This is a genomic window from Aeromonas sp. 602396 (assembly GCF_049173735.1).
GTDB classification, from domain to species: Bacteria; Pseudomonadota; Gammaproteobacteria; order Enterobacterales; family Aeromonadaceae; genus Aeromonas; species Aeromonas veronii_A.
On the sequence record NZ_JAAKSD010000001.1, the window covers coordinates 115344 to 173014 of the forward strand.

Annotated in this window: 47 protein-coding genes (2 of these 47 cut by a window edge); 33 read left to right on the forward strand and 14 right to left on the reverse strand. The window is 56.9% G+C overall.

The window, feature by feature from the left end:
* From G5229_RS00535 to G5229_RS00600, 14 genes are all read left to right on the forward strand, one after another.
* On the forward strand, window positions 1-468 hold the end of the coding sequence (locus tag G5229_RS00535; RefSeq protein ID WP_421208010.1) for a glycosyltransferase. It extends 1173 nt beyond the left edge of the window; only the last 468 of its 1641 coding nucleotides appear in the window; its start codon lies off the left edge, out of view; it ends in the stop codon at window positions 466-468.
* Window positions 440-1090, forward strand: a complete 651-nt coding sequence (locus G5229_RS00540; RefSeq protein WP_421208011.1) for an acetyltransferase — start codon at window positions 440-442, stop codon at window positions 1088-1090. The genes G5229_RS00535 and G5229_RS00540 overlap by 29 nt, the downstream gene beginning before the upstream one ends.
* Window positions 1091-1106: 16 nt before the next feature.
* Window positions 1107-1595: a GDP-mannose mannosyl hydrolase gene (locus tag G5229_RS00545; RefSeq protein WP_421208012.1), complete on the forward strand. Its 489-nt coding sequence runs from the start codon at window positions 1107-1109 to the stop codon at window positions 1593-1595.
* Window positions 1573-2697: a glycosyltransferase family 4 protein gene (locus G5229_RS00550; protein WP_421208013.1), complete on the forward strand. Its 1125-nt coding sequence runs from the start codon at window positions 1573-1575 to the stop codon at window positions 2695-2697. The genes G5229_RS00545 and G5229_RS00550 overlap by 23 nt, the downstream gene beginning before the upstream one ends.
* A gap of 19 nt (window positions 2698-2716) precedes the next feature.
* Window positions 2717-3667 carry a UDP-glucose 4-epimerase family protein gene (locus G5229_RS00555; protein ID WP_216954413.1) on the forward strand — a complete coding sequence of 317 codons (951 nt, stop codon included), beginning with the start codon at window positions 2717-2719 and terminating at the stop codon, window positions 3665-3667.
* On the forward strand, window positions 3667-4692 hold the full coding sequence (locus G5229_RS00560; RefSeq protein ID WP_216954282.1) for an MraY family glycosyltransferase: 1026 nt from the start codon (window positions 3667-3669) through the stop codon (window positions 4690-4692). Before G5229_RS00555 ends, G5229_RS00560 begins: the two co-directional genes overlap by 1 nt.
* Window positions 4689-6674 carry a polysaccharide biosynthesis protein gene (locus G5229_RS00565; RefSeq protein WP_421208014.1) on the forward strand — a complete coding sequence of 662 codons (1986 nt, stop codon included), beginning with the start codon at window positions 4689-4691 and terminating at the stop codon, window positions 6672-6674. Before G5229_RS00560 ends, G5229_RS00565 begins: the two co-directional genes overlap by 4 nt.
* 30 nt (window positions 6675-6704) lie before the next feature.
* Complete coding sequence (locus G5229_RS00570; RefSeq protein ID WP_421208015.1) at window positions 6705-7961, forward strand: lipopolysaccharide biosynthesis protein; 1257 nt, start codon at window positions 6705-6707, stop codon at window positions 7959-7961.
* Between the two features lie 8 nt (window positions 7962-7969).
* Window positions 7970-8737: a glycosyltransferase family 2 protein gene (locus tag G5229_RS00575; RefSeq protein ID WP_254204282.1), complete on the forward strand. Its 768-nt coding sequence runs from the start codon at window positions 7970-7972 to the stop codon at window positions 8735-8737.
* A gap of 1 nt (window position 8738) precedes the next feature.
* Window positions 8739-9833 carry a glycosyltransferase gene (locus G5229_RS00580; RefSeq protein ID WP_421208017.1) on the forward strand — a complete coding sequence of 365 codons (1095 nt, stop codon included), beginning with the start codon at window positions 8739-8741 and terminating at the stop codon, window positions 9831-9833.
* Window positions 9830-10963 (forward strand): glycosyltransferase family 4 protein, encoded by a 1134-nt coding sequence (locus tag G5229_RS00585; RefSeq protein ID WP_421208018.1) that lies wholly within the window; start codon window positions 9830-9832, stop codon window positions 10961-10963. Before G5229_RS00580 ends, G5229_RS00585 begins: the two co-directional genes overlap by 4 nt.
* A gap of 18 nt (window positions 10964-10981) precedes the next feature.
* The gene (locus G5229_RS00590; protein ID WP_216954273.1) at window positions 10982-12262 is read left to right on the forward strand and encodes a sugar transferase; all 1281 of its coding nucleotides are present in this window, start codon (window positions 10982-10984) and stop codon (window positions 12260-12262) included.
* A 17-nt stretch (window positions 12263-12279) separates the two neighbouring features.
* Window positions 12280-14007, forward strand: coding sequence for a PglL family O-oligosaccharyltransferase (locus G5229_RS00595; RefSeq protein WP_216954271.1), 1728 nt, complete (start codon window positions 12280-12282; stop codon window positions 14005-14007).
* A 462-nt stretch (window positions 14008-14469) separates the two neighbouring features.
* Window positions 14470-14880 (forward strand): H-NS family nucleoid-associated regulatory protein, encoded by a 411-nt coding sequence (locus G5229_RS00600; protein WP_216954269.1) that lies wholly within the window; start codon window positions 14470-14472, stop codon window positions 14878-14880.
* A 555-nt stretch (window positions 14881-15435) separates the two neighbouring features.
* Here G5229_RS00600 and G5229_RS00605 read toward each other — a convergent pair.
* The 6 genes from G5229_RS00605 to nadK all read right to left on the reverse strand — a co-directional run bounded on the left by G5229_RS00605 (window position 15436) and on the right by nadK (window position 24220).
* A complete protein-coding gene (locus tag G5229_RS00605) occupies window positions 15436-16800 on the reverse strand; it encodes an efflux transporter outer membrane subunit (RefSeq protein ID WP_421208019.1) in 1365 nt (454 codons plus the stop codon).
* 2 nt (window positions 16801-16802) lie between these two features.
* Entirely contained in the window at window positions 16803-18776 is a 1974-nt protein-coding gene (locus tag G5229_RS00610; RefSeq protein ID WP_421208020.1) for a MacB family efflux pump subunit, read from the reverse strand.
* On the reverse strand, window positions 18773-19936 hold the full coding sequence (macA, locus tag G5229_RS00615; RefSeq protein WP_421208022.1) for a macrolide transporter subunit MacA: 1164 nt from the start codon (window positions 19934-19936) through the stop codon (window positions 18773-18775). Before macA ends, G5229_RS00610 begins: the two co-directional genes overlap by 4 nt.
* Before the next feature lie 249 nt (window positions 19937-20185).
* Window positions 20186-21076 (reverse strand): manganese-dependent inorganic pyrophosphatase, encoded by an 891-nt coding sequence (locus G5229_RS00620; protein WP_421208024.1) that lies wholly within the window; start codon window positions 21074-21076, stop codon window positions 20186-20188.
* Between the two features lie 342 nt (window positions 21077-21418).
* Window positions 21419-23083, reverse strand: coding sequence for a DNA repair protein RecN (gene recN / locus G5229_RS00625; RefSeq protein ID WP_150388746.1), 1665 nt, complete (start codon window positions 23081-23083; stop codon window positions 21419-21421).
* A 252-nt stretch (window positions 23084-23335) separates the two neighbouring features.
* On the reverse strand, window positions 23336-24220 hold the full coding sequence (nadK, locus tag G5229_RS00630) for an NAD(+) kinase (RefSeq protein WP_005338038.1): 885 nt from the start codon (window positions 24218-24220) through the stop codon (window positions 23336-23338).
* Window positions 24221-24511: 291 nt separating this feature from the next.
* On the opposite strand from nadK, the gene grpE reads away from it, so the two are divergent.
* The 3 genes from grpE (at window position 24512) to dnaJ (ending at window position 28557) form a co-directional block, all read left to right on the forward strand.
* Window positions 24512-25087 carry a nucleotide exchange factor GrpE gene (grpE, locus tag G5229_RS00635; protein WP_005338036.1) on the forward strand — a complete coding sequence of 192 codons (576 nt, stop codon included), beginning with the start codon at window positions 24512-24514 and terminating at the stop codon, window positions 25085-25087.
* A gap of 297 nt (window positions 25088-25384) precedes the next feature.
* Window positions 25385-27313 carry a molecular chaperone DnaK gene (dnaK, locus tag G5229_RS00640; protein ID WP_421208027.1) on the forward strand — a complete coding sequence of 643 codons (1929 nt, stop codon included), beginning with the start codon at window positions 25385-25387 and terminating at the stop codon, window positions 27311-27313.
* A gap of 101 nt (window positions 27314-27414) precedes the next feature.
* Complete coding sequence (dnaJ, locus tag G5229_RS00645; protein WP_216954258.1) at window positions 27415-28557, forward strand: molecular chaperone DnaJ; 1143 nt, start codon at window positions 27415-27417, stop codon at window positions 28555-28557.
* Window positions 28558-28672: 115 nt separating this feature from the next.
* On the opposite strand, the gene mgtE is transcribed toward dnaJ, so the two are convergent.
* Window positions 28673-30052: a magnesium transporter gene (gene mgtE, locus G5229_RS00650; protein ID WP_216954257.1), complete on the reverse strand. Its 1380-nt coding sequence runs from the start codon at window positions 30050-30052 to the stop codon at window positions 28673-28675.
* 1192 nt (window positions 30053-31244) lie between these two features.
* Between mgtE and G5229_RS00655 the strand changes: the two genes are divergently transcribed.
* From G5229_RS00655 to G5229_RS00675, 5 genes are all read left to right on the forward strand, one after another.
* The gene (locus G5229_RS00655; protein WP_421208029.1) at window positions 31245-32750 is read left to right on the forward strand and encodes a carbohydrate porin; all 1506 of its coding nucleotides are present in this window, start codon (window positions 31245-31247) and stop codon (window positions 32748-32750) included.
* A 115-nt stretch (window positions 32751-32865) separates the two neighbouring features.
* A complete protein-coding gene (locus G5229_RS00660) occupies window positions 32866-33822 on the forward strand; it encodes an aminoimidazole riboside kinase (protein ID WP_421208031.1) in 957 nt (318 codons plus the stop codon).
* Between the two features lie 83 nt (window positions 33823-33905).
* Window positions 33906-35270: a sucrose-specific PTS transporter subunit IIBC gene (locus tag G5229_RS00665; RefSeq protein WP_421208033.1), complete on the forward strand. Its 1365-nt coding sequence runs from the start codon at window positions 33906-33908 to the stop codon at window positions 35268-35270.
* Window positions 35270-36685 carry a glycoside hydrolase family 32 protein gene (locus tag G5229_RS00670; RefSeq protein ID WP_421208035.1) on the forward strand — a complete coding sequence of 472 codons (1416 nt, stop codon included), beginning with the start codon at window positions 35270-35272 and terminating at the stop codon, window positions 36683-36685. The genes G5229_RS00665 and G5229_RS00670 overlap by 1 nt, the downstream gene beginning before the upstream one ends.
* 27 nt (window positions 36686-36712) lie before the next feature.
* Window positions 36713-37723 (forward strand): substrate-binding domain-containing protein, encoded by a 1011-nt coding sequence (locus G5229_RS00675; RefSeq protein WP_139740684.1) that lies wholly within the window; start codon window positions 36713-36715, stop codon window positions 37721-37723.
* A gap of 92 nt (window positions 37724-37815) precedes the next feature.
* Here the strand turns inward: G5229_RS00675 and G5229_RS00680 are convergent, their stop codons facing one another.
* From G5229_RS00680 to G5229_RS00690, 3 genes are all read right to left on the reverse strand, one after another.
* Entirely contained in the window at window positions 37816-38544 is a 729-nt protein-coding gene (locus G5229_RS00680; RefSeq protein ID WP_201990472.1) for an MgtC/SapB family protein, read from the reverse strand.
* A gap of 228 nt (window positions 38545-38772) precedes the next feature.
* Window positions 38773-39177, reverse strand: a complete 405-nt coding sequence (locus G5229_RS00685) for a hypothetical protein (RefSeq protein WP_244775063.1) — start codon at window positions 39175-39177, stop codon at window positions 38773-38775.
* 423 nt (window positions 39178-39600) lie between these two features.
* Window positions 39601-39786 (reverse strand): YgaP family membrane protein, encoded by a 186-nt coding sequence (locus G5229_RS00690; protein ID WP_244775065.1) that lies wholly within the window; start codon window positions 39784-39786, stop codon window positions 39601-39603.
* Between the two features lie 88 nt (window positions 39787-39874).
* Here G5229_RS00690 and G5229_RS00695 point away from each other — a divergent pair, with 88 nt between their 5' ends.
* From G5229_RS00695 to G5229_RS00735, 9 genes are read left to right on the forward strand one after another with little or no spacing between them, the layout of a single operon-like run.
* Window positions 39875-40189 (forward strand): ArsR/SmtB family transcription factor, encoded by a 315-nt coding sequence (locus G5229_RS00695; RefSeq protein ID WP_421208038.1) that lies wholly within the window; start codon window positions 39875-39877, stop codon window positions 40187-40189.
* Entirely contained in the window at window positions 40189-40602 is a 414-nt protein-coding gene (locus tag G5229_RS00700) for a YeeE/YedE family protein (protein WP_421208040.1), read from the forward strand. The genes G5229_RS00695 and G5229_RS00700 overlap by 1 nt, the downstream gene beginning before the upstream one ends.
* A 13-nt stretch (window positions 40603-40615) precedes the next feature.
* Complete coding sequence (locus tag G5229_RS00705; protein ID WP_407959274.1) at window positions 40616-41074, forward strand: DUF6691 family protein; 459 nt, start codon at window positions 40616-40618, stop codon at window positions 41072-41074.
* Between the two features lie 41 nt (window positions 41075-41115).
* Window positions 41116-42171: an efflux RND transporter periplasmic adaptor subunit gene (locus G5229_RS00710; RefSeq protein ID WP_421208504.1), complete on the forward strand. Its 1056-nt coding sequence runs from the start codon at window positions 41116-41118 to the stop codon at window positions 42169-42171.
* Window positions 42164-45328 (forward strand): efflux RND transporter permease subunit, encoded by a 3165-nt coding sequence (locus tag G5229_RS00715; protein WP_421208042.1) that lies wholly within the window; start codon window positions 42164-42166, stop codon window positions 45326-45328. The genes G5229_RS00710 and G5229_RS00715 overlap by 8 nt, the downstream gene beginning before the upstream one ends.
* A 27-nt stretch (window positions 45329-45355) precedes the next feature.
* Window positions 45356-46495 carry an efflux RND transporter periplasmic adaptor subunit gene (locus G5229_RS00720; protein WP_421208044.1) on the forward strand — a complete coding sequence of 380 codons (1140 nt, stop codon included), beginning with the start codon at window positions 45356-45358 and terminating at the stop codon, window positions 46493-46495.
* The gene (locus G5229_RS00725; protein ID WP_069554752.1) at window positions 46488-47177 is read left to right on the forward strand and encodes an ABC transporter ATP-binding protein; all 690 of its coding nucleotides are present in this window, start codon (window positions 46488-46490) and stop codon (window positions 47175-47177) included. The genes G5229_RS00720 and G5229_RS00725 overlap by 8 nt, the downstream gene beginning before the upstream one ends.
* Window positions 47178-48392: an ABC transporter permease gene (locus G5229_RS00730; protein ID WP_421208046.1), complete on the forward strand. Its 1215-nt coding sequence runs from the start codon at window positions 47178-47180 to the stop codon at window positions 48390-48392.
* Window positions 48392-49591 carry an ABC transporter permease gene (locus G5229_RS00735; protein WP_421208048.1) on the forward strand — a complete coding sequence of 400 codons (1200 nt, stop codon included), beginning with the start codon at window positions 48392-48394 and terminating at the stop codon, window positions 49589-49591. Before G5229_RS00730 ends, G5229_RS00735 begins: the two co-directional genes overlap by 1 nt.
* Window positions 49592-49642: 51 nt before the next feature.
* On the opposite strand, the gene G5229_RS00740 is transcribed toward G5229_RS00735, so the two are convergent.
* Entirely contained in the window at window positions 49643-52105 is a 2463-nt protein-coding gene (locus G5229_RS00740) for a diguanylate cyclase domain-containing protein (RefSeq protein WP_421208050.1), read from the reverse strand.
* 430 nt (window positions 52106-52535) lie between these two features.
* On the opposite strand from G5229_RS00740, the gene G5229_RS00745 reads away from it, so the two are divergent.
* Entirely contained in the window at window positions 52536-53552 is a 1017-nt protein-coding gene (locus G5229_RS00745; RefSeq protein ID WP_421208052.1) for a lipoate--protein ligase A, read from the forward strand.
* Window positions 53553-53770: 218 nt separating this feature from the next.
* Window positions 53771-55465: a pyridoxal phosphate-dependent decarboxylase family protein gene (locus tag G5229_RS00750; protein ID WP_421208054.1), complete on the forward strand. Its 1695-nt coding sequence runs from the start codon at window positions 53771-53773 to the stop codon at window positions 55463-55465.
* Window positions 55466-55609: 144 nt separating this feature from the next.
* On the opposite strand, the gene G5229_RS00755 is transcribed toward G5229_RS00750, so the two are convergent.
* The 3 genes from G5229_RS00755 to yiaY all read right to left on the reverse strand — a co-directional run.
* Window positions 55610-56239, reverse strand: a complete 630-nt coding sequence (locus tag G5229_RS00755) for an NAD(P)H-binding protein (protein ID WP_088869760.1) — start codon at window positions 56237-56239, stop codon at window positions 55610-55612.
* 182 nt (window positions 56240-56421) lie between these two features.
* Window positions 56422-56760: an outer membrane protein assembly factor BamE gene (bamE, locus tag G5229_RS00760; protein ID WP_005337980.1), complete on the reverse strand. Its 339-nt coding sequence runs from the start codon at window positions 56758-56760 to the stop codon at window positions 56422-56424.
* Window positions 56761-56897: 137 nt separating this feature from the next.
* On the reverse strand, window positions 56898-57671 hold the 3' portion of the coding sequence (gene yiaY, locus G5229_RS00765; RefSeq protein WP_216954231.1) for an L-threonine dehydrogenase. It continues 378 nt past the right edge of the window; only the last 774 of its 1152 coding nucleotides appear in the window; the start codon falls outside the window, past its right edge; the stop codon is at window positions 56898-56900.

A 57671-nucleotide genomic window follows, 5' to 3' on the forward strand; every position in this document is an offset into this window, starting at 1 on the left:
GTTCAGCACAAACTGATCGTTACCGGCACTGTTAGTGTTATGCCTGAAGTAAAAGAATTTGTTATTAGTCACAATCTGCAACACGAAATTTTATTTCTGCATGGACTAACAATGCAAGAGCTCGCAGCTTGTTATAAATTGGCAAGTTTGGCAGTTAATCCAAGTCTAAGTGAAGGTGGGTGTCCATTTACATTTACTGAGGCGTTATCTGTTAATACACCAGTTGTTATGGCTCGTATTCCTGTAACTGAAGAAATTCTTACTGACCCTGAGTTACAGGAAATGACATTTTTTGATCCATATGATTGGAGAGATATGGCTAAGAGAATAGAATGGGCACTCCACCATAAGGACATCTTACTACGAAAACAGTTGCAGATATACGATCAGTTATCAATGCGTACATGGTCTGATGTTGTAAATGAGCATATCGATATACTTGAGCGTATTAGTTGCTTGGAGAAATAATGTGGTAGATTCAAAGAAGTTGGCCATTTTAGGATGTGGTGGACATGCAAGAAGTGTGGCTGATGTAGCATTGTCGTTAGGATTTTCAACGTTATGCTTTATTGATGATAATGCAAAACCTGGCGAGAGTATTTTGGGTTATCCAGTTTTTCCTTCATGGGATGTAATCTCTCCCGATGAGTGGATTTTTTTTTCTGCAGTAGGTGATAATCATAAAAGAAAGTTACAGTTAGAGATATTGGGGAAAATGGGGTGGCAAGTTGCCACCTTGATTTCTGCCACAGCCACGATTGGTATTAACTCTATCATAGGTAAAGGAACATTCGTCGGTCATCATGGGCACATTGGTCCTTCAGTTAAAATTGGTGAGGGATGCATTATCAATTCAGGTGCAATAATTGAACATGACGTCTGTGTTGATGAATTTACGCATGTATCGGTCAACAGTACAGTGGCAGGTTCAGTTAATATTGGGACGTTATGTTTTATAGGTGCTGGCGCGACTATAATCAACAATATTACTGTTCGCGACGAGATTACTGTTGGTGCCGGTGCGTGTGTTGTAAACACTATAGATCAGCCCGGAATTTATTTGGGTGTGCCAGCAAAGAAATATAAATAACATCTTGGGGCGAGATATGCATCTTACGGATGATGATTTTTTAAAAACAATAAAAAACACCCCCTTAATCTCGATTGATCTGGTGATTTCTGATAGTTCAGGGCGATATCTTCTAGGTCTCAGAAGAAATAGACCTGCAGCCGATCATTGGTTTGTTTTGGGGGGCAGGATAAAAAAGGGAGAAGCTATATTAGATGCCTTTAAAAGAGTTGCTGAGAATGAGCTTGGTGTGACGTTACAGAGTTCGAAAGCTAAATTTATTGGAGTCTACGAGCATTTTTATAAAGATTCTTTTTATGACGTTATGACTCCAACTCACTATGTTGTTTTAGCGTATTCAATAGAACTAGACCATGATATAAATTCATTATCTGTTGCTCAGCATTCAAAGTATAAATGGTTTGATATAGTAGACCTTCTTGCATCACCAGATGTTCATCAATACACAAAGAACTATTTTTTAGATAAGGGCTTGGAAGATAATGAAAATTCTTCATTTTTTTAAAACATATTATCCAGATGCTTACGGTGGTGTGCAACAAGTCATATATCAGCTTGCGGAAGGTGCAGTAAAAAGAGGGCATGAGGTTGATGTATTATGCTTAAGTGCTGAGAATGCTGGTCGAAATTTTAACATCGCTAATCATAGTGTGCATGCTGCAAAAGAAGATTTTTATATAGCTTCGACTGGTTTTTCATGGTCTGCGATTGTCGAATTCAGGCGACTGGCTGAGAAAGCTGATATTATTCATTATCATTTTCCGTGGCCCTATATGGATCTCGTTCATTTTTGGGTTAATCCTAAAAAGCCGACAGTGGTCAGTTACCATTCTGACATTGTCAAACAAAAATACCTGCTACAACTTTATAAGCCATTGATGATGTCTTTTCTAAATAAAGTTGATGCTGTGGTCGCTTCTTCACCCAATTATGTCAAGACCAGCCCTGTTCTCTCTAGCCTAAAAAAGGATGTTGAGGTGATACCATTCGGTCTGGAAAAGGTATCTCCAAGTTATGCAGAACTATCGTTATCGAATAAATGGAATGATAAAATAAAAGGGCGTTTTTTTCTTTTTATCGGATTTTTACGATATTATAAGGGGTTGTCATTTGTCCTTGATGCTATGCGTGGACTTGATTATCCTTTGATAATAATTGGTGAAGGCCCATGTGAAAAGGAGTTGAAGTCTCAGGCGGATAAGTTAGGATTAAAAAATACGTTGTTTGTTGGTCCAGTAAGTGACGCTGAAAAAAATATTTTACTGGAGTTATGTTACGCTGTGGTATTTCCATCTCATCTGCGTTCTGAAGCGTTTGGTATGACTTTGTTAGAGGCATCAATGTATGGTAAGCCAATGATTACTTGCGAAATTGGTACAGGCACTACATATATAAATCTGCATGGTGAAACCGGCTTGGCAGTTGAGCCAGCAAATAGTGAGGCTCTCTCATCTGCAATGAAAAAGTTATGGGATGATCAAGATGAAGCTGAGCGTATGGGGAAAAATGCAAAGGCTAGATTTGAACATAACTTTACTGCCGACGTCATGATTGATAAATATATGACGTTATATGAAAAGGTTATCTCAAATTATTATTCATCTTGAAATGCCTATCTCAAACTGTATGTCCATACCTAGAATTCTTGTCACAGGTGCCAACGGATTTGTAGGCAAGGCGGTCTGTGAACACTTGCTGGCGCTGGGGGCGAATGTTAAAGGAGCGGTGCGAAGTCACCCGCTGGCTTCTTACCATGTTCAGGCTCCCTCTCTGACTGCCGATGCAAACTGGACAGCCCAATTGCAACAGGTGGATGTGGTTGTTCACTGTGCAGCTAGGGTGCATGTGATGTCGGAAACCGCGACAGATCCTTTGGCGGCTTTTCGAGCGGTGAATACAGAGGGCACCCTCGCTCTTGCTCGACAAGCGGCTGAGGCAGGGGTGAAGCGCTTCATCTTTATCAGTTCGATAAAAGTGAATGGCGAGCAGACCGAGCCTGGCAAGCCATTTGATGAGAATGTGCAAAGTCCGCCAGAAGATCCCTATGGACGCTCGAAGTATGAGGCGGAACAGGGGCTGATGGCACTCGCGAAAGAGTGTGGTATGGCTGTAACCATCATTCGTCCTCCTCTTATCTATGGAGAAGGAGTGAAGGCTAACTTTGCCAGCATGATGACCTGGGTGCGCAAAGGGATCCCGCTCCCTTTTGCCCGTTTGACCAATGCGCGTAGCCTGTTGGCGTTACCTAATCTGTGTGACTTTATTGCCCATGCGATGGCGCACCCGGCTGCAGTGAATCAGGTCTTTTTAGTCGCAGATCCTGTCGCAGTGTCGACGTCTCAGTTGTTGGCGGCGATTGCAGAAGCAGAAGGCGTTAGCTGTCGGCTCTTTTATCTCCCACCAGGAGTAATAAGAGGGCTTGGACGCTGTTTGGGGATTGATGCCAAGCTACAACGGATTTATGGCTCTCTGGAAATGAATACCCGCAAGGCTCAGAGCCGATTACAATGGTCGGCACCCTATTCGCTCTCTCAGACCTTATCTCTGATGGCGTCAATCCATAGTGAGTCGTCTTGATGCTGGCATTTGTTTTGTTGTCGATATTTTGTCTTTTTCTTTCAATTACCATGACCGGCCTGCTCAGGCGCTACGCCCAGACCCGCTTGCTTGACCAACCCAATCATCGTAGTTCGCATCAGGTGCCTACCCCGAGAGGCGGTGGCATGGCTATCGTGGCGACCTTTCTGCTGGCAGCCCCGTTGTTTGTTACCCTGATCCCACTGCCCGCCGGCATATCCCAGAGCAGCTTTGCATTGATATGGGCTGCGGCGCTGGGCATTGCATTGGTTGGTTTTATCGATGACCACATCTCTCTCAAGCCTCGAACCCGCCTGATTGTGCAGAGCATGGCGGCCGCTTTGGTGGTTTCTGCGGTTAATGGTTTGCCAGCGCTGACCTTCTTTGGTTGGCAGCTCGATCTGGCCTGGTTTGGTTACCTGCTGGTCTGGCTGGGGGTGATCTGGTTTATCAATCTCTACAACTTTATGGATGGCATCGATGGCTTGGCGGCAGGTGAAGCCGTTGTCGTCTGTCTGTTCATGACGTTATTTCACTATCTGGTTGGGGGGGAGTGGTCGTCTGCCAGTTTGATCCTGCTACTGGGGATTTCGGCGGCTGGCTTCTTGTGCTGGAATTTTCCGCCCGCCAGGATCTTTATGGGGGATGGTGGCAGCGGTTTTCTTGGCTTGATGCTGGCTTCCCTGATGCTGCTGGATGCCGCTTCTGCGCCTCAATTCCTGTGGGCATGGCTCGTCATGCTCGGAGTCTTTGTGGTTGATGCGACCTGGACGTTACTGAATCGCTATCGTCTGAAATGTCGTCTGAGCGAGGCGCATCGTACTCATGGCTATCAATATCTGGCGAGACGTTGGCAAAGTCATCGAAACGTGACCTTGGCTGTGCTTGTTTTAAATAGCCTCTGGCTTGCGCCGATCGCTGTCATGATTGTATTGGGCCAGCTCGATGGTGTGATCGGTCTGGTCATTGCCTACTTGCCGTTAGCCTTTCTTGCGTATCACCTGAATGCAGGAGTACCAGAATGAGAAATGAGCTTTTACCCGGAGGGGGCTGGCTACTGAGTTGCCTGGGCTCCCTATCACGAGCCAGTAAGCGTGTCATCTCTGTCGCCGTTGATATGCTCTTGATCACCATGACCTATTGGGGAGCGTACTGGATCCGGCTTGAACATAACTGGCCCATCGATAGCCCTCATCACTGGGCACTCCTTGGCGCAATTATCGTTGTCAGCATCAGTTTGTTTGTACGGCTGGGGCTCTATCGCGCAGTACTCCGATATGTCAGCTTTCGGGTTTTATGGACAATCTCGCTAGGCGCATTTCTTTCAACCTGTTTCTTTGTTCTCTCTGCATTTTACTTTGATATCTTTCTGCCCAGAACGGTATCTGTTATCTATCTCTCCTTTTTGGTGCTGCTGGTTGGTGGTGTGCGGCTGTTTTTCCGGGCGCTGCTCAATACCACCCGTCTGGCTCGTACCCAGGTGTTGATCTATGGCGCGGGTTCTTCGGGTCGACAGCTTCAAATGGCCTTGTTGCAAGGTAATGAGTTTTATCCCGTCGCCTTTATTGATGACGATCCCGCCAAACAGGGATGCGTGATCCAGGGCTGTACCGTTTATCACAGTGCTCAGTTGCCAGCCCTGATTGACCACCATGGGGTACAGAAGATCTTGCTGGCTATGCCGAGCAGCACCAGAGCGCGTCGTCAGGAGGTGATCAATGCACTTGAGCCCCTCTCTTGCGAAGTACTCTCTATCCCGGGAATGGCCGATCTGGTCAATGGCTCGGCTCGCATAGATCAGCTCAATGAGGTTTCCATCGACGATCTGTTGGGCAGAGATCCGGTAGAGCCGGTGACAAAATTAATGGAAGCCAATATCACAGGCAAAGCGGTCATGGTAACCGGTGCCGGTGGCTCCATTGGTTCTGAGTTATGTCGCCAGATCTTGCGGTGCCGACCGTCCACCTTGGTTCTGTTCGAGCTATCTGAATATGCTCTCTATGCCTTAAATAAGAATCTGCGTGAACAGTGTCAGCGCGAGCAGATCGAAACAGAGCTGGTGCCGTTATTGGGTTCAGTACAGCGCCAGCATCGTCTAAAAACGGTGATGCAGAGCTTCAGGATCCAGACCGTCTACCATACCGCGGCTTACAAACATGTCCCGCTGGTCGAGTTCAATATCATTGAAGGAGTACGTAACAACGTATTCGGCACTCTTTATGCGGCACAGGCGGCCATTGAGGCAGGGGTGGAAACATTCGTGCTGATCTCTACCGATAAAGCCGTGCGGCCAACCAATACCATGGGCGCCAGCAAGCGTCTGGCCGAATTGATCTTGCAAGCCTTGACCCGCGAGAAGCACAGCACCCGTTTTTGTATGGTGCGCTTTGGCAATGTTCTTGGATCTTCCGGCTCAGTGGTGCCGTTATTCAGACAGCAGATAGATAAGGGGGGGCCTATCACCCTGACTCACCCCGATATCATCCGTTACTTCATGACGATACCTGAGGCTGCCCAGTTGGTGATCCAGGCCGGCGCCATGGGGGAGGGGGGCGACGTCTTTGTGCTCGATATGGGGCAACCGGTACGGATCATGGAGCTGGCCAAGCGCATGATACGCCTCAGCGGCCTGACACTGCGTGATGAGCAGCGTCCCGATGGTGATATCGCCATAGAGGTGACGGGGTTGCGGCCGGGCGAAAAGCTCTACGAAGAGTTACTGATTGGTGATGATGCCAGAGGAACCGAACACCCCAGGATCATGGTGGCACAAGAGAGCTGGCTGCCCTGGTCCCGACTGCGCCCCTTGCTGGCCTCGCTGGATGATGCTTGTCACCGTTTTGATCAACAGCAAGTGCGCGAGATCCTGATGCATGCTCCTGCTGCATTCGAACCGACGGATGGTATCTGTGATCTGGTGTGGCTAGCGAAGCAGCAGCATACAATAACGGAGAACATCGTGAAGCTACCAGTACACAATGTTAATTTTTTGCTGGCTAGAAATTGAGTTACCTGTTTCTATAATGAGGCAACTTGGATGCGATTAGGCTTGGTTGTGGCATTTTATCGAGAATATGCCGCAATTATTACTAATGTTAGTATTCTATTATTTGAAAAAATGGTGACCATTGGGTTGGTTTTTTTTTGCGAGGGGGTAATTAGTCATCTACTCGGTGTGTCATTATATGGGAAATGGCTATATTCGCTTAATGCCGTCATTTTATTGTCATCAGTTACATTGATTGCCGGCTCGGAAGTTGTTGTTCCGGCATTAGTTCGGCATCCTCATTTGCGTTGGAAGATACTATCTTCAGTATTTGTTTTTCGTCTACTTTTCGCTTTGGTTGCTTTGCTTGTCACATTAATCTACGCAAATTTTATTGTCGCAGATCAAGATGTAAGATTAATGCTGATGCTATTGGCACTGGTGCTCATTTTTAATGAACCATTTTCAGTAATAGCCAACTACTATCAGGCCACCACAAATATAGGTGTTGTTGTAGCGATTCGTCTTGCAATTTTATTATTAAGGGTGCTTTTGGTAAGCCTCGCTTTTTTACTTTCATCTTATGTCATCATCTATTCAAGCAGGGCAATAGAAGCAATGTTTTTAGCTATGTCACTGAGTTGTGTTATTTATTTTAGAGGTGGCATCTGGGACTGGCATAAAAAAGTGGCAGTGGTAATGTTAAGTCGAGGTGGGGCGCTCTGGGTTCCATTAATGCTGATGCTGATTTATATGAGGATTGATCGCTTTTTCATCGAGCATTACTTAGGGTATGAACAACTAGCCATGTATGGCGTAGCTAGTCAAATGCTAGAACAGGGCGTACTTGTACTTGGTATAGTTGTGCAGTCTATAGCGCCAATGATGTTATATGGGCGCAGAGTAAAAAAAATACATATGGTCTGTTTAGGGCTGTTATTAGTTGCATGTATCTTGCAATTAATGGGTTGGTTATGGCTACATGAAATTGTCTATTTTATATTTGGAAAAGATTATGAGTTAGCAGCAGAATTAGCTATTATGATGTTGCCTGCGCTTTCTTTTTTCGCTGTGGATAGCGTTTTAATGCAACGATTATACCGTGACAAAAAATATTTTTTGATAATGTGCAAGTGGTTCTTTCTATTAATTATAAGCATATTCAACTATTGGCTGTTGCTAAAAGTATTTCGTTCCGGTGACATTTACATCGTTTACATAACTAATGCTTTTTTGATGATGGCTGGGACGATGTCGATATACTTCATTCATCAATATAAAGGTTGCGTGTGTAAGGTCGTGCAATGATAACAATAATGACGCCAACTTATAACAGAGCATATGTTTTACCAAGGTTGTATGACAGTTTGTGTCAGCAGACAAGGCAGGACTTTGAATGGCTCGTAATCGATGACGGTAGCACTGATGGTACCGCCGAGCTTATTTTTGATTATAGAGTTAAATCTGACTTTTCCATCAATTATTTTTATAAAGAAAATGGAGGGAAGCATCGCGCTATAAACGAAGGTGTGGTTCATGCGACCGGTGATTGGATTATCATTGTGGATAGTGATGACTTATTAACTGGTGATGCTGTTGCCAAGCTATATGATGTTATGAATCGTATTGGCTCGGAATTTGTTGGGATGTGTTTTAGAAGATCAACATTATCTGGTCACATAATTGGTATCTCCGACACCGCATGGAGCAAGTCAATAGTAATGCAGCCCATCATGGCAGGGCATGTATTAAAAGGTGACTTGGCTTATGTTTTTCGCACTAATGTTATGCGTGAGTGTCCTTTTCCTGAGTTTCCGGGCGAAAAGTTTGTACCAGAGTTATATATATGGAATAAAATTGCCGATATAGGTAAGATAGTTTTTTATGTAGACCAAGTAATATACTTGTGTGAATATCTTCCTGATGGCTACACCTCAAATTTTAAAAAAAATCTAAGAAGTAATCCATGTGGTTTCGGTTTGTTTTATCGAGACCAGGTGATCCGAGATACTCGATTGTTCGGCAAGGTCAAAGCATGTGTCAGAAGTCTTCAGTGTATTCTTTACTATTGGTTGAAGAGATAGCATGAAAATTGCGATGGTAATCACAGGCCTTGGTATGGGGGGCGCTGAACGACAAGTGTGCGATTTGGCAGATCAATTTATTAGGTTGGGCCACCATATATTAATTATCTCGATGACCGGTGAAATTAAAAATCGCCCACATTCGACTGCAGCAGACATCGTTTCACTGCAGATGAGGAAAACTCCATTTAGTGTTTTCAAAGCATACTGGCAGGCGATCAGGTTACTTAATCAATATAAACCGGATGTGGTGCATAGCCATATGGTGCATGCTAATATTTTTGCTCGGTTATTACGATTGTTTGTATCATTTCCGAAACTTATCTGCTCTGCACATAGTGTTAATGAGGGAAGAGGGTGGCGGATATTGGCATACCGGCTTACCGAAAGGTTATGTGATCTTAACACAAACGTAAGCCAAGAAGCAGTTGAGGCTTTTATTAAACAAGGTGCGGTATCTGCCGGGCGAATGAAAGTCATGTATAATGGTATTGATACGGAGCGTTTTTATTTTAACGCCAAAGTCAGAAATAAATTACGCTCTCAGCTTGGGATTGATGACAATAACATATTGTTAATTTCAGTAGGCAGACTGACCGCTGCCAAGGACTATACAAATTTGCTTGTTGCATTTGCGATGTTATCTTCGAGATCCAATAATGTTAAGTTGGTCATCATAGGTGAGGGTGAGCAAAAAGAATACTTAACCACAATCGCTAGCGCACAAGGGATTAGCGAGCGAGTTCATTTCTTGGGGCTGCGCTATGATGTTGAAGATTGGATGAGTGCAGCAGATATATTTGTGTTGTCATCAGCTTGGGAGGGGTTTGGTTTAGTTGTGGCTGAGGCTATGGCTACTGAGCGGGTAGTGGTTGCCACCGATTGTGGTGGAGTGAGGGAAGTGGTTGGCTCTGCTGGATTGCTTGTCCCCTCTAAAAATAGTCAGCAGCTATTTACCGCGATTGAGCAGGCTATGATGCTTTCGCCGCTTGAGAGAGAGGTGATGACTAGGGAGGCTCGGATTCGGGTTATTAGCCATTATTCAATAGAGACTATCTGTCTGCGTTGGTTAAATTTGTACCAGGACTACACATGAGCAAACATCTTTGTATGGTGAGCAATACAGCGTGGTCAATGTGGAATTTTCGCCGCGGATTATTATCTGCACTTATACAACATGGATATCGCATAACCATTGTTGCTCCACCTGATAATACAGTTTTTTCGCTCTGTGATTTGGGGTGTTCATTTATACCGTTGGCACTATCCCCTAAAGGAGTCAACCCAATTGTTGAACTAAAATTAATATTTGATTTCGTAAGAATATATAGAAAAATTAATGCGGATTTAATTATCCATTATACGGTAAAACCAAATATATATGGTTCTTTTGCTGCACATTTTTGTCGCACACCTGCCTTGGCTATAACCACTGGGTTAGGATATGCCTTTATGAATGATGGTTGGGTGCCCAAAGTAGTAAGGTTGCTTTATAAATTCGCTTTTAAATATCCTAAGCTAGTCATTTTCTTAAATGAAGATGATCGCCTTGAATTTGTATCAAGACAGTTGGTAGATGAAAGAAAGACTCTGTTACTGCCTGGCGAGGGCGTTGATTTGAGTTTTTTTTATCCTTCAGAAAAATTTGCTGAAGATGACTCGGTTAGTTTTTTGCTCATTGCGCGGTTGTTATGGGATAAGGGGATTGGAGAATATGTAGCAGCCGCAAAGCAGATTCATATTCGTCATCCAAACATAAAGTTTAAATTGCTAGGCGATGTTCAGGCTGATAACCCACGAGCGATCGGATATGCACAGTTGCATGAATGGATCAATGACGGTGTGCTGGAATATCTCGGTACTACACATGATGTTAGGCCTATCATAATGGAAAGTGATTGTATTGTGTTACCTTCTTATCGCGAAGGATTGCCAAGAACTATGATCGAAGCTGCTGCAATGGCAAAGCCAATTATTGTTACCGATGTTCCTGGATGTAGAGATGTACTGCTACATGAGAAAACCGGGTTACTCTGTCAAGCTAGAAATGTTTCATCATTGGCTGATGCGATGATGACATTCATACGAATGACTACAGCTCAAAGAACCTTGATGGGTAATGCTGGGAGGCAATTAGTTAGTGCCAGATTCGATGAGAAAAAAATCATTGGCATATATTTTGACATATTGGCTCAGCATATCGATGGCGCTCAGCCCTGTGGTTGATAACTAAATGAGTTTTTCATGATAAATAATAGCTATTATCCATATGGTGGTCGTTGGTATGACCTTGTACGGTTTAATTATACAATAATGTTCTTTTTTACATCCTTGGTATCAACATTATTACCTGCATTTTTGTTTTGGGGCGAGGACTTTTGGAATTTCCTTGATGATGTAAAAATAAATTCACTTTTAGGAATCTTTATAACATGTATTACTGCTGGTTTTTTCCTGAGTCGAGTGCTTTGCTATCCTGGAGTTAATGCTTTATCTTATATGATTCCAACAGTAACCGCTGTGTATGGAATATTATTCGGTGTGTTGCTGCTGTTTCGTCTTGAGTATAGTAGGCCAGTAATTATAAGCTCGTATATATTGGTTTTAGTATCTTGCTGGCTTATTTATTACTTAGGGGCACGATCTGGCAAGGTTAAGTATTCTATCATCCCGGTTGGTAATTATCAGAAACTGTGTGCCTTGACTGCTGTTGAATGGAATATTCTTCACAAACCAGATTTCTCTCTGTTTTGTGGTAATGCCGTAGTTGCTGACTTTCACTCATCTGATTTGACGAGTGAATGGCAAAGGTTATTAACTGATTTCGTTTTGTTAGGGATACCAATCTATCACAGCAAAACTATATATGCATCATTAACAGGCCGAGTGAGCGTTGAGCAATTATATGAAAATGACTTGGGTTCCGCTATTCCCTCGTTGTTTTATTTCTTTTTAAAAAGACTAGCTGATCTTTTGGTTGTTATAATGGCACTCCCCTTTTTTATGCCGGTGTTACTTATAACAGCAATATTAATAAAGCTGGAAAGCCCTGGCCCTGTTTTCTTTAAGCAAAAGAGAGTTGGGCTGGGTAATAAAGATTTTGTAATATATAAATTTCGTAGTATGCATGACAGTTCATCATCAGACAATGCATATTTTGCTCAGGAGGTTGACAAACGGATTACTCGTGTTGGTAATTTTATTCGTAAATATAGAATTGATGAGCTCCCGCAATTCTTTAATGTTCTTAAAGGGGATATGAGCTTGATTGGTCCACGGCCTGAACAGCGTTTTTTTGTGGAGAGGTTTGAGTCTGAATTACCATTCTATATGTATCGTCATATGGTTCGTCCTGGTATAAGTGGATGGGCTCAGGTGATGCATGGCTACTCAGCTGATACAGATAGTACTCGTATAAAATTAGAATATGATTTTTATTATATTAGAAATTTTTCGCTTTGGCTTGATCTATTAATAGTAATCAAAACTATTAAAACAATGCTGACAGGGTTTGGGGCTCGTTGAGTATACGGAAATAATATATGAGCAGCTTGTATTGGATTTTATCTTCATTATACTGGTTACTTGGAGTGCATTTTTTTATGCACAACCCGGGAGGAGCAGGGCTATATCTGCCCTTTAACGCATGGGGATGGGTGTTTGCCTCGCTGGCTATTGGATTAGGATTGTGGCAAGTGACGTTACGCCAGCGTCTGCTCTTTTCTCCATTACAAGCGGGCTTATGGATAGGGGCACTCTTGCTACTGCTGCCGATGTTCTATCCAGGTTTTGCACTCAGGGATTATGCCATTCCCAGATTATTGGGGCTTTTTGCTGGTCTGCTGTTTTTATTCGGGCTCTATCAATGGCGCTTCAATCGGTTGCAGCGTGATCGCTTGCTCTATATCGTCCTGATAGCGATCGCGATGGAGGCTTTACTCGGTCTGATACAGTTCTATCTGTTGACACCCGGTAACTGGATTGGCTACGACACTAAAACCAATCGTCCTTACGGGATCTTTCAACAGCCAAACGTGATGGCAACCTTTATGGCAACTGGTCTTGCCCTTGCTATTTGGCTGGAATTACGCCGAGAGGGTGGTCGTTTGCTGATGGCTCTGCGCTATGGCGTCATTCTATCAGCAACACTGTTGCTGGTTGTTTTGCAATCCCGAGTGGGTCAACTTGGCGGTCTGCTAGCTCTGTTTTTATTGATACCGCAACTCCATCGCCATCGATTGCTATGGCGTATGTTGGCGCTGGTTATTTTTGCGGTGGCCCTTGGCCTGCTATCACAGTACTGGATGGCAGGCGCAAAGCGCGGGTTGGAGATTTATCAATCTGGTGGTATGCGATCTATTTATTGGCCTTATGCAGCCAAGCTGATTGCCGAAGCACCATGGAGTGGTTGGGGATACGGCAGTTTTGAATCTGTTTTTCTCCATCACTACATGGCTGATAAGGCGCTGAATCCATCTATGGTGCAGATTGAGTACAATCTTGACCATCCCCACAACGAATTCCTTTATTGGGCTGTTGAGGGAGGGGTGGCTCCCATGGTTGGTATGGTGATTATGGGGTGCGCATTATTGTGGCGCCTGACGAAGGTGCGTTGGGTAAATGCCATGGCACTGCTTGCCCTGGTGACACCGATATTGCTCCATACTCAGACGGAATATCCCCTTTACCATGCAATCGTGTTGTGGTGGTTGTTGCTGACGCTGATCTATGTCGTTGACACCGAGATTGAAGAAACCCGTTTCGTGAGTTGCGGTAGCCCATCGTGGTTGGACATTGAGTATCGCCCCTGGTTGTTGCTCCGATTTATGGCAATAGCTATCCCTCTATTGGTTGTCCCATTTATGCTGACAGCCCTTCATACTGCCTGGGTCGTCACCAAATACGAGCGGGGAGGTTATAAGGAGCCGACGCTCTTGCTGGAGATTATCAATCCTATGGCATGGCTGACACGAGTTGAATTTGATGTGAACTCGGTTCGTCTGATGGTCGGTTTGCAGACAAACAACAAGGATGAACTGGAAGCTTATCTGGAGTGGGGGCAGGCCTTCGTACTTCATACACCACGAGCTAATATATACGCCAATATGGTGACAGCACTTAACGCTCTGGGTCGCAAAGAGGCAGCCGATGCGATGCGTCTGGAAGCGCTCAGACTCTATCCTGCGGAACCTCTGCTGAGTGGCTCTGTAGCTATACCGGTGATCAGTGGTGTTGATCAATCGGCACAAAGTAATGCTCGCGCAAATTAGCGTAATTTAACAACCGGGTAAGATCGGTTATGTTAAAAAACAGATTGTTTATTTGTCTTTAGATATATGGGTTGATGTTGTAAGTTCATGATTTTTATGGATAAAAATTATGGCCTTTTAAGTCGTCGTTGCTGAGGAATTGCTTTGTGGCTTTTTTATTTCACCTTGCTTGATGGGTAACTGGGCGGGGGGGAGGGCATATCGGGTGTCACTATAAAGAGAATCTTCTGACTGCATGTAGTGGGATATTAATGAGCCCTGTAATATCTGAGATCATCATCTGTCAGATTGTATAGCAATCACAACTGAGCATTGATTTGTTATCACGCTTCGCGTCAAGAGAGTATGGTGAGTGAAAAATAAAAAAAAAGGAGTGTAAATACAGAAAACGGTATGTTGTTATCAATTGTCCATGCTATTCTGACACGGTAATCCCTGTGACCGACTTTTTGTGAGGAAATAATGAACGAGTTTCTGAAAGTTCTGCTGAACATTCGCAGTCTGCGTGCGGCTGTTCGTGAGCTGCCGTTTGAGCAACTGCTGGAAGCTAAAGAGAAGTTTGACCTGGTTTACCAAGAGCGCGCCGATTCTGTTGAACAGGAGCGTGCTGAACAGGAAGAGCGTCAGCGCAAGCTGAATGAATTCACCGAAATGCTGCAGCAGGCTGGTATTGATCCTCGTGAGCTACTGGCGACTGCCGCTGCTCCGGCTGCTGCAACTGGCGCTGCCAAGAGCAAGCGAGCTCCGCGTCCGGCTAAATACAAGTACGAAGAAGATGGCCAGGAAAAAACCTGGACCGGTCAAGGCCGTATGCCGAAAGCCATTGCTGCTCAAGTCGCATTGGGTAAAGACCTGAACGATTTCCTGATCTAATTCGTCAGGTTCAGAGATTGAATAATGCCGCCCTCGGGCGGCATTATTTTTGCCATTTTACTCGTGGTTATCCAACCAGTATTTCCACCTCATTGTTATCTGCATTCCTCGTTTGTATCCTTTCTCTCTCGCCTTACCCGCAGTTCCTTTACTCAATATCATTCGTTGTTTACGATTAATTTTGTCCTGTGGCTCACCAACGCGATATCGCTATTTGTATGCGTTGTGCTGATACGAGCTTCGGATATGTTTCTCACGATTCACGATTCACGATTCACGATTCACGGTGCGTCGTTCGGCAAGAGTAGAGCTCTCTGCTGATGGAATATCCGGTAATCGTTATCTCCGGTCAGGGGGCGTTAGGTATAGAGAGAGCCGCAAGGTATGGCCGGTATATTCAGGGTCGCCGATGCATGTAATTGGCTGCGCTGCCATGACTGCCCCTGATAATGGGCAATGAAGTTCGGCTGCAGTGTGGGAGAGGAAATTCTGTATGGTCTATGGCGATGATATTCCCCACTCTGTAGGCAGAGTGGGGGATAGCCAGGTGAAGCGCTATCGGGGCGTCACGCTATCGCTGCCACCCAGGGCGCGATAGATTTTGGCTGTGGTGGTGAGCTGCTCTTTTTGCTGTGCCAGCAGGCTCTGCTGGGCATCCCACAGTCGGTTCTGCTCATCAAGCCAAGCTTGCACGCCGGTCGCACCCGCCTGGAAGCGAGCCTTGGCCAGTCGTTCGGCCTCCCGGGCATAACTCAGCTGCTCCTGCAGATAATCGAGTCGCTGCTGGCCATAGTGGCGGGCGGCCAGATTGTCTTCCACTTCCACCAGTGCAGTGTAGAGCTGCTTGCGAAACTCGGTTTCGGCGATCTGGTAATCCAGCTCCGAGCTTTCAATGGCGAGCTGGGTGCGGTTGTATTCAAGGAAGGGGAGGGCAAGGCTGGCTCCCAGCGTACCGACCGGATTTTGCAGCACCTGCGCCAATCTATCGGATGCGGTGCTGGCACTGCCGGTCAGGGTCAGGTTGGGGTAGAAGCTGGTGCGGATCTCGTCCCCTTGTGCCAGCGTTTTGCGCAGCCGCAATTCAGCCGCTTTGACGTCGGGGCGACGGGCCAGCACATCAGCCGGGATACCCACCGCAAGTTCAGGAATGGTCTGCTTTGCAAGGGAAGCGGGTGCATACTCCAGCGGCCCGTTGCTGCGGCCCAGCAACAGACGCAGGGCATTGCGAGCCAGCTCCCGCTGCGCCTTGAGGGAGGCTAGTTCAGCCTGTTTTCCTGCCAACAGTTGGCGTGCCTGCGCCAGATCGAGTCGGGTGATGGCGCCAGCCTGGTATTTGGTCTGGGTCAGCTGCTCGGTTCGGGACAGGTTGGCCAGCTGCTGTTCTCCGAGTGCGATGGCAGCGCCGAGATAGCCGAGCTGCCAATACTGCTCCAGGGTATTGCCAATCAGCAGGAGTCGGGTGCTGGCGAGATCCTGCTCGCTTGCCGCTGCTTCCCAGCTTGCCTGATCTCGCACCGAGGCGAGCTTGCCCCACAAATCTACTTCGTAACTGAGGCTCAGCGAGGGACCCAGACTGTTGGTGCCTTTGCCGCTTTTCAGATCCTTGTTGCCACTGGCTGCGATAGTGCCATTGACCGAGGGGGTGAGGTTAGTATCTGCCTGCTCGGCGCCCAGTCGTGCGCTTTTGAGCTTGAGGGCCGCCACACGCATGTCCGGGTTAGCGGCCAGAACCGCCTCGACCAATTTGTCAAGTTGGGGATCATGAAATTCCCGCCACCATGGGCCTGCCTGCGTAGCCAGTTGGGCGCCCTCAGCCTGTTGCCATGCAGGGGCGATCGCCAGCTCGGGTCTTTGATAGGTGCTGTGCTGACTACAGCCGCTGAGGGCCATAGAGAGAGCCAGCCAGGAGAGTTTGTGCATTGTTATTCCCTCGCCAGTGCGACAACAGGGTCGAGCCGCGCCGCATTGCGTGCCGGCAGGTAACCAAACAGGATCCCGATGAGTGACGAGCAGCCAAAGGCCATCAGGATGGAGAAGAGCGAGAACTGCATCTTGATGGAGTCCACCAGCAGTGCAAAGAGCGCACCAATGCCTAGCGAGAGGCCGACGCCGAAGATACCCCCCAGCAGGCTCACCATCACAGCCTCAATCAGGAATTGCTGCAAAATATCTGACTGGCGGGCGCCCACGGCCATGCGAATGCCGATCTCGCGGGTGCGTTCGACCACTGACACCAGCATGATGTTCATCACGCCCACCCCGCCGACGATCAGCGAGATCACCGCGATGGCCGAGACCATCAGGGTCATGGTGGCGGTGGTTTTCTCTACCGATTTGATGATGCTGTCGCTGCTGAAGGTGAAGAAATCCTTCACCCCGTGGCGCTTGGTGATCAGCTCGATCACCGCCTGTTCGGCCAGTGCCGGTTGTACCCCGTCCTTGACCCGGATGGTGATCTGGCTGAAGTGGTGCTGCGAGATGAGGCGACTCATCACCGCGCTGTAGGGCAGCCAGATATTGACCGACTGGCTGGTGGGGCCGAAGCCGGTCTCCTGCGAAACCACACCGACAATCCGCACCGGCAAGGTGCCGACCAGTACCACCTTGCCGACTGGATCCTCCTTGCCAAGCAGGCTGGTGATGCTCTTTTTGTCCACCACGGCGACGGCGGCACGCTGCTGGATATCTTGCCACTCCAGTAAGCGACCACTGACCAGTGTCATCCCCTTCACCTTGAAATAGTCGTTACCGACCCCGGTCACATTGCCGCTGTTGGTCTTGTTGCGGTAGCGCAACTGCCCTGAGCTGCCAATCTCTGGGCTGGCGCCCGCAAGATAGGGTTGCCCCAACAGGGCATCGAGATCCCCCTTGTTGAGGGTCTGGATGCTGGCCATCTTCTCATCGCCCCATCCTTTACCCGGGAAGATTTCGATGGTGTTGGTGCCCATCGCATTGATCTGGTCGATCACCTTGGCGCGCGCCCCCTGACCAAGAGCGACCACGCTCACCACGGCGGCGATACCGATGATGATGCCGAGCATGGTGAGGAAGGTGCGCATCCGGTGGGCGAGCATGGCATGCATCGCCATCCGTCCCGCTTCCCGATAGCGATCCCAGTCGTGACCCATGGCGCCTTTAGTGGGCGCTATTTTTTGAGGGGCTACAGCGGTGGCTGGAGCCAACACGGCCGTTTGGCAGGGGCCGCTATCTTGTTCAATCCGACCATCCTTGAGAGTGATGATCCGGTCGGCATGGCTGGCCACGTTCATATCGTGGGTGACCAGAATGATGGTGTGGCCCTGAGCGTGCAGCTCCTTGAGGATCGCCATCACCTCCTTGCCGCTCTGGCTATCCAGTGCGCCGGTCGGTTCATCGGCGAGGATCACTTCGCCGCCATTGGCCAGCGCCCGGGCGATACTGACCCGCTGCTGCTGACCGCCGGAGAGTTGGCCAGGGGTATGGTGGCTGCGATCGGCCAGACCCAGTCTGCCCAGCAGCTGACGCGCTCGCGCCTGGCGGTCCGGGCGGCTGGTGCCGGCATAGACGGCGGGGATCTCCGCGTTGGCGGCGGCATCGAGATGGGGCAGCAGGTGGTAGCGCTGAAAGATAAAACCGAAGTGGTGGCAGCGCAGCCGGGCCAGCGCCAACGCATCCATGGTGGCGGTGTCCTGACCGCGAAACAGATACTGACCGCTGCTAGGGCTATCCAGGCAACCCAGCAGGTTCATCAGGGTCGACTTGCCAGAGCCGGACGCGCCGACAATGGCGATCATCTCTCCTGCCGTGATGGTGAGGTCAAGAGGGTGGAGCACGGTGACTTCGCTGTCGCCGCTCTGGTAGCGTCGCTCGACCCCTTTCAGCTGGATCAACGGCAGCTGGTTCAGGGGCTCACTCATAGCATCACCGCCATCTCATCATTGTCGGCGGGGGCTCCGTGATTGAGCTGCACCTCCTCCTTCTCACTCAGCCCGCTGATCACCTCAATGCGGATCTCGTCCTTCATACCGGTCTTGATATGACGGGTTTCGGTTGTCTCATCGTCCTTGATCACGGTGACTTCATACTCGTTGTCACCCAACGACTTGCCGAGGGCGGTTTGCGGCACAGTGAGCACCTGCTTGCGCTCGCCGAGCACAATGGTCACCTGGGTGGTCATTGCCACCCGCAGGGTATGGTCGGGATTGGGTACATCGAACAGGGCGTAGTAGTAGACAGCCGCATTGCTGGTGGTGGTACCTGTGGTGGCCTGATCGTTGATGTTGGTGGGCGCTAACTCCACGGCGCGAAGGGTACCCTGATAGCGGGTATCCGGATCGCCGATCAAGGTGAAGTAGACTGGCATGCCGGCTTTGACCTTGGTGACATCGGCTTCGGAGATCTGCGCCTTGACCGTCATGGTCTCGAGGTTGGCCAGCTTGAGCACGGTCGGCACCGTCTGGCTGGCAGCCAGGGTCTGGCCCTGACGGGTCACAATGCTGATGACGGTGCCATCCATCGGCGCCAGGATCTTGGTATAGCCCAGCTCGGTCTTGGCCCGATCAACCTTGATCAGGGCATTGTCGATATTGGCCTGGCTATTTTGCAGTTCGGCGCGGGTGACAGCCAGCAGTGCCTCGGCACTCTCCAGATCGGCCCGTGAGCTCGCCTCCTGCTTGAACATCTGTTGCTGGCGCCGCCAGGCGAGCTCGTTCTGTTTGAGTTGCGCCTGCTTGATCTTGAGCTGGGCGCGGTTGCTGGCAAGCTCCGCCTCGGCCGTCTTTAGGTTGTTCTGGGCAATCAGGGGATCGATCTCGGCCAGCAGGTCTCCCTGATTGACCTGATCACCGGCCTCGACGGCCAGCTTGGTAACCTGACCGGAGACTTGTGCCCCCACATCCACCTGCTCCACGGCCTGCAGCACGCCACTGGCCAGAACGGTCTGGGCAATATCCTCGCGGGTCACCTGAGCGGTCAGCATCGCCTTGGGGGGTTGACTGGGCCAGAGCAGCCAGCCGAGGAGCACCACGGCGATCAACATGGTGATGGCCAGGGTTCTCTGCTTGGGGGTTATGTTCATCGATCACCTGAATGGAAACGGAAAGGTTGTGCGCGGCGATTATCCTGCAGCAAAGCCCTGATAAATAACAGCCGCAAATATGTAAGCAAAGTTATGGCGTTAACTGTCAATAAGCCGAGAAAGGAGTAAGCGAGAGGCCGCAGTCGTGAGCAACATGATCAGCAAGAGGGGGGGGAGTGCGGCTGGCGGTGGCGATGAAAAAGCCCTGCGCAGAGGCAGGGCTTTGGAATAGGTGATGGCGAGGGAAGATCAGGCCTTGGCCAGCAGATCCATCACCCAGGGCAGACCCTGCTTCTTGCGGCTGACAAAGCCCGGGTGGTAGCTGGACTCGGCCGGTACTTGGGCGTGCTCGGTAAAGTAGATACGGCTGGCAGCCGCAGTCAGGTCAGTCACCATCAGCACGAAGAAGTCGAGCCCTTCGCTCGCCACGCGCTGGGCCATCTCCTGCTGCAGGGCTGGCAGGTGCTCTGCCAGCTGCTGCTCGCTGCCCACTTCGATCTGGCTCATGATGAAGTTCAGACCTTCGGCCTGGAATGCTTTCTCATCCTGCTGCAGCAACTGCGCAGGAGTCAGGCCGCTCAGGTCGGTTTTCGCCATCAGCAGTTGTTGGCCGAATTCGGCCAGCGATACTTCGGCCAGCGGTGCCAGACGCTCACAGGCGATTTTGTCCTGCTCGGTGGTGGTCGGCGAGGTGAGACAGAGGGTGTCGCTCATGATAGCACCCAGCATCAGGCGAGCCTGGCTGCGGGTCACGGTGCCTTGCTGGCTCAGCAGATCGAAGGCGATGGTGCAGGTGCAGCCGACGGCCCGGATCCAGGCATCCAGCGGAGACTGGGTGACCAGGGTACCGAGACGGTGGTGATCCACCAGACCCAATACATTGGCTTGTGCCAGTGTGGCGGGGCCCTGTTCCAGATCACTGAAATCCACCAGCCAGACATCTTCACCGGTCAGATCTTTGGTCAGCAACTCGGGTTCGCTGACGCCAGCCTGCTCCAGAATAAAACGGGTTTCGGTGCGCAGGTCACCCAGACGCCATGGGGTGGCCTGACGGCCCTGGCCATTGAGCCAGTCGGTGATAACCAGCGCACTGCAGATACTGTCGCTATCAGGATTCTTGTGACCAAAAACGTGGATCATAGACAAAGCCTCACAATTGGATACCCATAAAGGGGGGCAACACTATGCGAAATCCGCCACATGAAGGCAACTGGATCCACGCCCATGTTGCTGCCAGCTTCGCCTAACTCGCCATTTTATTGATCTGGGTCGGTAATCCTGACGCGAGTTCGGTTCTCACAGTTGGCTATTGGCTATTGGCTATTGGCTATTGGCTATTGGCTATTGGCTATTGGCTATTGGCTATTGGCTATTGGCTATTGCTGACTGTGCAGGCTATGGCACTCGTCCGTGCCTGCGCAGTCAGCATGTTCGGTCAGCCCTGTCAGTTGCCATCGCTGCAAATCGGCGTTTTGGCCTGATTCAACGGCGCAGCAGCTCGCGGGCATTGGCCAGGGTGTTGTCGGTGATCTGGTCGCCACCGAGCAGGCGTGCCAGCTCATTGAGGCGGGCATTCTGGTCGAGTGCATCCATCCGGGTTTCGGTGGTTTTGCCATCGGTATGCTTGCTCACCACCATATGCTGGTGGCCGTTGCCTGCCACCTGAGGCAAGTGAGTGACCACCATCACCTGAGTGGACTCGCCGAGCTGGCGCAGCAGGCGACCTACCACGGCGGCCGTCGGGCCGCTGATCCCCACATCCACTTCGTCGAAAATCAGGGTTGGGGTGGAGACCTTGCGGGCGCTGATCACCACGATGGCGAGACTGATGCGCGACAGTTCACCGCCTGAGGCCACCTTGCCAAGCGGCTGGATCGGTTGGCCCGGGTTGGTGGTGACCATAAATTCCACCCGATCTATACCCAGCGGAGAGAGGCTGCTTTGGGCATCGGGGCGCACCTCGATGGCGAAACGGCCATCGGGCATCGCCAGTTCGTGCATGCTGCTGGTCACCTTGGCGCCCAGCTCCTGGGCGTAACGCTGACGGCTCTGACTCAGGGCTTCGGCGGCCTGGACAAAAGCCTGACGGGCCTCGGCCAGCTCATCTTCCATCCCCTCTAACCGCTCTTCATCGGAGTTGAGGCGAGCAAGATCAGAGGCCAGCTCCTGATGGTACTGAGCCAGATCTGCCGGTTTGACGTGGTGCTTGCGGGCCAGATTGATCGCCTTGGAGAGGCGAGCTTCCAGCTCGTTGAACCGCTCGGGATCCAGCTCCAGCCGATCGAGATAGCTGCGCAGCTCGCTGTGGCTCTCCTGCACCCCGATCAGTGCTTCGTTCAGCATCTCCAGTACCGGGGTGAGGCGGCTGTCCATGCTGACCAGCCCCTCGGCCCGATCGACGGCTGATTGCAGCAGCCCTGCGATAGTGGTCTCTTCGTTGTCATAGAGCAGGTCGAGGCAAGCCCCGCACTCTTGCATCAGCTCTGTGCCGTTGGCGAGACGCTGGTGTTCCTCTTCTATCTCTTCGAACTCCCCCGGTTGCAGGGCAAATTCGTCCAGCTCCTGCACCTGATACTCGATAAGCTGGCGACGGGCTTCCCGCTGCTGCTGCTCGGCCTTGAGCCGGTTGAGCTCGTTTTGCAGTTGGCGCCACTGCTGATAGTGCTGGCGCACCTCGTCGAGCAGCAGATGGTGGCCGGCGTAGCCGTCGAGCAGGGCGAGCTGGTAGTCGGGTTTGAGCAGCATCTGGTGGGCATGCTGACCGTGCACGTTGACCAGCAGCTGACCCAGATTCTTGAGCTGGGTGAGGGGGACGGGCACGCCGTTGATATAGCTGCGTGAGCGGCCCTCGGCGGAGATGACTCGCCGGACGATACACTCACCTTCGTTTTCCAGTTCGTTGGTGGCGAGCCAGGCGCGGGCGGCCGGGTTGTTGTCCAGCAGGAAGCGGGCGCTGACCTCGCTTTTGTCGCTATCGGGTCGCACCATGCCGGCTTCGGCCCGCTCTCCAAGGCAGAGACCGAGAGCGTCGATGGCGATGGATTTACCGGCACCGGTCTCACCTGTGATGCAGGTCATCCCCGGTTGCAGATCGAGTTCTAGAAACTTGACGATGGCGAAGTTGTTGACGGTCAGCTGGGTCAGCATGGTCTCATCCTGTATAGGTCAACATTACTGTGTATGCATCCAGTATATACTGGTCTTATATACAGTAAAGAGGGCGCCGCCATTTTTAACACAGGAAGGGGGGAGCCAGTGTGGTATGGCTATGAAAATGCGGTACTGACTATTGGGACGCGGTACGGATATGAGAATGCAGGGGACGTTGCCACGACAAAAAAGAGAAGGGCGCCAATTCAGGCGCCCTTCTCTGGCAATGCCGTTGTCGGTCAAAGCTGATTAGAACAGCTTGCTGCCCCAGCCGAGCTTGTTGCGCAGCACGTGGAAGTAGCTGTAGTCGAGGGGATGCACCAGATGAAGCTGGTGGTGGCTCTTCTTGATGAGGATCTCGTCCCCCGGGTGGACCGCCAGGGTCACCTGGCCATCACAGCTGACCTGCATGGCATCGTCCTGATTGTCCGGTGATACCAGCAGCCGTACTTCGCTGTCGGCATCGAGCACGATGGGGCGACTGCTCAGGGTATGCGGGAACATGGGCACCAGCGTTATAGCGTTGAGCTTGGGGGTGAGGATGGCGCCACCTGCCGACAGGGAGTAGGCGGTCGAGCCGGTCGGGGTGGCCACTATGATGCCGTCCGAGCGCTGGCTATACATAAAGCTGCCATCGATATAGACCTCGAACTCGATCATGTGGGCGATCTTGCCCGGGTGCAGCACTGCTTCATTCACCGCCAGATTGCTCGACTTGCGCTCGCCGTGGCGATAGACCGAGGCTTCCAGCAGGAAGCGGTGTTCGCTCTTGTAGTGACCGGAGAGCACCTGCTCCAGCGGCAGCAGGTAATCTTGTGGCGAGAGATCGGTCAGAAAGCCGAGGTTGCCCCGGTTGACCCCGATCACTGCTACATCGAAGCGCGACAGCACTCGCGCCGCCCCCAGCATGTTGCCGTCACCGCCGACCACGATGGCGAGATCGGCCTGCTGGCCCAGTTGCACCAGATCCATCACGTTTTCATCGAGGATGCTCAGGGTCTGGGCGACCCGGCTCTCCACCAGAACCCGAAAGCCGCGGGCGGTCAGGTATTGATGCAGGCCGGTCAGCGTCTGGTTGGCCCCCTCATGGTGGGGTTTGCCAATCAGGGCGATGGTTTTGAACGGAGAATCCATAGTCAGTCAGATCTGGGATGGGTATTGCGGGCCAGTATACAGTGCTTTGCTCCGCTTGTGACGCTCTCCCGTGTGACGGGGCTGGCTATCCCCTTGAGGCTACTGGTTAAACGGTGAGCGGTAACCCGGATAAACCGACGGTTGCGGCTATTCAGCAACCCTGATTGCCCTTTACCCCTTGAAAGCCGGGGATGCATCCCCATAATAGCGCCAACATAGTCGGTCTGTTGTCGTCCGGTCGCTCAACCAGACGTCAGGGCCCTCATAAGTAACCCCGGAATTGGAGATGTCATGAACCACGAAGAGCAAAAGGTTGAAGCGATGGAGCAAGTGGAAGCCCAGCCAGTCGAGCCGACCGATGTAGACAGTGAAGTGACAGCCGAGCAGGCCCGTATTGCCGAACTGGAAGCGCAGCTGGAAACCGCCATTCAAAAAGCAGCGGAAGAGCGTGAACGCGCCCTGCGTACCGCCGCCGAGATGGAGAACCTGCGCCGTCGTACCGAGCTGGATGTGGAGAAGGCGCACAAGTTTGCTCTGGAGAAGTTCGCCAACGAACTGCTGCCGGTGCTGGACAACCTTGAGCGAGCCATCGAACTGGCCGACAAGGAGAACGAAGCCCTCAAGCCGATGATCGAAGGTGTCGAGCTGACCCTGAAATCCATGCAGAGCGGTGTGGCCAAGTTTGGTCTGGTGGCGCTCGACCCGATCAACCAGCCGTTTGACCCCAATGCCCATCAGGCGATGAGCATGGTACCGAGTGCCGATGTGGCGCCGAACACCGTGATCGCAGTGATGCAGAAAGGCTATGACCTCAACGGTCGGGTGATCCGTCCGGCCATGGTGATGATCGCCAAAGCGGTCGACTGATTGGCTGTGGGTGCCCGAGCCCGCCCTGTGGCGGGCTTTTTGTTTAGCAGTGCAGCACCCGCTCATCTTGCCTGGTTTACGGCTCAACGTGACCGCGCAACCATGACAAAGGGTGTGGTTTTTTAGGGTTGGGGCTTGAAGCTGCGTCTGGCGACCCCATATAGGTAGCAAGGCCGCGGCGGCACAAAAAATTTGATGCCGGGAGCTTGAAAGCCAGATTGGCAGCCCCCACCTAGCCGTTAACGCATTAAGGCGAGTTCCTCGCCAGTTTATTCAAAGTATTTGGAGATTCGTCAAATGGGTAAAATCATCGGTATTGACCTGGGTACTACCAACTCCTGCGTCGCTATTCTGGATGGCGACACTGCTCGCGTGATCGAGAACGCAGAAGGCGATCGTACTACTCCGTCCATCATTGCCTATGCCGATGATGGCGAGATCCTGGTTGGTCAGCCGGCCAAGCGTCAGGCCATCACCAACCCGAAAAACACCCTGTTCGCCATCAAGCGTCTGATCGGTCGTCGTTTTGAAGATGAAGAAGTGCAGCGTGACCTGAAAATCATGCCGTACGCCATCGCCAAAGCTGACAACGGCGACGCCTGGGTTGAAGTGAAGGGCAAGAAAATGGCACCGCCGCAGATCTCTGCCGAAGTGCTGAAAAAGATGAAGAAGACCGCTGAAGACTATCTGGGCGAGCCGGTAACCGAAGCCGTTATCACTGTTCCGGCCTACTTCAACGACGCCCAGCGTCAGGCTACCAAGGATGCCGGTCGCATCGCCGGTCTGGATGTAAAACGCATCATCAACGAACCGACTGCTGCTGCATTCGCTTACGGCGTGAACAAGGTCAAGGGCGAGCGCAAGGTTGCCGTATATGACTTGGGTGGCGGTACTTTCGATATCTCCATCATCGAGATCGATGAAGTGGAAGGCGAAACCACCTTCGAAGTTCTGGCGACCAACGGTAACACCCACCTGGGTGGTGAAGACTTCGACAACCGCGTCATCAACTATCTGGTAGACGAGTTCAAGCGTGAGCAGGGCATCGACCTGCGCAACGACCAGCTGGCTCTGCAGCGTCTGAAAGATGCCGCCGAGAAAGCCAAAATCGAGCTCTCTTCTGCCCAGCAGACCGACGTCAACCTGCCGTACATCACTGCAGATGCCACCGGTCCGAAGCACATGAACATCAAGGTGACCCGCGCCAAGCTGGAATCCCTGGTAGAAGACATGGTGAAAGACTCTCTGGAGCCGGTTCGTGTCGCCCTGAAAGACGCCGGTCTGGCAGTTGGCGAGATCGACGACGTGATTCTGGTCGGTGGTCAGACCCGTATGCCGCTGGTTCAGAAGACCGTTGCCGAGTTCTTTGGCAAAGAGCCGCGTAAAGACGTCAACCCGGACGAAGCCGTGGCCATGGGTGCTGCCATCCAGGGCGCCGTACTGTCCGGTGACAAGACCGACGTACTGCTGCTGGACGTTACCCCGCTCTCCCTGGGTATCGAAACCATGGGTAGCGTGATGACTGCGCTGATCGAGAAGAACACCACCATTCCGACCAAGAAGTCCCAGGTGTTCTCCACTGCCGAAGACAACCAGTCTGCCGTGACCATTCACGTGCTGCAGGGTGAGCGCAAGCGCGCCAGCGACAACAAGTCTCTGGGCCAGTTCAACCTGGAAGGCATCCGTCCGGCACCGCGTGGTCTGCCGCAGATCGAAGTGACCTTCGACATCGATGCCAACGGTATCCTGCACGTCTCTGCGAAAGACAAAGAGACCAACAAAGAGCAGAAGATCACCATCCAGGCCTCCTCTGGTCTGTCTGATGACGAGATCGAGCGCATGGTACGCGAAGCCGAAGCCAACGCGGCCGAGGACAAGAAGTTTGAAGAGCTGGTACAGGCTCGCAACCAGGCTGATGGTCTGGTCCACTCCGTACGCAAGCAGATCACCGAAGCCGGTGAGGCCCTGCCTGCCGACGACAAGACCAAGATCGAAGCCGCGCTGAGCGAGCTGGAAGTTGCCATCAAGGGTGACGACAAGGCTGCTATCGAAGCCAAACAGCAGGCTCTGCTGGAAGCGTCCCAGAAGCTGATGGAAATTGCCCAGCAGCAGGCTCAGGCCCAGGGTGCAGCCGGTGCTGATGCCGGTCAGTCCTCTTCTTCTGCCAAGGCTGACGATGACGTAGTCGACGCCGAGTTCGAAGAAGTGAAAGACGACAAGAAGTAAGCCCTACCCAGATGGGCGAAGCAGGCTTCGCCCATCGGCTTGGTCAATGAATTCACGGGCGTTGGGTAACCAACGCCCGTCTGCGTAACCACAGGATGAGTATGTCGAAGCGCGATTTCTACGAAGTACTGGGTGTGGCGAAAGATGCCGACGATCGCGAGATCAAGAAGGCGTACAAGCGCCTGGCCATGAAGTATCACCCGGATCGTAACCAGGGTGATGCCGCATCCGAAGAGAAGTTCAAAGAGGTCAAGGAAGCCTACGAGGTCCTGACCGATGCCAACCTGCGTGCCCGTTACGACCAGTACGGCCATGCCGGTGTCGACCCGAGCCAGGGTGGCGGTGGCCACGGTGGCTTTGGCGGCGGTGCCGACTTCGCCGACATGTTTGGTGACGTATTCGGTGACATCTTCGGCGGTGGCCGTGGTGGTGCCCGTCGTGGCCCGGCCCGTGGCTCCGACCTGCGTTACACCATGGAGCTGACGCTGGAAGAGGCGGTACGCGGGGTCTCCAAGGAGATCAAGGTGCCGACTCTGGTCCACTGCGAAGTCTGTAACGGCTCCGGTGCCCACACCGGCAGCAGTGCCCAGACCTGCCCGACCTGCCACGGCTCCGGCCAGGTGCAGATGCGTCAGGGCTTCTTCGCGGTGCAGCAGGCGTGTCCTCACTGTCACGGTCGCGGCAAGATCATCAAGGATCCGTGCCGCAAGTGCCACGGTGAAGGTCGCTACCAGCGCACCAAGACCCTGTCGGTGAAAATTCCGGCGGGTGTCGATACCGGCGACCGCATCCGTCTCTCCGGTGAAGGGGAAGCGGGGGAAGCGGGAGCTCCGGCAGGGGATCTCTACGTACAGGTGCACGTCAAAGAGCACGAGATCTTCGTGCGTGACGGCAACAACCTCTACTGCGAAGTGCCCATCAGCTTCACCGCAGCTGCCCTGGGTGGCGAGATTGAAGTGCCGACCCTGGATGGCCGCGTCAAGCTCAAGGTCACTCCGGAGACCCAGACTGGCAAGATGTTCCGCATGCGTGGCAAGGGCGTGAAGTCAGTACGCTCCGGTCAGGTAGGGGATCTGATGTGCAAGGTGGTGATCGAGACTCCGGTCAACCTCACCGAGCAGCAGAAAGAGCTGCTGCGCCAGCTGGACGAATCCTTCAGCGGCGCCGCTGCCAAGACCCACAAGCCGAAATCGGAAGGCTTCTTCGAAGGGGTGAAACGCTTCTTCGACGATCTGACCAAGTGATGGCATAGACCCGTGTCGATATAAAGAGAGAGGGAGGCGTGATGCCTCCCTCTCTCTCTTATCTTGAACTATCGGAGATGGCGGTGGTTTGGCTGCCCCCATCTGCTGTGCGCTGTCAGGCAGCAGCCAGTGACCCACCGAGGAAGGCATAGGCGAAACCAAAATAGATCAGCACGCCCAACAGATCCATGATCGAGGTGAGCATGGGGGAGCTGAGGGTTGCCGGATCAGTCCCCATCTTCCGTGCGGCAAACGGCAGGACCAGACCAAGCAGGCTGCCAACCACAGTCACCGTCATGGCAGAGAGGCTGACAATCATGACGATGTCCCAGCCGATGCTCTTGCTCCAGAATGCCATCACCCCTTCCAGCAGGGCGACACCCAGCCCCAGAGCCATTGCGACGGGCAGATCGCGCCGCAGCACGAAAAAGAAGTCACGCATGCTCAGCTTGATCTGACCCATGCCCATTGCCCGGATCACCAAGGTGGCCGACTGGCTGCCCGAGTTGCCCCCCATGTCGATAATAGGGGCAATAAAGGCTGCGAGGATCAGTACTTCGCTGATGAGTTCTTCCTGAGCGGCGACCAGATTGCTGGTCAGTATGCCGAATACGGTCAAGACCGCCAGCCAGAAGAATCGGGCGCTGAACATGTTAAAGGTGCTGGATGCGCGAAGATCAAGTTCGGGACCTCCCAGCGCAGCCGTACCACCGAAGCGGGCAATCCGGTTGGCATCTTCCTCTTCGGCAACATCCATTGCATCATCCACGGTCACCATGCCGAGCAACTGCTGATCCTGATTCAATACGGGGAGGGCCAGCAGGTTGTAACGGGCGATCATCTCCGCGGCTTCGCCTTTGGGGGCATCGGCCTGAATACTCACCAGCTCGCGCTGCATAATGGCCGAGATGGGGGTTTTGCTGTCGGCGAGAAACAGTTCGCGCAGGGAGACAACCCCGATGAGGCGGCGCATTTCATCCACGACATACAGGGTATAAATACTCTCCCTGTCGGCAGCAGTGCTGCGCAGCCGTTGCAGCCCCTCTCCCACAGTGATGTCAGCCGTCAGGCTGGCACAATCCGAGCTCATGATGGAGCCGACGAGGTTTTCCGGGTAAGAGGCCAACCGTTGCGTATCCTCACGTTCTTCATCTGTCATCGCATCGAGCAGGGTCTGGCGCAAGGCTGCGGGCAGACGATTGTAGAGATCGGCTCTGTCATCGGGGGATAGGCGGGTACACAACTCCTCCAATTGGGGCTTGGCCATGGAACGTACCAGGCTGGCCTGAATATCGCTGGGCAGATGGCGGAAGATGCGTGCGGCACGCAATGCAGGAACCAGATTGAGAAAGGTATGAATATGTTTATCTGTCAGGCGGTTTATCGCTTGTGCCAGATCGACCTCATGAATATTCAGGCTGAGGCTCTGGATCCCCATACGATCCTTGTTTTGCAGCAGTACATACAGTTGTTGGTGAATATCTTGGTATTGCATTTATATATCCTTTAATACATCAGCCTGGAAAATAGAAAATAGAATTCCGACTGACATCACATCAGCAAAAATAGATAAGGAAATAACGCCCGAAAATTAATCCGGACTAGTCGCCGATACCGGCTCCAGGGTCAGGGTCCATGACACACCTCCTGATTGATGTAAAGAATCGTCATATGCTTACCCGTCAATAGCCACGCATGGGGAATGAACAGGTGTTGCACTCGGCACAAGTAAATGAAGGTGGAGCGGATCGCGGGACGGTCGTCGCCCGGCTAGCGGCTGTTGCCATCTCCCATGCCACCTTGTCAAAAGCCTTGTGGCTACTGACCTGCAGCGATAGAGGTTCGCCATCGTTGACGCACGCCAGAGGCGGAAAAACATGGCGTGATGAGGTAACAGTGGTAATGACATGGTGACCCTGATATCAGGAGAAGACCCATGCAGGCATTATTTACGCATCCAGTCTGTAGCATTGGATGGCGTCAGTAACAGACATCGAGTGAATACAGGGAAGGAATTGCACTCAGGTGCAAATAAACCGCTCTCCGCATAGTGCGAGATAGCGGCAGAACAATCTGCGGGGATCTCGCGACTCAGGTATTGGCTGACGAGCTCAACAACCTACTGTCATCTGATGAATTGCCCACTGATGGTCTCCGTTATTAATCAATGCTGCGATGCTACTGGAATGGTTCTTATTGGTAAATAATTAATCCACCGCCAGAAACATTTAGAAACATCTTTATTGATATTTTGGTAATTGAACGACAGGAATGTCGCGTATTCAGCCATATCGCATGCGTGATCGGTATTATTTACGCTGCTTTGTAGCCGAACCTGATGGTGTAATGCGTGTAACAATCTCCACCAACAGAATGACGCATAGGGTATGCCGATACCTGGCAGACCCATCGCCAGCACCCTGATCCGGTTGGTGGTGAGGTGCCCCCCTTCCTATTCACATTGTCAGGGTCGCTGCTCGCAGAATCGGGATCCGCCTTATTGAGTGGATCCTGATGAGGGATCCTCCTCACAACTCCCGCCAATTCCTGCTGTACAAATGTTATCCCGCTCACACTATTGCTGAAACGGTTTAGTTGTCATATTGAGTTAGCTAAATTGGTTTAGCTATGCTCTGGCTGTCGATAACAACAGCGCCCGTCCGGGCCACAGATGACAGGTGAGGAAGATGATGATGTTCAAGAGCAAGTTGGCGCTGGCGGTAGCGCTGGGATTGGGGATGAGCAGCCCGCTGTGGGCGGCGCAGGCGAGTATTGCAGGTGAGAGTGTCGAGGCCAGATTGGCGGCGCTGGAGGCGCGGGTACAGGCAGCCGAAGCGAGAGCCGAGGCGGCAGAGAGCCGTGCCAGTCAGGCAGAAGTGAAGGCGAGCGCGGCGAGTGAGCAGGCGCAGGCGGCCGACAACCGCAGCCAGAAGATGGATGAGAAGACAGCAGGTGCCCAGGGCTTCGAGTTTCACGGCTACGCCCGCTCGGGCCTGTTGGTCAACGGCAATGGCAACGGCGGGCGCGGCGGCCCCTACATCACGCCAGCCGGTTCGGTGGGCGGGGCCGTCGGTCGCCTTGGCAATGAGGATGACACCTATATGGAGGCCAACCTGCTGAAAACCCAGACCTTCGAGGATGGCAGCTGGGCCCGCTACAAGCTGATGCTGGCAGACGGGGTGGAGACCAGCAACGACTGGACCGCCAGCGATTCGAGCCTCAATACCCGTCAGGTGTTTGCCGAGATCGGCAATCTGGCGAGCTTCGACGGCCCCTTCAAGAATGCGGTGCTGTGGGCGGGCAAGCGCTTTGATCGCGACAACTTTGACATCCACTGGCTCGATTCCGACGTGGTGTTCCTGGCCGGTACCGGCGGCGGTGTCTACGACGTGCAGCTGGCCGATAGCTGGAAGGCCAATTTCTCCCTCTATGGCCGCGATTACGGCGACATCAGCGCCAGCGGTCTTTCCGATATCGAGAGCTACATCCTCACCATGAACAACCGCGTCGGCAACTGGCAGTGGATGGTGAACGGTCTCTCGGCCAAGGACAATGACGCCCGCATCAATGACAAGGGGGCGGGCAGCGAGGCGGCGGACAAGGGGGCACACACCCTGCTGGCCTACCACGGCGAGAGCTTCTTTGGCCTCAACCCCGGTTTTGCCAGGGCGGCGGTGTTGTATGGTCATGGGCTGGGGGCCGAGGTCAAGGGGCTGGGCTCTGACAGCGAGCTGTTGCCGGACGCCGATGCGGTGCGGGTCGCCGTGTTTGGCGCCACCGATCTCAACTCGCGCTGGCGTTTTGCCCCGGCCCTGCTGGCCGAGCAGAGTCAGGATCGCTACGTGAAAGGGGATGAGTACCGCTGGCTTACCTTCAATACCCGGGTGGCGCAGGTGCTGAGCCAGAACGTCGAGCTGGTCTACGAGGCGGCCTGGCAGTACATGGATCTCGATCCCAAGGGTTACAAGGGACGCCAGGCGGTGAACGGCAACTTCACCAAGCTCACCTTCGCCCCCACCTTCAAGGCGCAGACCGCCGGTTTCTTCGAGCGGCCCGAACTGCGGGTGTTCGCCAGCTGGATGGACTGGTCCTCCGAGCTCGACAACTACGCCAGCGACGATGCCATGGGCCAGAGCAACTTCACCGCCGGTGGCGAGTGGAACTTTGGTGTGCAGATGGAAACCTGGTTCTAGTTCGTTATCCCGATCACAAAAATGGCAGCCGGTGCCGAGATCTGTTGGTTGGCTAAAACGGTTTAGCTGATAATGCCAGCCAACAGAACAGAGTTCGGGTTTGACCGTGGATCCGATGCAGCAGTGGAGTAGCAAGGTGACGAATCGTGTGTGGGTAATGGGGGATGCGGTGGTGGACTTGATCCCGGAAGGGGCGTTGCACTACCTCAAGTGTCCGGGTGGTGCGCCCGCCAATGTGGCGGTTGGCGTGGCACGGCTGGGTGGCGATGCGGCCTTTATCGGCCGGGTTGGTGCTGACCCGTTCGGCCGCTTTATGGCCGATACCCTGAGTGGGGAGGGGGTGGATATCGGTGCGCTGCGGCTCGATCCTGACCATCGCACCTCTACCGTGCTGGTAGAACTGGATGACGAGGGGGAGCGCAGCTTCACCTTTATGGTGCGCCCCAGCGCCGACCAGTTTCTCACCCCAAATGAGTTGCCCCGCTTCAAGGCCGGTCAGTGGCTGCTGACCTGCTCCATCGCGCTCGCCAACGAGCCGGTACGCATCAGCTGCCTGCAGGCCATGGCGGACATCAAGGCGGCAGGCGGGCGGGTCTGCTTCGACCCCAACCTGCGCCCCGAGGTGTGGGGCAACCCCGCCGAGATGTTGTCTCTGGTGCGTCAGGCAATTGCACAGGCGGATGTGATCAAGCTCTCCATCGAGGAGCTGCAACTGCTGAGCGGTGAGGATGATCTGGCTGCCGGGCTTGATACGCTCTCGGGCCCGGCGCTGGTGCTGGTGACCCGGGGCGCGGCCGGGGTGGTGGCGCGTCTGGGTGGCGAGCTGTTGGAGTGGGTGGGGCAGAAAGTGACCCCGCTCGACACCACGGGGGCGGGGGATGCCTTCGTCGCCGGGCTGCTGGCGGCCCTGGCCGGGCGCTCGTCGCTGCCGACTCTGGCCGAGCTGTCCGTCATCCTGGCTCAGGCTCACGGCTGCGGGGCGCTCGCCACCACCGCCAAGGGGGCGATGACGGCGCTGCCGACCCGCTCCGAACTGGATGCCTTTATGCGATCAGGCGCAAGCGGCTGTTGAGCTGCGGCTAGAAGCCCGGCTCGACAGCCCCTACTCTCATGTGACAAGGGCCCGCCAGCGTGGCGGGTCATAAGAGGAAGAATATGAATATCAGTGCGATAGCCAAGGATCTGGTGCCCCTGCTCGGGGGCAAGGAGAACATCGTCAGCGCTGCCCACTGCGCCACCCGGCTGCGGTTGGTGCTGGCCGATGACAGCAAGGTAAACAAGGCCGCCATCGACAAGCTGGAGGGGGTCAAAGGGTGCTTTAGCAACGCGGGCCAAATTCAGGTGATCTTCGGCACCGGTCTGGTCAACAAGGTCTATGCGGAGTTTGTGGCGCTGACCGGTACCGGCACCGCCAGCAAGGCTGAGCTGACCGACATGGCGGCGGCCAAGCTCAACGTGGCCCAGCGGTTGGCGCGAACCCTCTCCAACATCTTCGTGCCGATCATTCCGGCCATCGTCGCCTCAGGTCTGCTGATGGGGCTGCTCGGCATGGTGCGCACCTACGGCTGGGCCAATGCCGACAGCGCCCTGTTTGTGATGCTCGACATGTTCAGCTCGGCGGCCTTTATCATACTGCCGATCCTCATCGGCTTTACGGCGGCGCGGGAATTTGGCGGCAACCCCTATCTCGGGGCGACCCTTGGCGGCATCCTCACCCACCCGGCGTTGACTAACGCCTGGGGCGTGGCCGGTGGTTTCAAGACCATGGACTTTTTCGGGCTGGATGTGGCGATGATCGGCTATCAGGGCACCGTCTTCCCGGTGCTCTTGGCAGTCTGGTTTATGTCCCATCTGGAGAAACAGCTGCGCAAGCGCATTCCGGATGCGCTGGATCTAATCCTCACGCCGTTCCTCACCGTCATCATCACCGGTTTCGTGGCGCTGCTCTTTATCGGCCCAGCGGGTCGGGTATTGGGGGATGGCATCTCGTTCGGTCTGAGCGCCCTCTATGAGCAGGCTGGCTGGTTGGCGGGGCTGGTGTTTGGCGGCACTTACTCGCTTATCGTCATCACCGGTATCCACCACAGCTTCCATGCCATCGAGGCGGGGCTGCTGGCCAATCCGCAAATTGGCGTCAACTTCCTGCTGCCCATCTGGGCCATGGCCAACGTGGCACAGGGTGGGGCTTGCCTCGCGGTCTACTTCAAGACTCGCGACGTGAAGATCAAGGCCATTACCGTGCCGGCTGCCATGTCCTGCCTGCTGGGTATCACGGAAGCGGCGATCTTCGGGGTGAACCTGCGCTACATCAAACCCTTCCTCGCCGGTCTGTTTGGCGGGGCCTGCGGCGGCGCCTACGTGGTGGCGGCCAAGGTGGGGATGACGGCGGTGGGGCTGACCGGTATTCCCGGCATGGCCATCGTCCAGCCCATGAGCCTTGTTCATTACATCATCGGGCTGGTGATCGCCTTTGGCGCCGCCTTCGCCGCTTCCTACCTGCTCAAGTACAAGGTGGAGTGATGAAGGAAAGCGATCTTCTCAACCAGATTGTCCGGTCGCTGCTGGCCGGACAGCTCAAGGCGGCGGCCGATCCCCATCGGCCCCGCTGGCATCTGGCAGCCCCGGTGGGGCTGCTTAACGATCCCAACGGCTTTATCGAGCACGACGGGCGCTACCACCTCTTCTACCAGTGGAACCCGCTTGGCTGCGAGCACCGCAACAAGGGCTGGGGCCATGTCACCTCCACCGATTTGCTGCATTGGCAGCACGAGCCGGTGGCGCTGTTGCCCACCGAAGCCTATGAGAGCCACGGCTGCTATTCGGGCTCTGCGGTGAGCGACGAGCAGGGGCGTCTGACCCTTATCTACACCGGCAATGTCAAATACCCGGATGGCAGCCGCACCGCCTATCAGTGTCTGGCCCGCGCCGACGGTGAGGGCGGTTTTGCCAAGCTGGGGCCTGTGCTGGATCTGCCCGCAGGCTACAGCGGCCATGTGCGCGACCCCAAGGTGTGGCACGACGGCCAGCAGTGGCTAATGGTGCTGGGGGCCCGCACCCTGGATGACAAGGGCGAAGTGCTGCTCTATCGCGGCGACACCCTGCAAAGCTGGCAGCGGGTGGGGCCCATCGCCGGTAGCGGGCGCGGGGGGCTGGGTGAGTTTGGCTATATGTGGGAGTGCCCGGATCTCTTCCCGCTGGGGGAGCGCCATGTGCTGATCAGCTGCCCGCAGGGGATTGCCCCGGCAGGCGAGCATTATCGCAACCTCTACCAGTGCGGCTGGCTTTCTGGCAACTTCGACGGCGAGCGCTTCGAGCACGGGGCTTTCCACGAGCTGGACCGGGGCTTCGAGTTCTATGCGCCGCAAACCACTCGGGACAGTCAGGGTCGCCGCCTCCTGTTTGGCTGGTTGGGGCTGCCGGAGGAGAACGAGATGAGCCAGCCTACGGTCGCTTACGGCTGGATCCACCAGATGAGCTGCCCGCGGGAGCTGTTCTGGCAGGATGAGTGGCTTTGCCAGCGGCCGGTGGCGGAGCTTGCGGCGCTCAAGGGAGAACTGACCCGCTTCGAGGGGACGCTTGGCGAATTTCCGGGGCTGGCCATCGACTCGGCCTGGCTCGATCTGGATCTCTGCGGTGAGGGGAGCCTCTGTTTCGGCGCCGTGGCCGAGCTGGTGTGGCAGCCGGACCGCATCACCTTGCGGCGCCAGAACTGGCAGAGCGGAGCGTGGGAGACTCGCAGCAGCCCATGGGCTGGCGGGCGGATCACCGTGCTGTGCGATCGCTCCAGTCTGGAGTGTTTCATCGATGAGGGTCGCCACAGCCTGTCGGCGCGCTACTTCCCCGGGGAGAAGCCGCAACTATCATCAGGTAGCGGCGATGATGGCTGCAAAATTTGCCTCAATCACTGGCCGCTGTCGGCATGCCTAGTACAATAGCCCGGTTCTAGTCAGCCGGGAGGCCAGGTGGAGAAGAAGAAACGGATCACGATTGCCCAGATCGCCGAACTGGCGGGGGTGTCCAAGGCGACCGCCAGTCTGGTGCTCAACGGGAAGAGTGCGGAGTACCGCATTGCCGATGATACCCGCAAGCGCATTCAGGCGGTGGCGGAGGAGTGTCACTACCTGCCGAGCTTTCATGCCCGCTCCCTGCGCGAGACCCGCAGCTACACCTGGGGGTTGGTGATCCCCGATCTCACCAACTTCGGTTTTGCCCGCATCGCCCGCGCCCTCGAGGCCCACTGCCGGGAGGCGGGTATCCAGCTGCTGATCGCCTGCTCCGAGGATGATCCCGCCCTCGAGCAGCGGGTGGTGGACAACCTCATCAGCCGCCAGGTGGATGGGCTGATTGTCGCCTCCAGCGGCCACAGCGATGACATCTATGCCCGCATCCACGACCGCCTGCCGGTGGTGCAGCTCGACCGCCATATTGGCGAGTCGCGCCTGCCCATGGTGATCTCCGATGCCTGCAAGGCCACCGCCGAGCTGGTGCGGGATATGGCCAGCGAGTGCGGCGAGCAGATCTACTACTTCGGCGGTTTGCTGGATCTCTCCCCCAGCCGTCACCGGCTGGCGGGCTATGAGCTGGGGCTCCATCGCGCCGGTTTTGAAGCCGATGCCGCCCGGGTGCGCCATCGCGACTACCAGCCGAGCTCCGGTTATCAGCTGATGGCTGAGCTGGTGGCCGAGCTGGGAGCCCCTCCCAGGGGGCTCTTTACCGCCTCCTTTACCCTGCTGGAAGGGGTACTGCGCTACCTCAACGAGGCGGGGTTGATGGAGACAGGGATGCGGCTGTGCACCTTCGACGATCACGACCTGCTCGACTGCATTCCCATGCGAATCGACTCGGTGGCGCAGGATTGTCCGGCGCTGGCCCTCGCCGCTTTCGAGCTGATGCAGCAACTGATTGCGGGCAATCCCCCGGCGCAGACTGCCCAGGTGATCACCCCCAGGGTGCGCTGGCGCAGCCGCCGCTAGCCACTCTTCGCCCATCCCATATGAGAAAGCCCCGCCATTGCTGGCGGGGCTTTTTGCCGTTGGTGGATGGAGCCATGACTCTGATCGACAACTCAATCCGTGGTGCTGGCGCGCCAGAATATCTGCTTGATATGGGGATGAATGCCGAGTTTCACCATCAGGGCGTCGAGCTCGTCACCATCGATGGAGGTAGCCAGCAGCACCGCCGAGATCTCCAGATCCCTCTCGCCAAACGGCTCGATGTCGAGCTCGCTCATGGGATAGTTGGCCTGCTCCAGCATCTCCTCGAGCCAGTGCAGCACCTCCTTCTGATGCTCGCGCGGGGTCAGGGCTGTCACCTTGTAGGTAACTTCTGTGTCCAGATTGTCTACCGGGCGACGGTTGATCTGGTTGACCAGCGGTCTCAGCAGGGTGTTGGCGGCCAGCACGAACAGGGCGCCCAGAATGGCCTCCATGGCGAGCCCGGCGCCACAGGCGGCGCCGACCGCAGCTACACCCCACAGGGTGGCGGCGGTGTTGATGCCACGGATATTGCCCGACTCGCGCATGATGACGCCGGCGCCGAGAAAGCCGATGCCGGAGACAATATAGGCCACCACATGGACCACGTTGTAGTTGCCGCCGTGCAGGTCATAGATTCGCTGGGCCAGGCTGACGAACAGGGCGGCTCCCACGGCGACCAGCACGTTGGTGCGCAGGCCCGCGGTACGTTGGCGGTACTGGCGCTCCAGCCCGACCAGACTGCCGAGCACAAAGGCGAGCAGCAGGCTAGCCAGAGTGTCGAGCAGTGAGAGCATGTCTAGTTGTTGCCACATCTTCATGGCGTACTCCTTCTTATGAAAGCTGGCTTGGCACAATCCATGATGAAACGCCGGGTGGCGGATGGATCAGAGGGGGATTGAGCGGATGGCCAGCAGAAAAACGCAGCGTCCCGGGTTTAGCTTCCGGGGCGCGAGCATCATCAGATGCCCTGACGCTCGGAGAGGACGCAACAAGTGGGGCCAGCGTGGCTGGCCCCTTGAACGGTCGTTAGTGCAGCAGGATGCGCGTCAGTTGAGTTCGGGAGCCGTGTCGATGCGCGGACGCAGCTCCCAGCGCACCGGATGCGCTACTCCGACCTGATGAACAAACTGCACCAGATAGCGGCGCTGGGGTGGAGTGCAGTGCACATTGAGCACCAGCTCTCGCCCGCCGCTGCGACCCGGTTTCATCGATTGCATCGGTTGCAGTCCGGCCGGTTGCAGGGTGTGGCTCACCATATCCAGCACCTGCTCCATATCGGCGCGATCCTCGCAGCGGATCTGCAGCCTATAGTGGTGCTGGCGCGGTTTGCCGCCCAGCCAGCGTGGCAACATGCCGCGCCCCAGCTTGCTCAGCAGGGGGTGAGCCCGGGGTGCAACAGAACCTGTTGCGACCGCGCGATCCGCAGCCGGTTTGATTGAGATAAAACGCATAGCAGCCTCCTTGTGGGAAGCAGAAACTATGCAGGCAAGGTGCCATGGCAAAGCCAGATCACCTGACGTCAAGTGTGAAATAAAGAGAAGAGGGGAGTGGATTTCCGCTTCTCGCAGGGTTGCGAGCATGCGGCAGAGAAAGACCTGCGGCTAGCTCGCGACCTTGATACCGACGATGAGGGTCGGTCTACAACTGTCACTTGATGAGTTGCCCACTGATGGTCTCCGCTGTGTTAAGAACGGCAAAATCGTACTCATCCAGAGCGGTGAGGTAAAGCCTTATCGACCTTCCAGCAACATTTAGATACAAGTTTGTCAATAATGGGGCCGACTGGCTACCTCCATAAGCATCAGGGAGCGACGATAGCCATCGCCGCGCGATGACGCCCCGCTAGCAGGACCGCCCCTGTCTTGCGCGACCTGTTACTTCAGCACCAGGCGCTTGAGGAGCATGGCGGCCGGGCAGAAACCGGTGAATGCGCTCTGGATCAGGTTGACCCCGACAAAGGCACTCAACCAGACAAAGCCCGGATGAACCCAGGTGGTAAGGATCAGCGAGAGCAGCAACATGCAACCCGCGACGATTCTGACTCCGTTATCTACTGTCATGGTCTTTCTCCTTTTCTACTTTAGATATTGCTAATTTAGTGTTGTTTTATACAATAGAACAAATATCAGCAATTGCTAATTTACTCTTATGAGCCAATTCGACGAGATGAACAGACATGCGACAGCCGCCGCCTCCCTGCTCAAGGCGTTGGCTCATCCCGAACGCCTGATGGTGCTCTGCCAGCTGGTGGAGGGGGAGAAGGGGGTCGGGGAGCTGCTGGCCCATAGCCAACTCGGGCAGTCGGCCTTCTCCCAGCAACTTTCGGTATTGAAGCGCCATGGCCTGATCCGTTCACGCAAGGTCTCCCAGCAGATCTACTACTCGCTGGTGAGCGAGGCGGCCGTCGATGTGCTGGCGGCGTTGCAAACCCATTTTTGTCACTCAGAAAATAAAGAATCTTGATGATGGAAAGCCAATGGCTGCTCTCTTTGGGCGGCGGCATGCTGGCGGGGCTGTCGGCCCTGATCCTGATGTTGTTCAACGGCCGGGTGGCCGGGATCAGCGGCATTCTGGCCGGTGCGCTGCAACACCGTGCGCACTGGCGAGTGCTGTTTCTGCTGGGGCTCGGGGCGGGCGCCTGGTTGGCGCTGACTCTGGGTTGGGCCCGCATGCCCGCATTCACCACCTTGCCCGGCTGGCCTGTGGTGCTGCTGGCAGGTCTGCTGGTCGGCATCGGTACCCGTCTTGGCAATGGCTGCACCAGCGGCCACGGCATCTGTGGTATGGGGCGGCTCTCCCTGCGCTCCATCGTCGCCACCCTGACCTTTATGGCGGCAGGCTTTATCACCGTCTTCGTCACTCATCATCTGCTGTAAGGGGCTGATCGCCATGAAGTTGCTGACAAGTTTGTTTGCGGGTGTGTTGTTCGGACTGGGGATGGCCATCTCCGGCATGATGGATCCCGCCCGGGTCACCGGTTTTCTCGATCTGGCCGGGGCCTGGGATCCCAGCCTTGCCTTCGTGATGGGGGGCGCCCTGCTGGTCTTTATGCCGGGTTATTTTCTGCTGGTGAAACCCCGTCGCCAGAGTGTGCTGGGGGAGCCCATCGCCGCCGTACCGGCCCCCAGGCTGGATCGCCGTCTGATCGGCGGGGCCGCGCTGTTTGGCATCGGCTGGGGGCTGGTGGGCATCTGTCCTGGGCCTGCTCTGAGTCTCATTTCCAGCGGGCAGCCCATGATAATGTTGTTTATAGCGGCCATGGTGGCCGGGATCTTGCTTTTTGACAGAGGGCTGGCCAGGGTGCTGGCTCGGAACAAGGATAAGGGGGGCCAGTCCCATACCGCCTGATCCCGTGAAGTGACTGATGATGCCAGGGAAGGAGAGTAATGATGGAAAAGATCCGGTTGCTAGGGATCATCTTGCTGGTGATGACATCGCAGGCCATGACATCGCAGGCCATGACATCCCCCCGGGCCCTTGCCGCAGACGGGGAGCCAAAGCCCCTGTTGACAGTGGCGCCACAGCCGGTGACCGACTGGCTGACGCTGGATGGCACCGTCAGTGCCATCAATCAGGGGACGGTGGCGGCCCAGACCAGCGGCCGGGTCTCCCGCATGCTGGTGGATGTGAACGATCAGGTGCAGGCGGGGCAACCGCTGCTGGAGATCAGCGGCAAAGAGCAGTTTGCCGCCGTCACGGGGGCCGAGGCGCGGCTGGCCCGGGCACAGGCCCAGCAAGTGGAAGCCGAGCGCCAGCTTGCCCGTTTTCAGGCGCTGATTGCCAAGGGGGTGATCACCCGCGCCCAGCTCGATAATGCCCAGGCGACTGATCGCGCCGCTCGCGCCGAGGTGAATGCTGCCGATGCGGCTCTCACTCAAGCCCGCGAGGCCTACGGTTATACCCGCATTCTGGCTCCCTATGCCGGGGTAGTGACCAAGAGGCTGGTAGAGCTGGGGGAGACTGTCGCCCCCGGTACCCCGCTGCTCTCCGGCTTCTCTCTCGACACCTTGCGGGTGGAGGTGGAGTTGCCCCAATCCGCCCTGACGCTGGCTCGTGAGCCTGCGGATGTGCAGGTGCTGCTGCCGGATGGCAAGTCTGTTACCCCGGTCAAATTGACCCGCTTCAACTATGCCGACAGCCAGAGCCACGCCTTCAGGTTGCGCCTCGACTTGCCGCCGCAAACCGCCGGGGTATTGCCCGGCATGTGGCTCAAGGTGCAGCTCAAGCAGGGTGAACGTCAGGTGTTGCAGGTGCCGGATCGCGCCCTGCTGCGGCAAGGGGAGTTCAACGGCATCTATCTGCAGCAACCCGCTGGCTGGGCCCTGACACCAGTGCGGGTCGGCCATTGCGTCGAGGGACAGTGCGAGATCCTGGCCGGGCTGCAAGCCGGTGACAAACTGGCCCCCGATGCCTGGGCGCAGCAGCAGGAGGTGGCTCATGAGTAGCGAGCTGAACGGCAACAAGGAGAGGCTGGGGCCTGCCGGTCGGCTGGCTGCGCTGTTTCAGGGCTCGGCCATCACCCCGCTGCTGGCGCTGGTGGGGCTGTTGCTCGGCCTGTTTGCGGTGCTGGTGACCCCCAAGGAGGAGGAGCCGCAGATCGATGTCACCTTCGCCGATGTCTACATTCCCTTCCCGGGAGCCACTCCGGCTGAAGTGGCCTCTCTCGTCACCACCCCTGCCGAGCAGGTGGTCTCCAAAATAAAGGGCATTGATACCCTCTACTCTTTTTCCCAACCCGATGGCGCCCTGCTGGTGGTGGTGTTCAAGGTAGGGGTGAGCCGCGAGCAGGCCATCGTCGATCTCAACAACCAGCTCGACTCCAACCGCGATTGGCTGCCACAGGGGATTGGAGTCGGTCAGCCACTGGTGAAACCCCGGGGGATCGATGATGTCCCCATCGTCAGTCTGACCTTATGGAGTAAAGAGGGGAGCAAGCAACTGGGGGCACCCGAGCTGACCCGGGTCGCCCATGAGCTGGAGACCGAACTCAAGCGCATTCCCGGTACCCGCGATATTTACACGCTGGGCAGCCAGAGTGCCTTGTTGCGGGTGATGCCGGATCCGGCGGCCCTTAGCGCCCACGGCATCAGCTGGGGCGATCTGAGCCAGCGACTGGCGGCCGCCAATCAGGTGGGCCCGACACAGGCCATCGAGCAAGATAACCGGGAGATCAAGGTGCAGGTGGGGCAGTTCCTGCAAAACGAGCAGCAGGCCCGCGAGCTGGTAGTGGGGCTGCACGACGGCAAGCCGGTCTATCTGGGGGAGGTGGCCAGGGTCTCTCTGGGTCAGGAGACCCCGACCAAGCGCAGCTGGATGGGGATGGGGCAAGCCAGTTATCCGGCGGTGACCCTGGCCATCGGCAAGCAGCCGGGCCAGAACGCGGTCGATGTGGCCAAGCGGGTGGAGGCGCGGGTCGAGAGTTTGCAGAACCGGCTTATCCCGGCAGGAGTCGAGGTGACGGTGACCCGGGACTACGGCGTCACCGCCGAGACCAAATCCAACACCCTGATCGGCAAGCTGATTTTTGCCACCACGGCGGTGGTGCTGCTGGTACTGGTGAGCATGGGTTGGCGCGAGGCGCTGGTAGTTGGCGTTGCCATCGTCATCACCCTGGCGCTGACCCTGTTTGCCAGCTGGGCCTGGGGCTTTACCCTCAACCGGGTGTCGCTGTTTGCGCTGATCTTCTCCATCGGCATTCTGGTGGATGACGCCATAGTCGTGGTGGAGAACATCCACCGCCATCGCGGTCTGGGCAAGGGGGCGCTCAAGGAGCTTATTCCGGGGGCGGTTGATGAGGTAGGGGGGCCGACCATACTGGCGACCCTGACCGTGATCGCGGCCCTGCTGCCGATGGCCTTTGTCAGCGGTCTGATGGGCCCTTACATGAGCCCCATCCCCATCAATGCCAGCATGGGGATGCTCATCTCCCTGCTGGTGGCTTTTATCTTCTCCCCCTGGCTGGCGAGCCATTTGCTCAAGGGGGAGGTGCACGGTGCCCACGGCGAGGCCAAGGCAGGTCTTTTTCACCGGCTGATGACTCCTTTCCTGATCGGTGATGGCGCCAAGCGCGCCAGACGCAAACTCTGGCTGGTGGTGTTGCTGCTGGTCGGGGCCGCCACCGCCATGCCGGTGGTGCAGTGGGTGGTGCTCAAGATGCTCCCTTTTGACAACAAGTCGGAGTTCCAGCTGGTGCTCGATATGCCGGAGGGGGCGACCCTGGAGCAGACCGAGCGCACCCTGCTGGCGGTCGGGCGGGAGCTTGCCAAGGTGGAGGAGGTGAAGGATTACCAGGTCTATGCCGGTACCGCTGCCCCCATCAACTTCAATGGCCTGGTGCGCCACTACTTTATCCGCAGCGGCGCCAACGTGGGGGATATTCAGGTCAATCTGGTGGACAAGCATGAGCGGGATCGCAGCAGTCACCAGATTGCCCAGTCGGTTCGGGAGCCGCTGCAGGCCATCGCCAGTGCGGCAGGGGGCAACCTGAAAGTCGTTGAGGTGCCGCCCGGCCCACCTGTCTGGTCTCCCATAGTCGCAGAAGTGTATGGCCCGACGCCTGCCGCCCGTGAAGCGGCGGCTCGCGCCGTACAGGCCCGTTTTGTGGCCACGGCGGATCTGGTGGATGTGGATATCTATCTGACCGACCCGCAGCCCAAGTGGCGGCTGGTGGTGGATCGCAGCAAGGCGGCCCTGCTCGGGGTCGATCTCGGGGATCTGGTGAACACCCTCAATGGCGGGGTGGGTTATCAGGATGCTAGCTGGCTGCAGGGTCACGGCGCCAAGTATCCGGTGCCGATCCGCATCGAACTGGCACCCGGTGACAAACGGGATCTGGCGGGCGTACTGGCCCTCAAGGTGCGCAGCCAGAGCGGCCAGTTGGTGCGGGTCTCCGAGCTGGTGAGTCGCCGTGATGAGGTGGCCCCCAGCTATATCATGCACAAGAACATGCAGCCCATGGTGATGGTGGTGGCCGACATGGGTGGCCATACTGACAGCCCGCTCTACGGCATGTTTGCCGCCGGTGCCGATATCGACCTGCCCCAATATTACGTACAGCAGCCGGATAAACTGGGAGAGGTGGCGCTGTTGTGGGACGGGGAGTGGAAGATCACCTACGAGACCTTCCGCGACATGGGGATTGCCTACGGGGTGGGGATGATCCTCATCTACCTGCTGGTGGTGGCCCAGTTCCGCTCCTATCTGGTGCCACTCATCATCATGGCTCCCATTCCGCTCACCATCATAGGGGTGATGCCGGGCCACGCCCTGCTGGGGGCCCAGTTTACCGCCACCTCGATGATCGGGATGATCGCCCTGGCCGGGATCATCGTACGCAACAGCATCCTGCTGGTGGACTTTATCGAGCAGCAGCGCAGCGCCGGAGTGGCGTTCGAGCAGGCGGTGATCGAAGCGGCGCAGGTGCGGGCCAAACCCATCATGCTGACGGCGCTGGCGGCGATGATCGGGGCTCTGTTTATCCTCGATGATCCCATCTTCAACGGACTGGCCATCAGCCTGATTTTCGGGATCCTGGTCTCCACTTTGCTCACCCTGGTGGTGATACCCTTGCTCTATTATGCCCTGCTCTCCCGACGCTCATGACGGGAGTCACTAGCGAAAGGATGCGCGATGAAGAGAGGTTGGTTGTGGTGGGGAAGTGGCGCCGTGGTAGCGGTGGCTGCGGCAGCATGGTGGTGGCGACCGCAGCCGACGCCGATCAGGCTGGCTGAGGTCGGGCGGGGGGATGTGCTGGTCACTGTGGTCAACACCCGGGCTGGCACCATCAAGTCGTGTCAGCGGGCCGGACTCAGTCTGCCCGGAGGCGGCGTGGTGGAGCAGATCGCCGTCAAGGCTGGGGAGCGGGTGGCGCAGGGAGATCTGCTGCTGACCCTCTGGAGTGACGACATTCACGCCGATCTTGCCCGTGCCCGTGCCCAGCAGGCCCTTGGCAAGACCCAGCGCGAGGAGCGTTGCAGCGAGGCGGCCTACTACGAGCGGGAGGCCAACCGGCTGACCACCTTGCTGGCCAAAAACCTCACCTCCCGCACCCTCGCCGAGCAGGCCCAGAATCTGGCCGATACCCGCCGCTATGTCTGTCAGGCATCCCGTCAGCAGGAGCGGGTTGACGAGGCGCAGGTCGCCCAGGTGGATGCCCGCTTGAGCGAGCGTCGCCTGCTGGCGCCGTTTGCCGGAGTGGTGGCGGAGGTCAACAGCAAGCTGGGCGAATACATGACCCCCTCACCGCCCGGAGTGGCCATGCCCCCGGTTATCGATCTTATCGACGATCGCTGTCTCTATGTTTCAGCCCCCATCGATGAGGTGGATGCTGCCCGCCTCAAGGTGGGCCAGTCTGCCCGGGTACTGCTCGATGCCATGCCCGGGCGCGATTTTGCCGCCACAGTCACCCGCATCGCCCCCTATGTGAAGGAGCTGGAGAAGCAGGCCCGCACCGTGGAGGTGGAGGCAGCGCTCACTGCCCTGCCCACCGATGTGCCCCTGCTTATTGGCTACAGTGCCGACCTTGAGGTCGAGGTGACCCGCGCCACCGATGTGCTGCGGGTAGCGGCCAGCAGCCGGGCCGACGATGGCAGTGTGCTGCGGCTGGAAGGGGATAAGCTGGTGCGGGTGGTGCCCCGCTGGGGCGTGGAGAACTGGAACTGGATTGAGGTGGCCGAGGGGCTCGCTACCGGCGATCGGCTGGCTGCCCAGCCCGGACAGATTGTCGGGGAGGGCCCTTTCAGCGCCGCCACGGAGCAGACGGATGAGTGATCTCATTCGCCTTGATGCCGTCAGCCGTCGTTTCACTCTGGGGGGGAGCGAAGTGGCTGCCCTCGACCGCGTTTCCCTGCGGGTTGCCGAGGGGGAGTATCTGGCGGTGATGGGCCCCTCGGGATCCGGCAAATCGACCCTGCTCAATGTGCTGGGGCTGCTGGATCGGCCCGATGAGGGGCGTTACTGGCTGGGAGGGGAGGATACCGCCACCCTGTCAGAGCCGGCGCTGGCCCAGCTGCGCGGTCATCGCATCGGCTTTGTGTTCCAGTCGTTTCACCTCATCTCCCGCCTCACCGCCCGTGAAAACGTCGAGCTGCCGCTGATGCTGTGCGGGATCGCCCCCGCCGAGCGCCATCGCCGAAGCCAGCAGTTGCTGGGGGAGCTGGGGCTGGAGAACCGGGCCGGACACCGCCCTGCCGAGCTTTCCGGCGGTCAGCGTCAGCGGGTAGCCATCGCCCGGGCCATGGCAATGGCGCCGCGGCTGATCCTGGCCGACGAGCCCACCGGCAATCTCGACTCCCGCTCCGGGGAGGAGGTGATTACCCTGCTGGAGGAGCTCAACCGGGAGCAGGGGATCACGCTGGTGGTGGTAACCCACGACCCGCGCCTCGGTGATCGGGCGGGCAGGCGGATCCTGATGAACGATGGCCGCATCAACATTGATAGCGGCGGTGGCTGAATGCGGCGCCCCGATGTGATCCGCTTTGCCGCCGTGGCCCTGCTGCGCCAGCGCTCACGGGCGCTGGTCTTGATCCTGGCGGTGAGTCTGAGCGTCACCTCGGTGCTGCTGCTCACCGCGCTGGGGGAGGGGGCGAGGCGCTATGTGGCCGACCAGTTCAGTTCCCTTGGCAAGGATCTGCTGGTGATGTTCCCGGGCCGCAAGGAGACCACCGGCGGGCTGCCGCCGGTCACCGGCAACAGTCTGCGGCAGATCACCCTCGATGACATGCACTACCTTGGCCAGCACCAGCCAAACGTGCGGCTGGTGCCGCTGGTGATGGGCTTTGCCGAGGCCAAACAGGGGGCGCGGTTGCGTCAGACCATGCTGCTTGGCAGCAGCAACGGGCTGCGCGATACCCATGGGCTGGAACTGCTCTCCGGCCGCTGGCTGCCGGGGGATGCCGCAGAGGATCGACCGGCCGTCCTGCTCGGGGCCAAGGTGGCCCGTGAGCTGTTCGGTCAGGCCGATCCGGTCGGCCAGTGGCTGCGTTTTGACAATCGCCGCTTTCGGGTGGTGGGGGTCTTCACCAGCCAGAGCAGCAATCTGGGGATGGACATGGCGGAAGCCGCGCTGATCCCGGTCGGTAGCGCCATGCGGCTGTTTAACACCGAGGGGCTGTTTCGGCTGCTGATCCAGCCGCTGGCGGGGCAAGCCGTGCCGCCGCTGGTCAAGCGACTGGAGCAGCTGATGCAGGGGCGCCACGGGGTACTCGATGTGACCGTGGTGCGTCGCGACGCCATGTTGGCTACCTTCTCCACCATTCTCTCGACCCTCACCTTGGCCGTTGCCGGCATCGGCGCCATCAGCCTGCTGGTCTCCGGCATCATGATGATGAATCTGGCGCTGATCAGCACCCGCCAGCGCACCGGCGAGATCGGCCTGCTCAAGGCGCTGGGGGCCGACAGTCGCCAGATCCGCCAGCTGTTTTTGTGGGAGGCGCTGCTGCTGAGCGGCAGTGGCGCGCTGTTTGGCACTGTGTTGGGCTATGCCCTGGTTGCCCTCGCCGGGGTGATTTGGCCCGGATTTCCGGCGGCAGTCCCTCTGCTCGCGACCCTCTGCACCATACCGGCGGCCCTGCTGACCGGGCTGTTTTTTAGCTGGCTGCCCGCCTCCCGGGCGGCACGGCAAGATCCGGTCAGCAGCCTGCGCAGCGGGCAGTGGAGCGGTGGCTGATGCGCGCCGCCGATCTGCTGTTCTGGCTCTGGCGCGCCTTGCTGGCGGGGCGCAGCCGCAGTCTGCTGTCGGCGCTCGGCATCGCCATCGGGATCGCCTCGGTGACCCTGCTCACCGGCATCGGCGAGGGGCTCAGGCTCTATCTGCTCGACAGCTTCTCCCAATTTGGCACCCGGTTGATCGCCGTGACCCCGGGCAAGACCGAAACCGCAGGCGGCCCGCCCGGCATCCTCTCCAGCAGCCGTCCTCTGCTGCTGGAGGATGCCGATGCCCTCGCCAGATTGGCAGGGGTAGAGGCGGCGCTTCCTGTGGTGCAGGGGCAGGGGGAGGTGCGCAGCCGCGGGCTCACCCGCAGCACCGCCATTCTGGGCACAGGCTCGGCGGCGCTCTCCGGCTGGCGACTCACCCTGGTGCAGGGACGTTTTCTGCCTGCGGACGACAGTGCCATGCCCCGCGCCTATGCGGTGCTGGGGGCCAAGGTGGCGGCTGAGCTGTTTCCCGGCGGCGATGGGCCGGGGAGTCTGCTGCGGGCCGGTGATCGCCGTTTTCGGGTGGCCGGGGTGCTGGCGCCCAAGGGGCAATTTCTAGGCTTTGATCTGGACGACATGATCTATCTGCCCGCCGCTCACGCCCAGGCGCTGTTCAACAAGGAGGGGCTGCAGGAGATCGACGTCATCTATCGCGCCGGGCAGATGGAGGCCGATATCACCGCCCAGATCCGGCGGGTGCTGATCGCCCGCCACGGCGCCGAGGACTTCACCCTCACCTCCCAGCAGGACATGCTGACCAGCCTCGACAAGATCCTCTCCATCATCAAGCTGGCGGTTGGCGGGCTCGGCATTATCTCGCTGCTGATCGGGGCGGTCGGCATCTTCAGCATCATGAGCATCGCCCAGCAGGAGCGGATCCCTGAAGTGGGCTTGCTGATGGCGTTGGGTTGCCCACGGCGGCGCATTCTATTGTTGTTCCTGCTCGAAGCCGTGGTGTTGGCGCTGCTGGGCGGGGCCATGGGACTGGCCCTGCTCGGGGGGCTCAAGCTACTGCTCACCCTGCTGGCGGCCGGCTTGCCGCTCACCCTCCATCCTCTCTATCTGCTGCTGGCGCTCGGTTGCAGCGCTCTGGTGGGTCTGCTGGCCGGGGTCGCTCCTGCACTGCGGGCAGTGCGTCTCGACCCCGTGGTGGCCCTGCGTGGTGACTAGGCCGCCCCTTTCGCAAGAGGCTCGTTACGCTCGGGTCTGAACAGGGGGGGACTAGGCGACCACCTCCGCAACCGACAGGCTGCGCTCAGATCTGAACAGGGGGAAGTAGCGGCGATCCGCCTGACTCATGTGGCCGACTACCAGCTCCTGAATGATGAAGTTGAGCAGCTCGTCGTTGCCCAGTGTCCCCGCTTTGGCAGCGTGCAGTAGTTGGCTTGCTTTGTTGAGCAGGCGCTGGTGATCCTGACGGTGGCTGACGAGTTCCCGATAGTCTATCTCCGCCAGCATCTGCTCTTCAAAGGCGAAGTGGTGGCGGGCCATGTCGAACAGACTCTCCAGACTCTCCAGAAACGGGGCCGGATCCTCGCGCTGATCTTTCATCCGCTCCAGCAGCCGGTTGGTCAGTACGAAGAGCTGGCGATGCTCGGCATCGATGCGCGGGTGACCGCACTCGTGGCCGGGTTGCCACAGCAGGGCGCCCTGCTCGGGATCAAGGCCCTCGGTATAGAGGCAGACCCGGCCGCGGCCGCGATTCTTCGCCTGATACATGGCCTGATCGGCGTGGTGCATCAGGGTTTTGGCATCCTCCCCGTGCTCGGGATAGAGCGCCAGCCCGATACTGCTGGAGATAAGCAGCTCCTGCCCCTCCAGCTGGAACGGATGGCGCAGCTGCTGGTGCAGCTTGTCGGCCACCGCCAGCACTTCGTCGCCACTCTCCGGCAGCAAGATAACGAACTCGTCGCCCCCCAGCCGTGCCACCAGATCCTGTTTGCGCACGCAGTGGCTCATCCGCTCGGCCACCATATTGAGCAGAGTATCCCCGGTCTCATGGCCGAAGGTGTCGTTGATCGGCTTGAAGTGATCGAGATCGATAAACATCAATGCCAGCGGACGGGGCGTCTCCTGCTCCATCAGCTCCTTGAGCCGTTGCTGCAGCAAGCGGCGATTGGGCAGCCCGGTGAGGGGATCGTAGAAGGCGAGGCGGCGCATCATCTCCTCCCGCGCTGCCCGCTCGGTGATATCCCGGGTGACCCCGAGGATCGCCTCCGGCTGGGCATTGTGGTTGCCATGGAGGGTGGTGATGGTCTCGGTCGCCACCAGATGGCCATCCTTGTGGCGCAACTGGGTGCGAATGACCCGGCGAGTCTGGTCATGTTCTCCCCGCTGCCAGGCCTCCAGGGTGGCAGAGATCTCCTCGCGCAGCAGCTGCCTTGAAGCATCCGGCAGCAGCTGTTTGAGGGGCAGGGCAAACAACTCGGGGGCTTCGTAGCCGCTCAGAGGGGCGATGGCCGGGCTGACATAGCGAAAGCGCAAGCTGGCGGCATCCATGGTCCAGATCACATCGGCGCTGTTCTCCGCCACGAAGCGATAGTGCTGCTCGCTCTGGGCCAGTTCACGGGTCAGCCGCTGGCGATCCCGCGCCTCCTGGCGCAGGCGCAGATAGAGGTGCAAGAAGATGCCGAGCAGGGTCATCAGGGTAAAGGTGATTAGCATGGCCACCGCCACGCTCTTGTCGAGCAGCTGCCGTTGCTGGCGCAGCCGCTCCTGCGCCGGGTCGTAGATAAAGCGGTCGAGGTTGGGCAATACCGTGAGCATGCCCGCCTCCAGATAGGTTTTGGCGATCTGCAGCCAGCGCTCCTGCTGCATGTAGCCAGGTTCGATCAGATCCGGCTGCATCAGCTCTCTGGTTTCACGAGCCTCGAACTCCAGCTGTTCACGGCCAGCCCCGGTCGGGTACTGCTCCATGATGAGGTTGATCATCTCTTCGGGGTGGTCCATCGCATAGCGCCACCCCTTGAGGCTGGCCTGCTGGAAGGCGTAGACCCGATCCTGTCGGGTGATCAGCTCCCGCTCGGAGGTAAACAGGTTGTCGCCGTAGAAGTCAAAGTCGATGGTGCGCGGGCTGAAGACCCGATAGGGGATGCCTCTTTGCTGCAGATAGAAGGGCTCGGTAGTGCTGTAGGCGCTGATGGCATCCACCTTGCCCGCCAGCAGTGCCTCTATCCCCTGTTTGTAGGGAAGGGTGACCCAGTCGCGGCTGCGGGTCTGGTGAGAAAGGTAGGTCAGCAGCTCGTTGGAGCCAGGCTCCAGCATCAGTCGCTTGTTGGCCAGATCGGCCGGGTTGCGAATATCTGGCCGATCCAGCGTGAGCAAAACCAGCGGCGAGTGCTGCAGCAGGGCGGCGAGCACCACCACCGGGCGACCGGCAGCCCGATCCAGCAGCAGGTCACTGCCGCTGATGCCAAACTGGGCCTTTCCCGAGATCACCTCGCTGACCACATCGGTGCGGGAGTCCGCTTCGCGCAGGGTGACATGCAGACCGGCCTCCCGATAAAACCCTTTGGCGATGGCCGCGTAGTAACCGGCAAACTGGAACTGGTGTTGCCACGGCAACTGGACGATGACCTGCTCGCCGGCTCGCACGGGGGGAGAGGTCAGGGTCGCGATGACCATACTGACCAGCATTGGCATAAACCAGCTGAGGGGCTGGCGGGGGGCTGCGTTCTCCGTCATACAACGTTTCTCTCGGGAGCGGTGTCTAGGCTAGATTCAAGCAATTTTGTGTAACCTGCAAGGGGAGAAAAGGCGTTTGCAATCGGGTATAGGGGGGTTGGAAAGTCATTTTTGTGTCGTTCATCACACGGGATGGATACATGCCGCTTTTTTGCAAGTTATGTGACCAATAAGAGAGTCATATGGCCTATCGAAGTGGTCGCATTCTAGCCACTTTTTCCCGTTTTTATTGCTGTCATTGTGGCTTGACTGCATTTTTTCCGTGGTTGCACGTCAAGCTGTGTCGTTATATCAATAGACACTTTTATGGGGCAGTCAGGTGTGACGCAAATGTATCGCGGCTGCTGCGCACCGGTTAATGTGCGATGGCTCAGTGATGATACCCCGTCAGTGTTATCATGCTGCCCCCAGTTCCGGATAAGGTCTTTTTATGTCCCGCTTGCGTCTGCTTGTCTCCGACTCTCACGATCCCCTGTTCAATCTGGCCGTTGAGGAGTGCATCTTCCGCCAGATGGACCCCGGTCAGCGGGTGCTGTTCCTCTGGCGCAACGCCAATACCGTGGTGATCGGTCGTGCCCAGAATCCGTGGAAGGAGTGCAACACCCGCCGCATGGAAGAAGACGGGGTCACCCTGGCGCGTCGCAGCAGCGGTGGCGGCGCCGTGTTCCACGACCTTGGCAACAGCTGCTTCACCTTCATGGCGGGCAAGCCGGAGTATGACAAGAGCGTCTCCACCGCCATCGTGCTGGACGGGCTCAAGCGATTGGGGATCGAGGCGTTTGCCTCCGGTCGCAACGATCTGCTGGTGGCCACCCCGGACGGGGAGCGCAAGGTATCGGGGTCGGCCTATCGGGAGACTCTGGATCGCGGGTTTCACCACGGCACCCTGCTGCTGGACGCCGATCTCGGCCGCCTTGCCAACTACCTCAACCCCGACCCCAAGAAGCTGGCGGCCAAGGGGATCAGCTCGGTGCGCAGCCGGGTGGCCAATCTGTGCGAACTGCTGCCGGGGATCGACCATCGACAGGTGAGCGAGGCGCTTGCCGAGGCCTTTTTCCACCATTACGGCGCGCGAGTTGAGCCCGAGCATATCTCCCCGGAGCAGATGCCCGATCTGCCCGGTTTTGCCGAGACCTTCGCTCGCCAGCGCAGCTGGGAGTGGAACTATGGCCATGCTCCGGCGTTCAGCCATCTGCTGGAGGAGCGGTTCAGCTGGGGTGGGGTTGAGTTGCACTTTGATGTGGAGAAAGGGGTCATCACTCGGGCGCAGCTCTTTAGCGATACTCTGGAGCCGGCCCCGTTTGATCTGCTGGCAGCCGAACTGGCGGGTTGCGGCTATCGACCGGAGGCGGTTGCCGCGCGCCTGCACTCCTGGCTGGCGGCCTTTCCGCAACAGCAGGGCGAGCTGGCGGAGTTTGCCGAGTGGCTGTTGGCCTCCCTGCGTTGAGGGCTGCGCTGATGGCGGTTCGATAGTGAGGGCTCTGTCAGCCAGGATGGGAGCAAGATCACGAAATATAAAGAGGCGCCTCAAAGGCGCCTTTTTGCCAGCCCTTGTGATGGCTGATACATGACAAAAAGTAGGGTAGGCCATTAGATATTGTCACTGTCGGCCCCGCTGGTACAGGGGTATAACGGCCGCACATGTGCTGTACTAATGGTATAAAAATGAGTGACTTAGTTTATCTGCAAGACGAAAGCGTCAATGCCGTCCACCCCGATTTCTCCGCCCGTTTCGCCACCGTCAAAGCCAACTTTTTCTCGCGCAATCCCGATCTCTGGCCCGTTTTTCGCGAACCCGGATTTGCCACCCTCAACGAATTTCGGGCCCGTGGCTTGGCCCCCGATGCCCGCCTGAACGCCTGGCCAGATGGCCGCGCCCGGCTGGCCGATCTCTGCGAGACCATGCCGGTGCCCGCCACCATGCGCACCCCGGGCGAGCCGATGGCCGAGCTGCTGTTTGCCGCTGCTCTATCGAAGGATTGGGAGAACCCCTCCAGCGTCGAGAACGTCATCACCATGTCGGCGGACCCCGCTATCTATGGCGCCCAGATGGGCATTCTGGCCAACCCCAATCTGGTCTACTCCGAATACGCAGGAGTGGCTGAGGAGCTGGAGAAAAAGGTAGTGCGCCAGATTGCCGTGCTGGCGGGTTACGACCCGGCTCGCGCCACCGGCATCTTCACCCAGGGGGGGACCTTCTGTAACCTCTATGGCTACTTGCTCGGCATTCGCAAAACCTTGCCGGAAGCCAAGCACAAGGGGCTCGGCCACTATCAGGATTACCGCATCATCAACTCCCAGGGCGGTCACTACTCCAACATCACCAACCTCTCCCTGCTTGGGGTCGACATCGAGAACAAGACCATCCGCATTCAGGTCGGCGAGAACAACGACATCGATCTCGACCACCTCGAGCGCACCCTGACCGCTTGTTTTGCCCTGAAACACGTGGTGCCCACCATCATGCTCACCATGGGCACTACCGACACTTTCGGGGTGGATCAGGTGAAACCCGTGTTCGAGCTGCGCAATCGCCTCTGCGAGCAGTTCGAGGTGGCGGTCAAGCCCCATATCCACGTCGATGCCGCCATCGGCTGGTCGATGATCTTCTTCCTGGGTTACGACTTTGCCGCCAACCCGCTCGCCATCAACAGCGCGACTCTGGCGGGGATCGAGCGCAACGTGGCGCGCTTTGCCGAGCTCAAATATGCCGACTCCTTTACCGTCGATTTCCAGAAGTGGGGCTATGTGCCCTACACCTCCAGTCTGGTGATGATTAAAGAGCAGGATGACCTCAAGGCGATGGAGAATGACCCTGAGAACTTCTCCTACTTCGAGCGGGACATTCAGGGCCAGACCCACCTGCAATCCACCATCGAGTGCTCCCGCGGCGCGAGTGGCCTGTTTGGCGCCTATGCGGCGCTCAACTACATGGGAGTGGAGGGGTATCGCATCGTGCTGGCCCACTGCCTGCAAAATGCCAACTACTTCCGCTATCGCCTGAGCCAGCTTGGCAACGTCAAGCTGGTGGCGCAGGAGAATCAGGGGCCGAGCGTCGGCTTCAAGATCTACAACCCCGAGTGGGTGAGCGATCCGGAGGCCGAGTTCGCTTTCGAACTGGCGCGCTCCAGCGATCCCGCCTACAAGGCGCGGCTGCAGCGCAATACCGACTATCACCGCAGCCTGTTCAAGGGGCGTGGCAAAGTCGGGCTCTACACCAACTGGGTGGAGGCGGTGGCCCACTCCGACTATGACGCCCGCGGCAAGTACTCCTACATCGCCGGGGAGAAGGCGGTATTTATGAACCCTGCCTGCACTCGCGAGCAGATCGACGCCTTTATCGACCATATTCGCGGTTGATGGATGTTGCCCTGACAGTCGAGCACGGCCTGTGATGGCAATAGGTGGTCAGGGTACCTCGCCAACAGATAAACAAAGGGCAAGCCAATGGGCTTGCTCTTTTGTTTTTGCAGCACTGTGCGTAAGTAGTGGGGAAGGCCTAGTTCAGAGGGCCAGCAGTTGCTCGTTCTCGACAATCTCGCACCCGGCGGGCAGTTTCGAGAGGGCGATCATGGCGCGAGCCACCTGACGGGCCTCGATGGCGCGCCAGCGGGCGAGTTTGCCCACCAGCAGCGGCCGAAACAGCGGGTAGATAGTCTGAAAGATCTGCTCGGAGAGGCGCGGTGGCTGGCGATCTCCGAGCAGCATGGCGGGACGCACGATGGCGAGCCGTGGCCAGGATTGGGCCAGCAGGGCCTGCTCCATCTCCCCCTTGGTTCGCGGATAGAGAGCCGGGGACGATGCGCTGGCCCCCATGCTCGAGACCACGATCAGCCGTTGACAACCGTGGCGGCGGGCCAGCTCGGCAAAGGCGACCACATAGTCGAGATCGACCCGGCGAAACGCCTCGGCAGAGCCCGCTTCCTTGCGGGTGGTACCGAGGGCACAGAAGGCGATATCCACCGGGCGGGAGAGGGTGACGCTGGCCAGATCATCAAAATTGACCGGCAGCCAGTGGTGCGCCTCCTTGCCCGGCTTGCGACAGAGCAGGGTCAGTTCATGTTCGGCAGGCAGTTGCTGCACCAGTTCGCGACCGATCAGGCCGCTGGCTCCGGCAATCAGGATCCGGCTCATGGGGATTCTCCCTGTGTCATTCGATGGTGTTGATGCCATGGTGGCTGCTCATCAGCATCAGGCAATTTGCGAGCAGCTGCAATGGGTGAGATGACACTGTATCCCCTGACAGGATCACGGGCAGGATGAATTACGCGGGGCTGGATAAAACAAAACCGGCGCGAGGCCGGTTTTGCGGGATATCAGAGCGGGGTATTGAAAGCTGCTGGCAGCGGGAAGTCACCCGTCACTGTGGTCAGCCTGTCATTGGCGAAGGTGACGGTGAGCTCTTTGCGCTCCTTGTCGCCGTGGCCCGGCTGGAATTCATAGAGGTAGTACCAGGTGTTGGGGTCAAAGCCGTCACGCAGCATGGGGGTCCCCAGTACATAGCTGACCTGCTCGCGGGTCATCCCCTGGCGCAGTTTGTCGACCTGTTTTTGTTCCACATAGTTGCCCTGGGGAATATCGATACGATAGACCAGGCTGCAACCGGAGAGGGTGAGGGCGGTCAAAGCCGCGGCAATCAGGTGTTTCATCCGCATATCGAGTTCAGATCATCCATACAGTCTTTTTTGGCTCGGCAAATCATACCGACTCCCTCCACGGAAGTAAAAAGCCATTGATCCATCAGCCAATAAAAAGGGCCGCACTGCGACCCTTTCTGGCAATCCGGTGGCCTTTACATCGCCGCGCGGAAGATGGCGACGATCTCGTCGTGGCTCGCCTGTTTCGGGTTGGTGAAGCCGCAGGCATCTTTCAGGGCGTTGCTGGCCAGGGTATCGAAGTCATCGGCCTTGACGCCGAGTTGCTCCAGACCGGCCGGGATCTTCACATCCAGCGCCAGCTGCTTGATGGCGGCAATGGCCGCGGCGGCGCCCTGTTCGTCGCTCATGGCGCTCACGTCTACCCCCATGTAGCGGGCCACATCCTTCAGACGAGCCGCGCTCACCTGGGCGTTGAACGCCTGAACATGGGGTAGCAGCACGGCGTTGCAGACACCATGGGGCAGGTCATAGAAACCGCCCAGCTGGTGGGCCATGGCGTGCACATAGCCGAGGCTTGCGTTGTTGAAGGCCATGCCGGCCAGGAACTGGGCGTAGGCCATCTGCTCGCGGGCATGCAGGTCATCGCCGTGGTGAACGGCGGTGCGCAGGTGCTTGGCAATCAGCTCGATGGCCATCACGGCGCTGGCATCGGTCACCGGGGTGGCGATGGTGGAGACATAGGCTTCGATGGCGTGGGTCAGGGCATCCATGCCGGTGGCGGCGGTGAGACCAGCCGGCTTGGCCAACATTAGCTCGGGATCGTTGACTGACATCAGCGGGGTAACGTGCTTGTCGATGATGGCCATTTTCACGTGGCGCGCTTCGTCGGTGATGATGCAGAAGCGGGTCATCTCGGAGGCGGTACCGGCAGTGGTGTTGATGGCGACAAGCGGCAGTTGCGGCTTGGC

Excerpts from the sequence above, each read along its gene's own strand:
- G5229_RS00545 (WP_421208012.1), top strand. The coding sequence starts at position 1,107 with ATGCATCTTACGGATGATGATTTTTTAAAAACAATAAAAAACACCCCC.
- G5229_RS00550 (WP_421208013.1), top strand. The coding sequence starts at position 1,573 with ATGAAAATTCTTCATTTTTTTAAAACATATTATCCAGATGCTTACGGT.
- G5229_RS00555 (WP_216954413.1), top strand. The coding sequence starts at position 2,717 with ATGTCCATACCTAGAATTCTTGTCACAGGTGCCAACGGATTTGTAGGC.
- G5229_RS00560 (WP_216954282.1), top strand. The coding sequence starts at position 3,667 with ATGCTGGCATTTGTTTTGTTGTCGATATTTTGTCTTTTTCTTTCAATT.
- G5229_RS00565 (WP_421208014.1), top strand. The coding sequence starts at position 4,689 with ATGAGAAATGAGCTTTTACCCGGAGGGGGCTGGCTACTGAGTTGCCTG.
- G5229_RS00570 (WP_421208015.1), top strand. The coding sequence starts at position 6,705 with ATGCGATTAGGCTTGGTTGTGGCATTTTATCGAGAATATGCCGCAATT.
- G5229_RS00575 (WP_254204282.1), top strand. The coding sequence starts at position 7,970 with ATGACGCCAACTTATAACAGAGCATATGTTTTACCAAGGTTGTATGAC.
- G5229_RS00580 (WP_421208017.1), top strand. The coding sequence starts at position 8,739 with ATGAAAATTGCGATGGTAATCACAGGCCTTGGTATGGGGGGCGCTGAA.
- G5229_RS00585 (WP_421208018.1), top strand. The coding sequence starts at position 9,830 with ATGAGCAAACATCTTTGTATGGTGAGCAATACAGCGTGGTCAATGTGG.
- G5229_RS00590 (WP_216954273.1), top strand. The coding sequence starts at position 10,982 with ATGATAAATAATAGCTATTATCCATATGGTGGTCGTTGGTATGACCTT.
- G5229_RS00595 (WP_216954271.1), top strand. The coding sequence starts at position 12,280 with ATGAGCAGCTTGTATTGGATTTTATCTTCATTATACTGGTTACTTGGA.
- G5229_RS00600 (WP_216954269.1), top strand. The coding sequence starts at position 14,470 with ATGAACGAGTTTCTGAAAGTTCTGCTGAACATTCGCAGTCTGCGTGCG.
- G5229_RS00605 (WP_421208019.1), bottom strand. The coding sequence starts at position 16,800 with ATGCACAAACTCTCCTGGCTGGCTCTCTCTATGGCCCTCAGCGGCTGT.
- G5229_RS00610 (WP_421208020.1), bottom strand. The coding sequence starts at position 18,776 with ATGAGTGAGCCCCTGAACCAGCTGCCGTTGATCCAGCTGAAAGGGGTC.
- macA (WP_421208022.1), bottom strand. The coding sequence starts at position 19,936 with ATGAACATAACCCCCAAGCAGAGAACCCTGGCCATCACCATGTTGATC.
- G5229_RS00620 (WP_421208024.1), bottom strand. The coding sequence starts at position 21,076 with ATGATCCACGTTTTTGGTCACAAGAATCCTGATAGCGACAGTATCTGC.
- recN (WP_150388746.1), bottom strand. The coding sequence starts at position 23,083 with ATGCTGACCCAGCTGACCGTCAACAACTTCGCCATCGTCAAGTTTCTA.
- nadK (WP_005338038.1), bottom strand. The coding sequence starts at position 24,220 with ATGGATTCTCCGTTCAAAACCATCGCCCTGATTGGCAAACCCCACCAT.
- grpE (WP_005338036.1), top strand. The coding sequence starts at position 24,512 with ATGAACCACGAAGAGCAAAAGGTTGAAGCGATGGAGCAAGTGGAAGCC.
- dnaK (WP_421208027.1), top strand. The coding sequence starts at position 25,385 with ATGGGTAAAATCATCGGTATTGACCTGGGTACTACCAACTCCTGCGTC.
- dnaJ (WP_216954258.1), top strand. The coding sequence starts at position 27,415 with ATGTCGAAGCGCGATTTCTACGAAGTACTGGGTGTGGCGAAAGATGCC.
- mgtE (WP_216954257.1), bottom strand. The coding sequence starts at position 30,052 with ATGCAATACCAAGATATTCACCAACAACTGTATGTACTGCTGCAAAAC.
- G5229_RS00655 (WP_421208029.1), top strand. The coding sequence starts at position 31,245 with ATGATGATGTTCAAGAGCAAGTTGGCGCTGGCGGTAGCGCTGGGATTG.
- G5229_RS00660 (WP_421208031.1), top strand. The coding sequence starts at position 32,866 with ATGCAGCAGTGGAGTAGCAAGGTGACGAATCGTGTGTGGGTAATGGGG.
- G5229_RS00665 (WP_421208033.1), top strand. The coding sequence starts at position 33,906 with ATGAATATCAGTGCGATAGCCAAGGATCTGGTGCCCCTGCTCGGGGGC.
- G5229_RS00670 (WP_421208035.1), top strand. The coding sequence starts at position 35,270 with ATGAAGGAAAGCGATCTTCTCAACCAGATTGTCCGGTCGCTGCTGGCC.
- G5229_RS00680 (WP_201990472.1), bottom strand. The coding sequence starts at position 38,544 with ATGAAGATGTGGCAACAACTAGACATGCTCTCACTGCTCGACACTCTG.
- G5229_RS00685 (WP_244775063.1), bottom strand. The coding sequence starts at position 39,177 with ATGCGTTTTATCTCAATCAAACCGGCTGCGGATCGCGCGGTCGCAACA.
- G5229_RS00690 (WP_244775065.1), bottom strand. The coding sequence starts at position 39,786 with ATGACAGTAGATAACGGAGTCAGAATCGTCGCGGGTTGCATGTTGCTG.
- G5229_RS00695 (WP_421208038.1), top strand. The coding sequence starts at position 39,875 with ATGAGCCAATTCGACGAGATGAACAGACATGCGACAGCCGCCGCCTCC.
- G5229_RS00700 (WP_421208040.1), top strand. The coding sequence starts at position 40,189 with ATGATGGAAAGCCAATGGCTGCTCTCTTTGGGCGGCGGCATGCTGGCG.
- G5229_RS00705 (WP_407959274.1), top strand. The coding sequence starts at position 40,616 with ATGAAGTTGCTGACAAGTTTGTTTGCGGGTGTGTTGTTCGGACTGGGG.
- G5229_RS00710 (WP_421208504.1), top strand. The coding sequence starts at position 41,116 with ATGGAAAAGATCCGGTTGCTAGGGATCATCTTGCTGGTGATGACATCG.
- G5229_RS00715 (WP_421208042.1), top strand. The coding sequence starts at position 42,164 with ATGAGTAGCGAGCTGAACGGCAACAAGGAGAGGCTGGGGCCTGCCGGT.
- G5229_RS00720 (WP_421208044.1), top strand. The coding sequence starts at position 45,356 with ATGAAGAGAGGTTGGTTGTGGTGGGGAAGTGGCGCCGTGGTAGCGGTG.
- G5229_RS00725 (WP_069554752.1), top strand. The coding sequence starts at position 46,488 with ATGAGTGATCTCATTCGCCTTGATGCCGTCAGCCGTCGTTTCACTCTG.
- G5229_RS00730 (WP_421208046.1), top strand. The coding sequence starts at position 47,178 with ATGCGGCGCCCCGATGTGATCCGCTTTGCCGCCGTGGCCCTGCTGCGC.
- G5229_RS00735 (WP_421208048.1), top strand. The coding sequence starts at position 48,392 with ATGCGCGCCGCCGATCTGCTGTTCTGGCTCTGGCGCGCCTTGCTGGCG.
- G5229_RS00740 (WP_421208050.1), bottom strand. The coding sequence starts at position 52,105 with ATGACGGAGAACGCAGCCCCCCGCCAGCCCCTCAGCTGGTTTATGCCA.
- G5229_RS00745 (WP_421208052.1), top strand. The coding sequence starts at position 52,536 with ATGTCCCGCTTGCGTCTGCTTGTCTCCGACTCTCACGATCCCCTGTTC.
- G5229_RS00750 (WP_421208054.1), top strand. The coding sequence starts at position 53,771 with ATGAGTGACTTAGTTTATCTGCAAGACGAAAGCGTCAATGCCGTCCAC.
- G5229_RS00755 (WP_088869760.1), bottom strand. The coding sequence starts at position 56,239 with ATGAGCCGGATCCTGATTGCCGGAGCCAGCGGCCTGATCGGTCGCGAA.
- bamE (WP_005337980.1), bottom strand. The coding sequence starts at position 56,760 with ATGCGGATGAAACACCTGATTGCCGCGGCTTTGACCGCCCTCACCCTC.